This window comes from Arthrobacter sp. B0316-1-20 (assembly GCF_059091865.1).
In genome coordinates this window covers 1-42,537 of record NZ_JBNHHC010000041.1, presented here as the reverse complement: position 1 = coordinate 42,537, position 42,537 = coordinate 1, and the positions used below count along the sequence as shown (strand labels likewise).

Sequence of the window (42,537 nt, the reverse complement as noted above, 5' to 3'; positions counted from 1 at the left end):
GGCACACTATTGAGTTCTCAAACAACAGGAGCACCCGGCACCAAGACGACCCTCACAGGCCCTCCATCGCTCCGGAGCAACTTTTCTAACTTACCCGTTCCCCGCGGCCTTTGCAAATCGCCGTTCCCGGCGGATTCAGACCCGAATCCCGGCCCCAACCAACCACCCCAGAGGCGCGTAAAACGCACCAGATCCTGGCGTATGTTCGAAAGGGGGTTTGGCCGCTGTTTTCCCTGCTTCAGCAGCAGCGACTCAGAAAACAATACACCCCATCCAGCCACCCCGCAAATCACCCCCCACACCTCAACCCGGCAACCCGCCCGGCGGCCCGAAAACCCCGCCGGCACGCGGATCCGCCCACCCCAACACCACCCCGCAGCACAGCCAAACACCGCGCCCCCGGCCACCAGGACGCACTGTGCAGCCGCTCACAAAACCCCGCGGCAAATGCCCGTAACGGGGACCGCTGAGCTGGGGAGACCCGGCATGAAAGAGCCGGCGCCGCGGATGAGATGTCCCGGCCCCGATCAAGGACAACTTCCCGACCCGGCGTCGCCGACGACTGCGGCTGCGGTACGGGCCTCGCCCATCGCACGAGCAATCAGCCGTCCCGGCCTGCAAGTTCCCCGGATGCGGAGCACCGCCCCGGACGGGAGCAGGACCACGTGCGACTCAGCATCATTCCCGACAGCAAAGGGCGCGGACATCGCTGCCCGCGCCCTTTGCTGTCGTCCGACGGCCGCTGCATTAGCCAAGCGGCAGGCGGCACACGGGGCCAAGCCGCGGCCCGCCGTCGTTGTTTGCTGTCCTTTACTCGGAAATCAGATCCCGGATCACGATGGTCTGGTCGCGGTCCGGGCCAACGCCGATGGCGGAGAACCGGGTGCCGGACATTTTCTCCAGCGCCAGCACGTAGTTGCGCGCGTTGGTGGGCAGGTCCTCCAGCGTTTTGGCGCCGGTGATGTCCTCGGTCCAGCCGTCGAAGTACTCGAAGATCGGCTTGGCGTGGTGGAACTCGGTCTGGGTCATCGGCATTTCGTCGTGGCGGACGCCGTCCACGTCGTAGGCCACGCAGACCGGGATCTGCTCAATGCCGGTGAGCACGTCCAGCTTGGTCACGAAGTAGTCGGTGAACCCGTTGACCCGGGAGGCATGGCGGGCCAGCACGGCGTCGTACCAGCCGCAGCGGCGCGGACGGCCGGTGTTTACGCCGAACTCGCCGCCCTTCTTCTGCAGGAATTCGCCCATGTCGTCGAAGAGTTCGGTGGGGAACGGGCCGGCGCCCACGCGGGTGGTGTAGGCCTTGATGATGCCCACGGCCCGGTTGATCCGGGTGGGGCCGATGCCAGAGCCAACGGACGCGCCGCCGGCGGTCGGATTGGAGGAGGTGACGAACGGGTAGGTGCCGTGGTCCACGTCCAGGAAGGTGGCCTGGCCGCCCTCCATCAGCACCACCTTGCCCTCGTCCAGCGCCTGGTTCAGCACGAAAGTGGAGTCGATAACCATGGGGCGCAGCCGTTCGGCGAAGGACAGGAAGTATTCCACCACCTCCTCCACATGCACATCGCGGCGGTTGTAGACCTTGACCAGCAGTTCGTTCTTCTGCCGCAGCGACCCTTCGACCTTCTGCCGCAGGATCGATTCGTCAAAGACGTCCTGCACGCGGATGCCGAGCCGGGCCACCTTGTCCATGTACGCCGGGCCGATGCCGCGGCCGGTAGTGCCGATGGCCCGCTTGCCCAGGAAGCGTTCGGTGACCTTGTCCATGGTCTGGTGGAACGGGGCCACCAGGTGTGCGTTGGCGGAAACGCGGAGCCGCGAAGTGTCCGCGCCGCGGGCCTCGAGCCCGTCGATCTCTTCGAAGAGGGCCTCAAGGTTGACCACGCAGCCGTTGCCGATGATCGGGGTGGCGTTGGGGGACAGAATGCCGGCCGGCAGCAGCTTCAGCTCGTACTTCTCCCCGCCGACGACGACGGTGTGGCCCGCATTATTGCCGCCGTTCGGCTTGACCACGTAGTCCACGCGGCCGCCAAGCAGGTCGGTTGCCTTGCCTTTTCCTTCGTCGCCCCACTGAGCTCCGACGATCACAATTGCTGGCATGGGATCCTCCCCCATTCGATGCGGCGGAAGCCCCGGACAGTCTGTACAAGAAGGAGCCGCTGCCGCGCATGAGAACGCCCCTCACTCCAAGCGGAGTATGTGGGGCTCTTACCCACCAAGTTTAGCCGATGGCCGCTCAGCGCCCTCAATCCGTTTACTCGGGTGGCCTTTCACGGCCGAAACCGGGATTCCGTTTTCAGAGCCGGACCGGGAAGCGAGGTTTCCGGGCCTCACCACGAGGACGCATCGAGTGGCGAGAAGATGCGGTAAAACCGAGTGCAAGTGTGCAACTTCCCTTCAGTCAATGAAACGGGGGCGGGTGCGTTTCCTCCCGCCGGCGGGTACGGCGACGTCCCCGAAGCACGACGGCGGGTACGGCGGCGGTACGGCGGAAGCCCCGAACTACGACGGCGGGTGCGGCGGCCACCCCCGGAGTGCGACGGCGGTGGGGCAGCTTGCTCTGGCCTAAGCCACCGCGGCGGGGTAGCCTGCCGATCATGGCGGCCTCTCATCCGGTGGCACGGATCGGCATTTCCGGCTGGCGGTATCCTCGCTGGCGCGGCACCTTCTATCCCCAAGGGCTGCCGCAGCGCCGAGAACTGGAATATGCCTCCAGCCACCTGAACTCGGTGGAAATCAACGGCACGTTCTACTCCCTGCAGCGTCCCTCCAGCTTCCGCCAGTGGTATGCGGAAACGCCGCCGGACTTTGTCTTCGCGGTCAAGGGCGGGCGCTACATCACACACCTCAAGGGGCTGAAGGACGTCCGCGAGGCACTGGCCAACTTCTATGCCAGCGGCGTGCTGGGGTTCGGTGACAAACTCGGCCCGTTCCTCTGGCAGTTGCCGGAACGCGCCACCTACGACGCCGGAGTGATGGAGAAGTTCCTGGCCCAACTGCCGCGGAGCACGCAGGCGGCCGCTGCCCTGGCCGCGGAACACACCGACATAATGAAGGACCGAACCTGGATTCCGGACGACGGCGCCGACCGCCCGCTCCGCCACGCCGTCGAAATCCGCAGCACCACGTTCATCAACGAGGAGTTCTACGACCAACTGCGCCGGCACAACGCAGCCTTGGTGCTCGCGGACAGCGCGGGAAAGTGGCCGATGCTGCACGAGATCACGGCAGACTTCATCTACATCCGGCTTCACGGCAAGGACGAGCTTTACGTCGGCGGCTACCCGGACACGGACCTGGACCGGCTGGCCACGGCGGTCAGCGGTTGGCTGTCCGGCTCCGGCTGTCCCGACGGCGCGGGCCGGGACGCGTACCTGTACTTCGACAACGACGCCAAAGTCCACGCCCCGTTCAACGCAATGGGGCTGGCTGAACGGCTGGGCCTGCCTGCCGGCCCCTGACGGTCTGACGCTCGGTGGGGGCCCCGCCGTCGTTATGCTTCGCCGTCAAACCTCCAGCTTGCCGCCGGAGGCTTCCAGATAGCAGGTGCCGCAGAGCGACTCGTACCAGACGTCCTCGCCGTCGATGGCGACCTGCTCGCCGTCGAAAACAATCTCCCCGCCCACCCGGCGCGTGTTGAACACGGCTTTGCGTCCGCAGCGGCAGATGGTCTTCAGTTCCTCCAGGGTGTGCGCGATTTCCAGCAGCCGGCGCGCGCCGGGGAAAGCCTGGGTGCGGAAGTCGGTGCGGATGCCGTAAGCCAGCACCGGAACGTTGTCCAGCACCGCAATCCGGAACAGGTCGTCGACCTGCGCCGGCTCCAGAAACTGGGCCTCGTCCACCAGCAGACATGCCACCGGTTGGACGTCCACGCGCTCCAGCAGGGCGTCCGGATCTTCGCCGGCGGCTACCCGGCCGAAGTGTTCGCGCACCGCCTCGCCCGGCCGGATCATGAAGTCCACGTCCCGCGCCATGCCCAGCCGGGAGACGATCTTGCTGTCCCCTTTGGTATCCAGATTCGGTTTGGCCAGCAGCACGCGCTGCCCGCGCTCCTCATAGTTGAACGCGACCTGGAGCAGGCCGGTGGATTTGCCGGAGTTCATCGCCCCGTAGCGGAAGTAGAGCTTGGCCAACACAGTCCTTTCAAGCGGTCCCAGCAGTCGATTCTACTGAGCCCGGGCCCGGGTGCACGGCAGCGACGGATCAGGGCGCGGCCTCGGCGAAACGCTTGAAACCGGCCAGCTGGCCGGAGTCCGCCTCCGCCATCGCCGTCCGGATCTGGTCTGCCATGCCGGTTAGTTCCTCGCTGATGACGACGTCGGCCGTGAGGGTCAGGCGCGTAGCCCCGCCATCGCCGTCGAGCTCGTAGCGGTAGTACGCCTGCACGTCCCCTTGTGACGAGGCAATGGTGATGCTTCGTCCGACGTCGAGTTCGCTCACCGTGCAGCTTCGGTCATGTCCCTGGGAGTGGAAGTCGATGGTTTGGCCCACCATCAACGGGCCTTCGGCGTGCATCTCGCTCACCCCGGGCATCCATGCCGGCGCAGCCGCCCAGTCGGTCAACAGCGCCCACGCCCGTGCCGGCGGCACATAAACCTGCTCCGTGACCGTGAACGCCGTGTCCGCACCCATACCTGCATCATGCCCTCCCCCGCGCGGCGGCGAAAGGCCCGGCCGCGGACTGGGCGTATCGCCTGCTCCGGCTTGCTGAGCGGCGGACTGCGCGGTCGCCCGGGCCCGGCTTGCGGAACGGCCAACACAGACACTGGACTGGCAACCTTTAGGTTGCGTATTGTGGAGGCATGGACACGGTTTTCCACGCCCTCGGTCATCCGACTCGGCGGATCCTGTTGGAGGAGTTGGCCGCAGACAACGACCAGACGCTTTTCCAGCTGACCGTGAACCTGATCCACAAGCACCACTTGGAACTATCCCGCCAGGCTGTCACCAAGCATTTGGCCATTCTGCGCGCGGCCGGTTTGGTGACCGCGAGCAGCCGGGGGCGCACTACGGTGCACCATCTGGACCCTGCGCCGCTGTCCGCCGCGCGGGAATGGCTCACGCGTTTCCCACAGTCCACCACCACGAAGGAAGAACCATGATTGTCACCACCACAAGTATTTTCGTCGACGACCAGCAGAAGGCGCTCGAGTTCTACACCGCCAAGCTGGGCTTCCAGCTGAAGAATGACGTGCCGGTCGGCGCCGACCGCTGGCTGACGGTCGTCTCGCCGGAGGCCCCGGACGGAGTGGAAGTGCTGCTCGAGCCGTCCAGCCACCCGGCGGTGAAGCCGTTCAAGGAGGCCTTGGTGGCCGACGGCATTCCGTTCAACAGCTTCGGCGTGGAGGATGTGCATGCCGAGTACGAGCGGCTCGTTGCGCTGGGGGTGAAGTTTATCCAGAAGCCTGCCGACATGGGGCCGGTCATCACCGCCGTCCTGGACGACACCTGCGGCAACCTCATCCAGATCGCCAGCACGAAGGACTAGCCGCAACGGCCAGAGGGCCGAAGCGTGGCTACTCGAGCACGCGCTCCCGCACCAGCGCGGAAAGCTCCTCCGCCCGGCGCACCACCCGGTCCGCCTTCTGCGTGTGTTCGCGAAGCGATTCCTGCAGGGAATCCTCCGCCATCGACGCCAAGTTGGCCTCCACGGTGATGCGCGCGGTGGCCGCGGCGGCGCGGGCCGCCTCGGCCGCTACTGCGATGTCGCTGAGCAGGTCGGACTTGCAGACATCCAGCAGCTCCTCGCCCAAACGGACGACGGCGGTGGCAAGGTCCAGCTGCGCCCTCGCCGGCAGCGTCGCTTCAACGAGTGCCTCGCGGATGGCCGCGCTGCGCTTGGCCCGCTCCTCGTCGGATCCGGACGGCAGCTTGTAGCAATCGACCACCCGCTGGAATTTCTCCTCGTCGGATTCCGCCTCGTCCATTGCGGTCCGCATCAGCTGGTCCGCCTCGGACAAAATGACTTCGAAATCCGTTTCCGAAGTTCCGGACGCGCCCTCCCCGGACGCGGCTGCCGAATTACCTTGGCCGCTGCCTTCAGCCGGCTTGGAGAAGTGGGCAACCATGCCGATCAGCGCCGCTGCCTGCGCGGCATGGATCGCCCCTACAGCCCCGGCACCCGGCGTCGGATCACTCGATCCGAGCCGGCGCAAATACTGCTCGATGCTTTCGGATCTGCTCACGCTTCAGCCCCGTCCGCTGCTGCGGCGGCTGCACTCCAGGTATCTGCTTCCATCTCTGCATCATCCCCAACAACGCAGCGCAGCGAAAGGCCCCGGCGCGGTCAACCAGTGCTCTTCAGGACCGAAAACGGGCGGGCGCAGAAAACGGGAGCTGCCGTGCGGCGAGCTCCCGTTTTCTACCCAGCGGATTGACGAAATCAGGCGCCTTCGATGGCCGCCTTGGCGTTCGGGTCGGACTCGGCCAGGAATTTGCCGATCCGGTCCACCTCTTCGGCCTCGCCAATGGCACCGGCGGCCCGGCCCAGGGCGTATAGTGCGCGCAGGAAGCCGCGGTTCGGTTCGTGCTCCCACGGGATCGGCCCGGCACCGCGCCAACCGGCACGGCGCAGCGAGTCCAGGCCGCGGTGGTAGCCCACCCGGGCAAAAGCATAGGACTCGACGGTCCGGCCCTCGGCGTAGGCTTCATCGGCCAGGATCGCCCACACCAGCGAGGACGACGGGAACTTCGCGGCCAGGTCCACCGCTTCGTCGCCGGCATCCAGGCGGGCCAGGACGTCAGTCTCTTCCGGCAGATAGGTCGGCTCGGGCCCCAGCAGGTTGGTGCGGAAAGGCTCGGTCATTTACTTCACCGACTTTCCGGCAGAACCCAGGCTTTGTGCGGCCTCCACCACGCGGGCGGCCATGGACTTCTCGGCGGCCGCACCCCAAACACGCGGGTCGTAAGCCTTTTTGTTGCCCACCTCGCCGTCAACCTTCAGCACGCCGTCGTAATTGGCAAACATATGGCCGGCCACCGGGCGGGTGAAGGCGTACTGGGTGTCCGTGTCTACGTTCATCTTGATCACGCCGTAGGACACGGCGTCGGCGATCTCCTGCGCGGACGAGCCGGAGCCGCCGTGGAAGACCAGGTCGAACGGGTTGTCCTTGCCGATCTTCGCGCCGACCTCGGCCTGGATCTGCTGGAGCAGCTCGGGGCGCAGCTTCACGCCGCCGGGCTTGTAGACGCCGTGCACATTGCCGAAAGTCAGCGCGGTGATGTAGCGGCCCTTCTCGCCTGCGCCCAGCGCCTCGATGGTCTTCAGCCCGTCGTCCACGGTGGTGTAAAGCTTTTCGTTGATCTCGTTCTCGACGCCGTCTTCCTCGCCGCCGACGGTGCCGATCTCCACTTCCAGGATGATCTTGGCCGCGGCGGTGCGGGCCAACAGGTCTTCGGCGATCTTCAGGTTCTCTTCCAGCGTCTCGGCCGAGCCGTCCCACATGTGCGACTGGAAGATCGGGTCTTCGCCGCGCTTTACGGCCGCCTCGGATTCCGCCAGGAGCGGCAGCACAAAGCTATCCAGCTTGTCCTTCGGGCAGTGGTCGGTGTGCAGCGCCACGTTGACCGGGTACTTCTTGGCCACCTCGCGGGCGAACGCGGCGAAGCCCAGCGAACCGGCGACCATGTCCTTGACCCCGGAGCCGGACCAGTATGCGGCACCGCCGGTGGAAACCTGGATGATGCCGTCGGAACCGGCGTCGGCAAAGCCCTGCAGCGCTGCGTTGAGCGTCTGCGAGGAGGTGACGTTGATCGCCGGGTAGGCGAAGCCGCCCGCCTTGGCGCGGTCAATCATGTCGGCATAGATCTCAGGGGTTGCAACGGGCATGCTGACTCCTTGGCTAGCGATACGGATTCGAAGGCGTTGCCTCTGGGCCCATCCTATCGAGTCCCGGTCCGGGAGCGGCTTCTCAGTCCGCCCGCACCATAGTTACGGGACGCTCAGGGCTACCGTCCCCGGTCGGATCCGGGCCAGTGTCTGTGAAGCCGGGTTACCTCCGCTGCCTCGCTCCCCCGCGGCGTGGCCGGTCGTGGCAAGCTGGGGTTATGACTGCAACCCCGCCGCCGTTCCACGGTCCGCGCGATCCCGGCGACGCCTGGGTGGAAGGACCGGACGGCACTAGAATGTGGGGCCGGTTCGGCTCGGCCGGGCTGCTGGCGGTGGACCGCGAGCGCGGCATCCTGCTCCAGCACCGGGCCCAGTGGAGCCATTTCGGCGGCACCTGGGGAATCCCCGGCGGCGCGCGGCACCAGGACGAGCTGGCAGTCGACGCCGCCCTGCGCGAGGCGAACGAAGAGGCTGACGTCCCGCTCGATGCACTGGCGCCGCTATTCACCTCGGTGCTGGACCTGGGCTTTTGGACCTACACCACCGCTGCCGCCAGGACCGTGCGGCCGTTTGAACCGGCCATTACCGACGCCGAAAGCCTCGCCCTGGCCTGGGTGCCGCTGCATGAGGTGGACGATCTGCCGCTGCACCCGCACTTCGGCGAAGCGTGGCCCCGGCTGCGCACCTTGCTGGAGCACCCGCCGCTGCTGATTATCGACGCCGCGAACGTGGTGGGCTCCCGGCCGGACGGCTGGTGGAAGGACCGCGCCGGTGCCACCCGCCGGCTGCTGACCTCGCTGCGCACCGCCCTGGAACCGGGGCTTCCGGCCGACCTGCTGGCCGTGCCCGCCGGCACTGTCTGGCCGCAGACCGTCGTCGTGCTGGAAGGCGCCGCGAAGGCTGCCGCCGCGGAAGGTCGCTACGAGTACGACGGCGGGGCGGCCGCTGCCCGGGGCGGCGTCACCTCACCTGCGGCTTCCCCAGGGGACGACGGCGGGGCCACCTCCGCCGGGCAGGCGTCGGCAGCGCACCGCCGCGGCGTGCAACTGGAGGTGGCGCACGCGGCCGGATCGGGCGACGACGCGATCGTGGCCCAGGTGGAGAAGCAGTTCGGCGACGACCCCGGGGCGTCGGTGACCGTGGTGACGTCCGACCGCGGGCTGCGCAGACGGGTGGAGGACCTCGGTGGCCGGGCAGTCGGCGCGGGAACGCTGCTGGACCTGCTCGGCTGACCGCGCCGTCCGCTGCCACCGCCGGAAAGTGCCGCACGCGCAGCGCCCCGACGGCCAACCGCCCAAGTCCGCCATATGGAAACTGGACGCTCCGTTCGCTCCCACGTTTCGGACGGCCCTAAAATGTTTCCGCACCGCGGATTCAATTGGTGAATGCAACAACCTGAAAGGGGTTGTTGCATGGATGTCTTTGATCCAGCGTCGAATCGTCTTGTTCAGTTAGTCCGTTCGGGGCTCTCGTTGAAGAAGGCGTCGGCCCAGGCTGGCTTGTCTTACGACCAAGGGAGGACACGGTGGGCAAAACTTGATGGCCGGAAGCTGCAGGGCGGCAGGCTGGGTGGTCTGCCCAAGCCACCGCGCCCGAAGCTTGCCGTCAGGGGCCGCGGACCGTGGGAATTCACGGATTCTGCCTCGCTGCGCTTCGTGGAGTTGGTCCAATCCGGTTGGTCCATGCTGGCTGCCTCCCGCGAGGCGGGGCTGACCTACGACCAAGGCAGGACCCGGTGGGCAAGACTGGGCGACGTGAAACTGCAACTAGGCGCGATCGGCGGGATACCGCGAGCGAAGAAACCCCGGGGACTGGAACCTGAAGACATTCCGGCACCACCGGCGGGCCCGTGCACCGGACCGGTGACCTTCTATGAACGGTGCATGATCCAGCTGCGGCTCCAGGACGGGTGGAAACAGGCCAGGATCGCCAAAGAACTGTGCAGGGATCCGAGCGTGATCAGCCGTGAACGGTGCCGCAACCTGAACAGGGACGGCATCTATGACGCCAGATGGGCCCAGCACAACGCCGAGAGGCAACTGAAACGACCCAAAGGGTTCAAGCTGCTGGCCAGCCCGGAACTGGTCAAGTTCGTCGAGGACAACATGGACGACGGGTGGAGCCCGAAACTGATCTCAGACGTCCTCAAAAGCCTCTACCCCGAGAATAGAGAGATGCAGGTATCGCACGAGACGATTTACCAATGCCTCTATGTTCAAGGCCGCGGCGTCCTTCGTCAGGACCTTTACCGCTGCTTGAGCCTCAAACGCAGTTCCCGGCGCTCCCACAGCCGGACAACCAGCCTGCGCGGCAGCCGCTACGAGGATGCCCTGACCATCCGCCAGCGTCCGCCAACCGTCCAGGACCGTGCCGTGCCCGGACATTGGGAAGGCGACCTCATCCTCGGCGCGGGAAACACCTCCGCAATCGGAACGCTCGTCGAACGATCGACCAGGTTCACGATCCTGCTGCACCTGCCCGGTGACCATACCGCCCACACCGTCGCCGAAGCGATGCTCAAGGCCATGGGCGAACTCCCCTGGCATCTGCGCCGCTCGATCACCTGGGACCGCGGGGTCGAACTCGCCGATTACGACCGGATCATGCTTGAGCTGCAGGCCCCGGTCTACTTCTGCGATCCTTACTCGCCCTGGCAGCGAGGCTCCAACGAAAACACCAACCGCTTATTGCGGCACTGGTTTGAGAAGGGCAGCGACCTCGCCGGCCATACGCCCGAAGACCTCCGCCGGGTCCAGGACAAACTCAACAGCAGGCCGCGACCCACCCTGAACCTGAAGACCCCGGCCCAAGCACTGACCGAACTACTCCTGCCACAGGTAGCCTAAGCCCAACTACAAAATTGCATTCACCGATTGAATTCGCCCACGTCAGGGGCCTGTGGACGGCCTCAAACATGGGAAGTTGCTGCTATACGTGGGAAGTTACTGCCGGTCCGGACCCCCAGGCTGCTCCGCGAGGCCAAATCTGAGCCGGCCCGCCCGCTCAAGTCTCAGCCAGCGCCCCGCCGAGACCGGGCGCCCGCCCCCCGCCCCGCCCCCCGCCCCGCCCCTCGCCCCGCACCCCGCGCCCGCAAACCTACCCGGCCGGCGTTCCCACCGGCTGGGCGAAGACGTGGCGGCGGATCCACGCGTGCATCGCGATGGCCGCGGCGGCGGAGGCGTTAATCGAGCGGGTGGAGCCAAACTGCGCGATCGACAACGTGGCGTCGGCGGCGGCGTGGACCTCCGGCGTCAGCCCGGGCCCTTCCTGCCCGAACACCAGCACGGCGTTCTCGGGCAGGTCGTAGGTCTCCAGCGGCACCGAGTCGGGGAAATTGTCGATCCCGATGATCCGCAGGCCCTCGCCCTGCGCCCAGGCCACGAAGTCCTCCACGGTGGGGTGGTGCCGGACGTGTTGGTAGCGGTCGGTGACCATCGCGCCGCGCCGGTTCCACCGCCGTCGTCCGATGATGTGCACTTCCTTGGCCATAAACGCGTTGGCGCAGCGCACCACGGAGCCGATGTTCAGGTCGTGCTGCCAGTTCTCGATGGCCACGTGGAAATTGTGCCGGCGCGAGTCCAGGTCCGCCACGATCGCGTCGTGCTTCCAGTAGCGGTACTGGTCCGTCACGTTGCGGCGGTCGCCGTCGGCCAGCAGTTGCGGGTCCCAGTGGTCGCCCTCCGGCAACGGCCCCTCCCACGGCCCGACGCCGATGCTCGCCTCCGCGGCGCCGGTTCCGGGAGCGTCGTGGTTGGCTCCGGGAGCGTTCAGATCTGCCCGCGGACCGTCCTGATCGGCCCCCGGACCGTGCGGTTCGGGTTGCTGCCCGTTGGTCAGCGGCCGCTCGGCCTCGGCTTCACCTGCGTTTTTTTCCACCCCACAAGCCTAGGTGACAGACTGGGGCCGAACGCGCCGTCCCGCCGGCACGGGCCGGGGACATTTCGGCCTGTACCTACACTGAGACCGATACCTGCACGAAAGGGAACCATGCACGAGCAGAAGACCCGCACGCCGGCCGACATCGAGTGCTGGCTTACCGACATGGACGGCGTGCTGGTTCATGAGAGCACCGCTATCCCGGGCGCAGCTGAACTGATCCAACGTTGGGTGGACACTTCCAAGCGCTTCTTGGTTCTGACCAACAACTCCATCTTCACTCCCCGGGATATGGCCGCACGACTGCATCAGGCCGGCCTGGAGGTGCCCGAGGAGAACATCTGGACGTCGGCGCTGGCCACCGCCCAGTTCCTGCGCAACCAGACGCCCCCGTCGGAGGGGCACGGCCGCGCGTACGTGATCGGCGAGGCCGGATTGACCACGGCCCTGCACGAGGCCGGCTTCATTTTGACCGACCGCGACCCGCAGTACGTGGTGCTGGGCGAAACGAGAACCTACTCCTTCGAGGCCATCACCAAGGCCATCCGGCTCATCCTGGCCGGCTCGCGCTTCATCGCCACCAATCCGGATGCCACCGGCCCGTCCAGCGAGGGATTGCTGCCGGCAACCGGAGCCATCGCGGCGCTGATCAGCAAGGCCACCAACCGCATGCCGTACATTGTGGGCAAACCCAATCCGATGATGTTCCGCTCGGCCATGAACCAGATCGAGGCCCACTCCGAGACCACGGCAATGATCGGCGACCGGATGGACACGGACATCGTCGCCGGCATGGAAGCCGGGCTGCACACCGTGCTTGTCTACACCGGCATCACCCAGCCCGACGACGTGTCCCGCTTCCCCTTCCGGCCCAACCAAACGGTCGAATCCGTGGCGGACCTCATCCCGCTGATCTGATGGGCACCGGCACCCACACGCCGACGAGCCCGAGTTCGGCCGGAAACTCGCCCAGGAAGCTGCCGCTGCCCGTGAAGTAGCGCCACCGATCTAAGTCCCGGACAGCTTGGGGGGAGCGGCGCCGCGCAAGCGGCCCGCTCCCTTGACGCGGGAAGGCGTGCCTTGATGCTGGGTTAGAAGAACTGCGCCTTGGAGCCAGCCACCGGCAGCGGGAAGAACTCATCCTCCACCTGCTGGATGATCGGCACGTAGATCGCCGAATTCCACTGCGGACTTGCGTGCGCCGGCCGGGCCCCATCGGTCACCAGGTTGTTGGTCAGGAAGTTCGCCTCGTAGTTCACCAGCCAGCTGCGCCGGGCCGTGGTGTAGTTGATCGTTTGGTCTCCCGGATTTCCCATCCAGGCCATCTTGGTCTCGCCTATGCTGTGGCTGAACCGGTGCGCATCGAAGTGGTAGATGTACGAGGACTGCGACTGGATCAGCGTGCTGGAGACGGCCAGCGGGGACAACTGCTCCATGGTCTGCTCCACGATCTGCCGCCAGCTCCGTTCGTTCTTGTGCACAATGCGCTCACCCAGCTCATAGCCCCCACGCACATAGCTCGGGACCCGGTAGCCGGCCTCGTACAGGAACACCACGCCTTCGAACATGGTCTTGTCCAGCACGTCGAAGCGGCTGTACGGGGAGGAGTCCATCAGGATCAGCTCCACCGGGAAGCCCTTGGCCCGCAGCCGCGCGGTCATCTCCACCGCCACCATGCCGCCGAAGCTGTGCCCGTAGAAGTAGAGCGTCTCCAAGCGATTGTCCTGGATGTGCTTTTGCAGCACCTCGGTCAGCTCGGCCAAATCCAGTCCGCGGTTCGAATAGCCCGCCACCGCCAGCCGGCCGCGCTCCGCCAGGCCGGGGCGCAGCGCGTTCAGAATCCACAACCCTTCCTCCCAGCTGGTCTTGTACCCCGGGAACAGCACCCAGCTGGAGCGCGGGAAGCGTCGATCCGCATGTTCGTCCGCCAGCGTGAGGATCTGCGCTTCATTGCGCATGCTTTGGATGGCGCGGGTGGCCGCCAGATCGGCGGCGGTGCCCAGACCGAAGGCCGCGCCGATCAGGAACGAGCGCCGCGAAACCCGGTGCAGGTCGCTGGCCAGGCGCAGCTGGCGGGCGGCCTTGTTCCTGCGTACATCCATGAGTTGGTGGGCTGCCTGCCGCGTTTAGTCCAGGCCCAGCTCGTCCTTGCCGAAGGCGAACAGATACGGAACGCCGGCTTCAGCCTCAATGCGCTCCTTGGCACCGGTGTCGCGGTCCACGATGACGGCCACCGCCTTGATCTGGCCGCCGGCGTTGCGCACGCCTTCCACCGCGGCCAGCGCGGAGCCGCCCGTCGTGGAAGTGTCTTCCAGTACGACGACGGAGCGGTCCTTCACGTCGGGGCCCTCCACTTGGCGGCCCATTCCGTAGGATTTCTGCGCCTTGCGCACCACGAAGGCGTCCACGGCGCGGCCGGCGTCTGCGGCTGAATGCATCAGCGCGGTACCTACCGGGTCGGCACCCATGGTCAGGCCGCCGGCCGACTGGAACTCGATGCCGGCCTCATCGAGCATGGCCAGCATGACCCTGCCGACCAAGCGGGAGGCTTCATGGTGCAGGGTGACCCGGCGCAGGTCGATGTAGTAGTCGGCCTCGGCACCGCTGGACAGTGTGACTTTGCCGCGCACCACGGCCAGTTCCTTGATCAGTTCGAGCAGGCGGGCGCGGTCGGCCGCTGGATCGGCCGCAAAAGTCTGGGTCATGATCCCCAGTCTATGGGGTTGCTCCGGTGACGATTGGAATCGGAGACGCGGGGATGCGCAGCGCGGTATTTCCTTGCCTCCGGACATCGGACGTACCCGCACCAGTGACCATTCGGGCCCGGCCTGCCATAATCAGGGCCACGCGAGCTAGGGGAGGTTTGCACAGATGGCCACCTTTGTGTTGATTCACGGGGCCGGGGATGTTGGCTGGTATTGGCATTTGGTGGAGGCGGAACTGCGTAGCCGAGGGCATGACGTGGTCGCGCCCGATCTGCCCAGCGAGGACGAAACCATGGGGCTGGACGAGACGGCAGACGCGGTAGTCCGTGAGATCGGCGACCGGCAGGACCTGGTGGTCGTCGGCCAGTCGTTTGGCGGTTTCACCGCGCCGCTGATCGCTGCCCGGCTGCCGGTCAAGCTGCTGGTCTACCTTGCGGGAATGGTCCCGGCTCCCGGTGAGCGGCCTGCGGACTGGTGGGCCAATACCGGATACAGCCAAGCTGCCGAGGAGCAGGCCGCCGTGGACGGCGGATTGACCGGCAACTCCGACCCGTTCATCTGCTTCTACAACGGCGTCCCGCTCGAGCTGGCCGAGGAGGCCTTGAGCTATGAGCGAGGCCAGTCGGAAGCTTCCCAGGCCGAGCCCTGGCCGCTGGCGGCCCACCCGGAGGTGCCCACAAAGTTCATCCTGTGCAAGGACGACCGCTTCTTCCCCGCCGATTTCTTCCGTCGGGTCGTGCCCGAGCGGCTGGGCGTTGTGCCGGACGAGATTCCCGGCTGCCACTGCGTGGCGCTGAGCCACCCGCAGGAATTGGCCGACCGGCTGGAGAGCTACCTGAGCGAATAGCCGGCTAGAGTCCGCGGACCAGCAGATTTGGGTGCAGCTGCTCCCACCCGTCGGCCAAATCCTTGCTCACGTCGTAACCGTCGACTGCCAGTTTGGCCGTGACCCCGCCGGCGCCCATGACCTCAATCGGACCGGGATGGCCGGGAGTGAATTGCCGGGGCACGGCGGCGGAGCAGCCGGCCACCCAGTTTGAGTCGATCTTTTGGTTAACAATGACAACGCAGAAGCCGTTCGGGGCCGTACGAGCGGTGTAGAACGCATAATCGTCCTGCTCAGCCAGCAACCGAGCACTGTCTGTATCCGCCTCCGGCGGCAGTTCTACCTGAGCGGGAAGTTCGTCGCCCGCAGCAGGGGCTTGCGCCAAGGCAGCGACACTGGCATTCGGGCCGCCACAGCCAGCCACCGCCAGCAGTAGAGCAGCACCGGCTGCAATCTTGACCAACGTGCGCATGACTCCCCTGCCGTCCATGGATGAGCGTTTGTCTCACGCTAGCCCCGCAGCTGCAGGCGTGAAAGGTTCAACAGGTTGCGAAACGATAACTTCACAAACTGGGCAAGCCGGCGTCGCACGTACGCTCACGTCGACCGGCGACCAGTCCCGGCAACACCGTCATGCCGACGCAGCGGCCTCGATCGCCTCGGGCGAAAGCACGTGCCCGATCGCCAGCGACACGGCCCCCAGCACGCCCGCTCGTTGCCCGGCCACGGACGGAGCGATCCGCAGGTGCTCGGTGGCCAGCGGCAGCGAGCGCCGGTAGACCACTTCACGGATGCCGGCCAGCAGGTGCTCGCCGGCCTGCGCCAGCCGGCCGCCGATCACGATCACCGACGGATTCACCAGGTTGACGCAGGTGGCCAGCACGTCGCCGATGTCCCGGCCGGCCTGTCGCACGGCCTGGATCGCCTGTAAATCGCCGGAGCGCACCAGGTCAATCACATCCTGGCTGCTGCCTGCCTTCTTCCCCTCGGCCGACAACGCCGCGGCCAGCGCCGGTCCGCCGGCCAGTGCCTCCAAACAGCCGGTGTTCCCGCAGCGGCACGCCACGCCGTCGCCGCGCGGCACCCGCACGTGGCCCAGGTCTCCGGCCGTGCCTTGCGCCCCGCGCTGCAACTGGCCGGAGGAAATGATGCCGGCGCCAATCCCGGTGGCCACCTTGATCAGCATCAGGTCGGCGGTGTCCGGCCAGGCCATGGCCTGCTCGCCCAGTGCCATGATGTTGACGTCGTTGTCCACCAGTACCGGCACCTTGAAGTGTTGCTGCACCAGCGCCGGAACGTCCACACGGTCCCAGCCCGGCATGATCGGCGGATTAATCGGCCGGCCCGTGTCATGCTCCACCGGCCCGGGCAATCCGATGCCAATCGCGCCGAGGTCCGCCGAGCCCCGGTCGGCCTGCTTCAGCAGCCGCGCCACCGCGTCGCATAGCCAGCCCAGCACGCTGTCCGGGCCGCTGGCGATGCTCAGTTCGGCGCGTTCTTCGGCCAGCACAGCGCCGGAGAGGTCGGCCGCGACCACCAGCGCGTGCGTGGCACCCAGGTCCGCCCCAACCACCAGCCGCGCGGCCGGGTTGAGCGCAAACAACGACGGCGGCCTGCCGCCGGTCGAGGTTGCTCCGCCGACAGGTGCGATCAGCCCCACCCTCATCAAGGCATCCACCCGGGCGGTCACCGTGGACCGGGCCAGGCCAGTCAGCTGCGCCAGTTCGGCGCGGGTGCGTGGCTGGCCATCTCGGAGCAGCTGGAATACCTCGCTGGCTCCTGCGGCGGGCTGCGCTGCCAGCCGCTGCGGGGCGACGTCGGACTTCAACACACTTTCAGTAGAGCATGCACCGCTTCTGTTTGTCTCTAGACAGACTAAGAAAACACTTTGATCAACTTATGTTGGACTATCGACAAAAGTATGTGACCCGTGCCACAGTAGGGTGCGTGGAGGGCATTGTCAGCAACGATGTGGCCGACAGCGGCCCAGACCAAGATCAGCCTGTGCTCGAAGTGCGCGGGCTGACCAAGAGTTTCTTCGGGAATCCGGTGTTGCAGGATGCGTCGCTGACTCTGCACCCAGGCGAGGTCCACGGCGTCGTGGGGGAAAACGGCGCCGGAAAGTCCACCTTGATGAAAATCCTTGCAGGGGTTTACCAGCGGGACTCCGGAACCGTCTTGCTGGGCGGGCAGAGCGTGCAGTTCAGTCACCCCACGCAGGCTCACGAAGCCGGCCTGTCCACGGTGTTCCAGGAATTTAACCTGCTGCCGGACCGCACGGTGGCCGAGAACATTTATCTGGGCCGCGAACCCCGCAAGGGCCCGCTGGTTAGCCGGGCGAAGATGAATGCCGCCACCGCGGAGCTGCTGGAGTCCCTCGGCATCGGGTCCATCCGGCCCACATCGCTGGCGCGGTCGCTGTCCGTGGCCGAGCAACAAATTGTGGAAATCGCCAAGGCGGTCAGCTACGACGCCCGAATCATCTCCATGGACGAGCCGACCGCCGCCTTGTCCGGCCCGGAAGTCTCCCTGCTGTACGGTATCGTCCAGCGGCTGGCCGAGCGCGGCACCGGAATCCTTTACGTTTCACACCGGCTGCGCGAGATCTTCGACCTCTGCCAGACCATCACGGTGCTCAAGGACGGCCGGATTGTGGACACCAAACCAGCCGCCGAGCTGGACGACGCTTCACTCGTGCGGATGATGGTGGGCCGGCCCATCTCCGCCTATTTCCCGGACAAACTCCCCGCCGAGCCGGCGGCCGAAACCGCGGCTGCCGGCGAAGCGGCGGCGAGCACCCCGTTGCTGGAACTGGCCGACGCCGGCAACGACCAGTTGGACGGCATCGGGCTGCGGCTCATGCCCGGCGAGATCGTCGGCGTCGCCGGGCTCCAGGGCTCCGGCCGCACCGAATTACTGCAGGCCGTGTTCGGCGCCGCACCGTTCAACCGCGGCACCATGCAGCTGGATGGCCGTCCGGCCCGTCCGCGCTCGCCGCGGCACGCGGTGCGGCACGGCATCGCGCTGATCACCGAGGACCGCAAGGCGCAGGGCCTGAGCCTGAACCAGTCGCTGCTGGACAACGCGCTGGGCGTGGTTCGCGCCGTGTTCCCCGGGCGCACCGCCGCCGTGCGCCGCGAGGTCGCCGGCTCGTTCAGCACCTTGGAGGTCGTCGCGCGGGACCTGGACCAGGAAGTGCAATACCTCTCCGGCGGCAACCAGCAGAAGATCGTGCTGGCCAAGTGGCTGGCGGTCTCCCCACGCGTGGTGCTGCTGGACGAACCAACCCGGGGCATCGACGTCGGCGCCAAAGTGGCGGTTTACCGGCTGATGCGCCAACTCGCCGCCGAGGGGAAGGGGGTGCTGATGGTTTCCAGCGAGCTGCCGGAGGTGATCGGGATGTCCGACCGGATCCTGGTGATGCGCGACGGGCAGCTCGCCGGCGAACTCCCTGCCGGCGCCACCGAAGAGGAAATCCTGCGGCTGGCCACCGGCGCGCGGGTTCCGGGCACGACGCCCGAAGACGGCAGCACGACCGGAGGGACGGCATGACCACGACGCGCACCGCAACCCGGGCCAAGCCATCACCGCAGGCCGGCGGTTTTTTTGCCAGGCTGAGCTCAACCCAGATCGTCTACCTGGTGGCGCTGCTGGTCTTGATCGCCGGCAGCATCCTGGTGGCCACCACCGGCCGCAGCTTTTTTAGTCCCGGCAACATCTCGGCCATCCTGACCGGCACCAGCGTGCTGGGCTTCATCGCCATCGGCCAGACCCTGGTGATCCTGGTCGGCAGTCTCGATCTCTCCGTATCGTATGTGACCAGCCTGGCCAGCCTGATCGCCGCCGGCGTCATGGCCAACCAGAGCGGGAACGTGCCGGGCGCCGTGGCCCTGACCCTCGGGGTCTCGGCGGTGATCGGCCTGGCCAACGGCCTGATAGTCGCCGGCTTGAAGGTGCACGGCTTCATAGCCACGCTGGGCATGGGCCTGGTGATCAGCGGCTATCTGGGCACCAACTTCAAGGGCAGTTTTGGCCAGGCCCCGCTCTCCTTCCGGCTGATCGGCGCCACCGGGCTGGGGCCGGTGCCGATCTCCACCCTGATCATGCTCGCCTGCGCCGCGCTGGTGCTGCTGATGCTGCACCGCACGCGGATCGGCCACCACATCTACGCGGTGGGCGGCGACCGGGACGTGGCCCGGATGTCCGGCGTCCGTGTTCCAGGAGCCGTGATCACCGCACACGTGATCTGCTCGGTACTTGCCGGCATGGCGGGTCTGTTGCTGGCCAGCAGGCTGGGCGTCGGCAGCCCCACGGTCGGCTCGCAGGGCGGCTACGACCTGCTCTCGATCGCCGCCGTCGTGCTGGGTGGAACCCTGCTCGCCGGCGGCAAGGGTTCGGTGGTCGGCACGCTGGGCGGCGTGTTGATCTTCGCGATGCTGGACAACATCATGTCCGTGCTGCAGATCAACCCGTTCCTGAAGGACGTGGTCCGGGGCGTGGTGATCGTGGTCGCCGTTGCCGTCTACGCCCGCCGCACCATCGTCACCCGGCCCCCGCGCTTCGGGCACGGCGGTCATGGCGCGCACAGCGGTCACCAGCAGGAGGTACAGCCATGAGCACGATCCTGGACCCGGCTGCCGGCCGCGCGGTGCTGCAGCAGAACCGGGCCAGCCGCGGCGAACGTTTCCTGCGCGGCCTGCGGACACCCGGCGGCGGCGTCTTCGTGCTGCTCCTCGCCCTGCTGGTCGCCATCATCATCCTGAACCCGTCGTTCGGCGAGCCCGAATCGCTCATCCGCTTCATCGGCCGCACCGCCCCGATTGCGATTGCCGCGATCGGGCAGTACTTCGTGATCGTCTCCGGCGAATTCGACCTGTCCATGGGGTCGGTCGTCACCATGCAGGTGATCGTGGCGGGCAACTTGATCCGCGACGACGACTCCAAGGTCCTCCCGGTGCTGCTGCTAATGTTCGTCCTTGGCGCGTTGATCGGCTTGATCAACGGCCTGATCACCACGTTGCTGCGGGTGCCCAGTTTCATCGTGACGCTGGGCATGATGCTGGCGCTGCTGGGCCTGGTGCTCTACTGGACCGGCGGCGCCGCGCAAGGAAACCCGGCGGACAGTTTCCGGCAAATCGGCCGCGGCGGCATCAAGGACGTCCCGGTGCTTGAGATCATTCCCTACCCAGTGATCATCCTGACCGTGGTGGCAGTACTGGCCTTCTGGCTGATGCGCCGCCCCTACGGACGCACGCTGCTGGCCGTCGGCGACAACGACGTCGCCGCCGCGCTGACCGGCGCCCGCGTCTGGTGGGTGCGCACCCGGGCCTTCATGCTCTCCTCGCTCGCCGCCACCGTCGCGGGAATCCTGCTGGTCGGGTACGCCGGAGTCCACCCGTCGGTAGGGCGAGGCTACGAGTTCACGGCGATCACCGCCGTCGTCCTCGGAGGGGTGGTGCTGGGCGGCGGACGCGGCTGGGTGCTCTCCGCCGCGGCCGGGGCCTTCGCCTTGGAGTCGCTGTTCGCGCTGCTGACCTTTATGGGCGTGGCATCCACCTGGCGGCCCACAGTGCAGGGCGTCATCATCATCGTCGCCGTGGCTGCCGCCGCGCAGTCCTGGCAACGCAAGCGCCGCGGAGGCTCTGCGGCCGCGCAATCCGAACAACAACGAATCACTGCGGCACCAGAGCCCACTGAGGGCACCGACAAGGGAGGGAACTGACATGAAGAGGAAACGTCTGAGTACCGCGGTCGCGCTCACAGCGGCCGGCTCGTTGCTGGCCATGACGGCCTGCACCACCGATCAGTCGATCACCGAAAACACTGGCAGCCCCGGCGCGTCAGCTCCGGCGGAGACCAGCGAGGCCTCCACCGAGTGGTTCAACCAGGCGCTTTATGACGAACAATTCGAGCAGCGCACGGCCGACTTTCAGGGCGACGAGAAACAACCCTGGCTGCAGTACATCGCAGGCGACATGACCGACACCTCGGACTTCGCCTCCAAGGGGGCCAAGAAAGTCTGCTTCGCCAACGCGTCCATCTCCAACCCATGGCGGCAGACCGGCTGGATCACCATGAACCAGCAATTGAAGGTGCTGCAGGACAAGGGCGTGATCTCCGAGATGGAGACCCGCGACGCGCAGGACGACTCCGACACCCAGATTGCCGACATCGACTACTTCATCAGCGAAGGCAAGTGCGACGCGTTCGTGATCTCACCGAACGCGACGGCGGCGCTGACGCCGGCGGTGGAGCGGGCCTGCAAGACCGGCAAGCCGGTCGTCGTGTTCGACCGCGGCGTGGAAACCGATTGCGCCACCACGTTCATCCACCCGATTGGCGGATTCGCCTGGGGCATCGACAGCGCCAACTTCCTCACCGACCGGCTGAAGCAAGGCGACAAAGTGGTGGCACTGCGCATCCTGCCCGGTGTGGACGTGCTGGAGCAGCGCTGGGCGGCGGCGGAGAAGATTTTCAAGGAGAAGGGAATCGAGGCCAAAGATTACTTCACCGGCGCCGACCCGACCGAGATCAAGAAGATCATCTCCGACGAGCTGGCCACCGGCGACGTGCAGGGTGTCTGGATGGATGCCGGCGACGGCGCAGTGGCCGCGATCGAGGCGTTCGAGGACGCCGGCAAGGACCTGCCGGTGATGACCGGCGAGGACGAGCTGAGCTTCCTGCGCAAGTGGAAGGACACCGGCATCGACGCGCTGGCCCCGGTCTACTCCAACTTCCAGTGGCGCACGCCGCTGCTGGCGGTGCAGAAGATCTTCGCCGGCGAGGAGATTCCGGCCGAATGGGTGCTGCCGCAGAAGCCGATCCCGGCCGAGGAGCTGGACGACTGGCTGAAGCGCAATGAAGGCATGCCGGACGGCCACTATGCGAAGTTCGGCGGCGAGGACCTGCCGGGCTACCCGGAGGTCTGGCAGAAGCGCCAGATTCCGTAAGGCAGGCGTGTCCGGCCGGTGGGGGCCCGGCCGGACACGTTGTTCCCGCCCGGACCCCTGTTCGGGCGGATCACATACGGCACCGTGCACGGCGCCAGCGGCAGTTGAGGGAGATACACCATGGACCGGCCGATCGGGGTCAACACCTGGGTGTGGCAGTCCCCGCTGACTGATGCCGTGCTGCCGCAGCTGCTGGCGAAGATCGCCGGGATGGGGTTCGACGCGGTGGAACTGCCGCTGGAGAATCCCGGCGACTTCACCGCCGGCACCGCCCGGGACGCCCTTGCGGCCACGCACCTGAAGCCCTATCTGGTGGGCGCCATGGCGCCGGGCCGCGAATTGGTCCTGGCCGACGCCGGGTCGGTGCAGGATACCCAGGACTATCTGGGTGCCTGCATCGACCTGGCGCACGACCTCGGCGCCCCAGCGGTGTGCGGCCCGTTTTACTCGAGCACCGGCCGGGTCTGGCGGATCGACGTCGACGAGCGGACCGAGGCGTACCGCCAGCTGCGCGCGAATCTGGCGCCGCTGGCCGCCCGAGCCGAAGCGGCCGGCGTCGTGCTGGGGATTGAGCCGCTCAACCGGTACGAGACATCGCTGATCAATACCGTGGAGCAGGCGCTCGAAGCGCTGGAACCGCTGCTCGGCCACGGCGTGGGGCTGGCGCTGGACAGTTACCACCTGAACATCGAAGAACGTTCCAGCGCCGCGGCCATCCGCGCCGCCGGCGAACACTTGGTCCACCTGCAGGTCTGCGGCAACGACCGCGGAGCTCCGGGCGGCGACCAGACGGACTGGCCGGCGCTAGTCAGCGCGCTGGACGACGTGGGCTACGCCGGCCCGCTAAACATCGAGAGCTTCACCGCGGACAACGCCGCCATCGCCACGGCCGCATCGATCTGGCGGCCGCTGGCACCCAGCCAGGACCAGTTGGCCGAGGACGGGCTGGCGTTCCTGCGGAGCCTTTAACCGTGGCGGTGCCGGGTTGCGCAGGCCCCTTTGGCCGCCGCTGGTCCCGCCGCACCACAGACCGAGCCGCACCACAGACCGACGAGCACGAAGGAGAAGACGATGACCGCCAATCCGGACGGGCCGCCGCTGGGCGTGGCGGTGTTGGGGCACGCCTTCATGGGCAAGGCGCACTCCAATGCCTGGCGCAACGTCTCCGCATTTTATCCCGGCGGGCCCGCTGTGGCCCAGCGGGTGCTGGCCGGCCGCGACCCGCACGGCGTGGCCGCGGACGCCGCCCGGTACGGCTGGGCCGAGGGCTCCACGGACTGGCGCGCCGTGCTGGAGCGCGACGATGTGCAGATCGTAGACATCTGCACGCCGGGACACTTGCATGCCGAGCTGGCCGTGGCCGCGCTCGAAGCCGGCAAGCACGTCATGGTGGAAAAGCCGCTGGCTAACTCGGTGGCCGAGGCGGAGCTCATGGCGGCCGCGGCCCGCACTGCCCGTGCCGCGGGGGTGCAGGCGATGGTCGCCTTCAACTACCGGCGGGTTCCGGCCCTGGCCCTGGCCCGGCAGCTGATCGCCGACGGCAGGATCGGCACGGTGCGGCAGGTGCGGATCGCCTACCTGCAGGACTGGCTGGCCGACGATGCCGCGCCGATGACCTGGCGGCTGCGCCGGGAGACCGCCGGCTCCGGCGCGCTGGGCGACCTGGCCTCGCACGCGGTGGACCAGATCCATTTCCTACTCGGCGCGCGGGTCAGCTCCGTGTCCGCAACGCTGAACACCTTCGTGGACACCCGGCAGGGTCCGGACGGGCCGGAACCGGTGACAGTGGACGACGCCGCGTGGGCCACCCTGCGGCTGGATTCCGGGGCGGTGGCCAGCCTGGAGGTCACCCGGATGGCCACCGGCCGCAAGAATGCGCTGCAGATCGAAGTGTATGGATCGGGCGGGCACCTCAGCTTTGATCTGGAGCGGCTCAATGAGCTCCACTATTACGACGCCGGTGCCCCGCCTGGGTTGGCAGGTGCGGCGAGGATTTTGGTCACCGAGCAGTCGCACCCCTACCTTCAGGCCTGGTGGCCGCCCGGGCACGTGCTCGGCTGGGACCACACGTTCACCAGCCAGGCCGCGGATTTCCTGGCCGCGGTGACTGCCGGCTCGCCACCCAGTCCGAGCTTCGAGGACGGCCTGGCGGTGCAAAAGGTGCTGGACGCCATGGTGCGCAGCGCCGCGCAGGAGGGCACCGCCGTCGTCCTCGCCGAATCCGGAACCCGCCACGACCTTTCAGCGACAGGAGCATCCGATGCCTCGTAACTTCACCCTGTTTACCGGCCAGTGGGCGGACCTGCCCTTCGAGAAGGTGGCGGAGCTGGCCGCCGGCTGGGGTTACGACGGCTTGGAGATCGCGGTGTCCGGCGACCATCTGGATGCCTGGCGGTGGGACGACGACGATTACATCGCCGACCGGCTGGGCATTTTGGAGCGCTACGGGCTGAAGGTGTGGGCCATCTCCAACCACCTCAAGGGCCAGGCCGTCTGCGACAATCCGATCGACTTCCGGCACCAAGCGATCGTCGGCGAGCGCGTGTGGGGCGACGGCGATCCTGAAGGCGTCCGGGCGCGGGCGGCCGAGGAGATGATGCACACCGCGCGGTTGGCGCAGCGGCTCGGAGTGAAGACGGTGGTGGGGTTCACCGGGTCCTCGATCTGGCAGTACGTGGCGATGTTCCCGCCGGTGCCGGCCGAGGTGATCGACGCCGGCTACCGGGACTTCGCCGACCGCTGGAACCCCATCCTGGACGTGTTCGACGAATGCGGCGTGCGGTTCGCGCATGAGATCCATCCGTCCGAGATCGCCTATGACTACTGGTCCACGGTGCGGGCGCTGGAGGCCGTGGGGCACCGCGAGGCGTTCGGGATCAACTGGGATCCGAGCCACATGATGTGGCAGGACATCGATCCGGTGTCGCTGATCTGGGACTTCAAGGACCGGATCTACCACGTGGACTGCAAGGACACGAAGCTGCGGATCACCGGCCGCAACACCCGGCTGGGATCGCACCTGCCGTGGGGCGACCCGCGGCGCGGCTGGGACTTCGTTTCCACTGGGCGCGGGGACGTGCCCTGGGAGGCCAGCTTCCGGGCGCTGGCGGCGATCGGGTACGACGGGCCGATCTCGGTGGAGTGGGAGGACGCCGGGATGGACCGGCTGCAGGGGGCGCCGGAAGCGCTGGAGTTCCTGAAGCGGTTCGACTTTGACCCGCCGTCGGTGTCTTTCGACGCCGCGTTCAAGCAGTAGGGACGCGGGGGCAGGACGCCGGGGCGCGACGCCGCGGCGCGGCGGACGCCGGGGCGCGGCTGAGACGGGGCCGTTTGGAGCCGGCCGGTTTCAGTTCGCTCCCACGTATAGGACTAATTTCCCATGTCTTAGGCCATCATGTGCCCCTGACCTGCGGCGATGCCGGCGGCCCCGCCAGGACATGGGAGCGAAAATGGCACCGGCAGTCCAGCGGCGGCCCCTGCCTCTGGCCGGGGTCCTCCAGTAGGCTGTGGTCATGCGTGAACTTCAGGCCACGATCATTGACGAACTGGGCGTCCAGCCTTCCATCGACCCGGTACAGGAAGTCGCACGGCGCGTCGGATTCCTCAAGGACTACCTCAAAGCCACCGGCACCAAGGGCTATGTGCTGGGCATCAGCGGCGGGGTCGACTCCAGCCTTGCCGGCAAGCTCGCGCAGCTAGCCGTGGACGAACTCAAGGCCGAAGGCGTCGAAGCCACCTTCATGGCCGTACGCCTGCCCTACGGCGTCCAGCATGACGAAGAAGACGCGCAGGCCGCGATGGACTTCATTGAGCCGACGTCGTCATGGACGTTCAACATCAAGTCGGCCGTTGACGGTTTCCAGTCCGAGTTCACGGCGACCACGGGCGAGTCGATCACGGACTTCAACAAGGGCAACATCAAGGCCCGTGCGCGGATGATGGCCCAGTACGCGCTGGCCGGACAGCACAATTACTTGGTGCTGGGCACCGACCACGGCGCGGAATCGGTGACCGGCTTCTTCACGAAGTTCGGCGACGGCGCCGCCGACGTGCTGCCGCTCTTTGGGCTGAACAAGCGGCAGAACCGCCAACTCCTGGCATACCTCGGCGCCAGCGACCAGGTGGCGCACAAGGTGCCGACGGCGGACCTGCTGGACGACAAGCCTGGCCGCACGGATGAGGACGAACTGGGCATCAGCTACGACCACATCGACGAATACCTAGAGGGCGGCACGGTCCCTGTTGAGATCGCCGAGATGATCGAGCGGCGTTACCTGCTGACCAGGCACAAGCGCACCACCCCGGTGTCCATCCTGGATAAGTGGTGGCGGAGCTGACGATCAGCCGACCAGGCTTTTCGCCCGCCTTACGGCCTTCCGGAAGTCTTCCTGGTTTTTCTTGCTAATCAGGGCCTTGCCGCCGGGGCTGGGCGCCTTGATGACAGTAGGCCGGGTGAACGCGCCCATGTGCTTGGCCCACTGGTTCTTGGTGAACGTCCCGCACAGCACGACTACTTCAAGGCGAGGCAGCAGCCGCAGGACCGACTTAAGCGCCTTAATCCCGGCGATGGTCTGAACCGGTGTCGGCTCGGCGCCGTCCAGGAAAAAAGGCACCGTGTTCCACTGCAGGATTCCGTCGTGCAGCTCCGCCTCGTTCCGTTCGTTCCAGCACCGCTCGGCGGCCTGGTCCGGGTTGTCGACTGAGACGAATCCCAGCCCCTCGGCGGTGACGGTGTTGCTTCCGGGGCTGTCGAGCAAGAAGAGCACGCGGGCCGCGGAACCGGCGTCTGCCGGGTCAAAATGCGGTACGGGCTCAGTCCGTGTCTTGGCATATTCTTCCCGCCACTCTTCAAGTTCTTGAATGGCCGGCTCGGTTTGCAGCATGGCTTTCCGCTGCTGCTGTTCGTTCGGATCTGCGAGAGTCTGCGGCTTATCGGCGAACATGTCTCCAACATACCCTCGGCCCCAAAATGCCGCAGGAGCCTCGGCCCCGTTTCAGCGCCCCGCGGTCCGTTTCCATGCCTCGCGGCCTCTTGTGCCGGCGTCCGAGTTGTTCCGCCACCGCCGCGCCGGTAGGGAACCACCGGGGCTGTTGCAACACCGCCAAGCCCCGTTTCGCCTCCTCGGGGCCCGTTTGGCCCGGACGAGAAGCGCACCCTGCGCCGGTTGGGTAACGTAGCTGTTGTGAAGATTGCTACCTGGAATGTGAACTCGATCCGTGCCCGCGCCGACCGTGTTGAGGCTTGGCTGCAGCGCTCAGACGTGGATGTCTTGGCCATCCAGGAGACCAAGGCCAAGGATGAGAACTTCCCGTGGGACCTGTTCGAGAAGAACGGCTACGAAGTGGCGCACTTCGGCCTGAACCAGTGGAACGGCGTGGCCATTGCCTCCCGGGTCGGCCTGGATAACGTGGAACGGACCTTCCCCGGCCAGCCGCACTTCGGCAAGACCGAGGAAATCACCGCCGCCGAGGCCCGCGCCATCGGGGCAACCTGCGGCGGCGTGCGGGTCTGGAGCCTCTATGTTCCCAACGGCCGGGCGGTCGACGATCCCCACATGCCCTACAAGCTGAACTGGCTGAAGGCCCTCAAGGAGGAGGCCGCCGGTTGGGTGCAGGCCGACCCCACTCTGAACCTCGCCCTGATGGGTGACTGGAACATCGCCCCTACCGACGACGACGTTTGGGACATCGAATGGTTCCGCGCCCAAAACGCCACGCACATCACCGAGCCGGAGCGTGCCGCTTTCCGCGCCTTCGAAGAGGCCGGATTCGTGGACGTGGTCCGGCCGCACACCCCCGGCCCCGGCGTCTACACCTACTGGGACTACACCCAGCTGCGCTTCCCCAAGAAGGAGGGCATGCGCATCGACTTCATCCTGGCCTCGCCCGCCCTGGCCGCCCGCGTCACCGGCGCGATGATCGACCGCGAGGAGCGCAAGGGCAAGGGCGCCTCGGACCACGCCCCGGTCATCGCGGAGCTGGACTGAGATGAAGTTTCCGTACGTCTCCTACCTGCGGGTCTTCGAACCACTCGATGTGTTCGACGACGACCAGCAGCTGCTCATCATGAGCCAGCGCGGGCGCGGTCGGGACGTGACGGAGAACCTGGACCGCGGTGACTCGCTGCGCCGGATCACGCGCACGGTGTCCGATCCGTTCCCGCATTCCAGCGAGGACTTGATCCGGGTCCTGCATTACCCGACGGCCGATGGCATCACCGCCCCGCGGTATTGCCCCAACCAGCTGGCCGTCCGCAGTACCTTGGCCGCCGAATCGCTCTCGAGCAGTCTGCGGGACCCGCTGCTGGGTCTGCTGGTGCCGGAAGCCGCACGCGACGCCCAGCAGTCGCGGCTGGATCCGGACAACTTTGTGGATTCCCTCGCCAAGCTGCACACGCGCAGCTCCACCTGGGGCATTCCGTTCGGCTGGTTCGTGCTGTTCCGCGAGGACGACCACACCGAAAAGGTGGAGACGGACCACACGCTGCAGACCGTCCGCTTGGCCGCCCCGGTTCCGCAGTGCATCGACCGGGCGCGTTACGCGGCGGCATCGCTGGCCGTGGCTGCCCCGGGTCTGGATCTGCTGGAAGAACTGACCGAGCTGATCGAGTGGCTGGAGACCTTCACGGCGGATGCCATCGTGGAGCTGGACTACGGCCGGGTAGCCGAACTGGTCTACCCGGACGAATCACCCTCGGACGTGCACGCTGGTATTGAATCGCTGGCCGACGGAGACATGACCGGCGCCGCTGCCGCCTACCGGCGACTGGCCGGTCGCTGGATCAAGATCCGTCAACTGGCCCGCGCCTCCTGACCGCTCCAGCCAGCACCGCGTGCCCACCCCTGCTGCAAACGAACGTCGCTGCGGCGGTGATTTACGACGGCGGTGGCCCGGTTGACGCCCTGACCACCAGTTCGTGCGGCTGGATCCGCGGCACCTCCAGGCGTGCCTTGCCCTGCAGTTCAGCCAGCAGCAGCTCCGCGGCATAGGCACCCTGCTCGTCCGGCCGCTGCCGGATGGTGGTCAGGCCCATCGGCTCGGCGAACTCGTGGTCGTCAATACCCACGACGGAAACGTCCTCGGGCACCCGAAGCCCCCGTTCGTGGGCGGCCTGCAGCGCGCCGAAGGCCATCTCGTCCGCGGAGGCGAAGATCGCCGTCGGCCGCTCCCCCGGCGTATCCAGCAGCTGGCCGGCGGCTGCCTTGCCGCCGGCAAACCGGAAGTCCCCCATGGCCTGCCATTCCGGACGGACCGGCAGGCCGTGACGGGCCATGGTGTCCCGGAAGGCCTGCTCGCGCCGGCGCGGCACGTCGAAGTCGATGCCGTAGGCGCCGCCGCCCTGCAGGTGCGCAATCCGGGTGTGGCCGAGCGAGATGAGGTATTCCACCGCGTCGGTGGCAGCGGCGGTGTCGTCCACGCTGACGCTGCGCAGCCCGTTCACGTGGCCGCCCACAATCACAGTGGGATACTCCAGCGCCCGCAGGGCCGCCAGCTCGTCCGGCGTCAACTGCATGCACATCACCAACAGCGCGTCAATCCGTTTGCGCAGCATGGACCGGTGGAAGACACGTTCGCGGTTGGTGCCGGTGCCGCCCAGGCTGAACACGATCAGGTCGTACCCCGCTGCCCGCAAGACCCGGTCCACGCCTTCCAGCGCGGACGCAAAGTACCAGCGCTCAATCATCGGCAGCAGCACGCCCATCGCCATGGTGCGCCCGGAGGCCAGGTGGGCCGCCGACGACGACGGCTCATAGCCGAGCGAGTCGGCCGTCTGCAGCACCCGGTCGCGGGTGGCGGCGGAGACCCCGGACAGACCGCGGAGGGCACGCGACACCGTAGCCGTCGAGACACCGGCGGCCCGGGCGACGTCGTCGATCCCGGTCACGGCATCCTCATCCCTTGAGACCACCCGCCAGCAGGCCGCGGACAAAGTAGCGCTGCAGGCCGAAGAACACTGCCAACGGCACAATGATGGAGACGAAGGCCCCTGCCGTCAGGCGGTGCCACTCGTCGCCACGGGTACCGGTCAGCTCCGCCAGCCGCTGCGTGATCGGTGCGACGTCCGCGGTGCCGCCGGAGAACACCAGCGCCACCAGCAGGTCGTTCCAGACCCAAAGGAACTGGAAAATGCCGAAGGCGGCAATCGCCGGCACGGACAGCGGCAGGACGATCCGCCAGAAGATCGTCGCGTGGCCCGCCCCGTCCACCCGGGCTGCCTCGATGACTTCGCCCGGGATCTCGGAGATGAAGTTGTGCAGCAGGAAGATGGCCAGCGGCAGCGCGAAGATGCTGTGCGCAATCCACAGCTGGGCGTAGGTTCCGGACGGCAGCAGCTGGAACTCGCCGATCTTGAGGTTGATAAACAGCGAGAGCAGCGGGATCAGCGCCATCTGCAGCGGCACGATCTGCAGCGCGAAAATGAAAATGAACAACGTGTCCTTGCCGCGGAACCGGCCCCAGGCGAAAACATAGGCCGCCATGGAGGCGATTACCAACGGAATGATGGTGGCGGGGATGACGATCGCCAGCGAGTTGATGAAGTACTGGCCCAAGTTGGACGCGGAACCGCCCCCGGAAGCCAGCACGTCGGTGTAGTTCTTGGTGGTGAACTCTAGGTCGCCCAGGACGTTCCACCAGCCGTTGGCCTGGATATTGTCTTCCGGCCGCAGCGAGGAGATGAACAGTCCGAAGGTCGGCACTGTCCAGATGACGGCAATGATGATCGCCGCCGCAGTGGCCCCGCGTGAGGTGAGGCGTTTTTTGACCCGGCTGGCGATCGGAATCTGCACTTCGGCGGCGTTGGCCACTGCTGCCTCGGGAGCGGCCGGGATGGCAGGCGTTGCGCTCATCGAATTTCCCTCTGCTTCTTCAGCTGCCGGGCGTTGTAGAGCACGATCGGGAGCACCATCAGGAACAGGATCAGCGCCAGCGCGGCGCCGCGTCCCGGCTCGCCGGCGCGGAACGCCTGGGTGTACATCTCGTTGGCCACCACCGATGTTTCAAAGTTGCCCGCGGTCATCGTCCGCACAATGTCGAAGACCTTCAATGTGCCGATGGTGATGGTGGTGACCACCACGATCAGTGCCCCGCGGATGGACGGGATGGTGATGGAAAAGAACTGTTGGCGGGCGCTCGCCCCGTCCAGCCGGGCAGCCTCCACAATTTCGGTGGGAATGCCCTTGATTGCCGCGGAGAGGATCACCATGGCGAACCCGGTCTGGATCCAAACCATCACAGCGATCAGGAAGAAGGTGTTCTCCGGCGCGTCCAACAGGAACTGCTTGGGTTCGCCGCCGAACCACACCAGCATCTGGTTCAACAGGCCGATCTGCTCGCGTTCGGTCCCGCGGTAGGTGTACATGAACTTCCAGATCACGCCGGCGCCCACAAAGGAAATGGCCATCGGCATGAAAACCAGCGCCTTCAGCGCCTTCTCGCCGCGCGCCCGGTCGATGAACACGGCGTAGGCCAGCCCGATGCCGGTGGACATCAGCGGCACCAGGACGACCCACAGCAGGGTGTTGCGCAGCGTGACCAGCGCCTCGGGCTGGGTGAACATCCACACGAAGTTGTCCACACCGTTGGGCGTTCCGTTGCGGTCGGTGAACGCCAGGTAGGTGGTCTGGATGGCCGGCCAAATCAGCCCAATAGCCAACAGCACGACGGCGGGGGCCAGGAATCCAATGACCGTCGCCTTATCGCGGAACGTCTTCGGGGCCCGGTCCACCAACAGCATGATCAGGGCGATGATCGCGGCAAAGACCGCCAGCGCGATCACTACCTGCACCAGCTTTTCGCCAACGTCTTCCATGGCACTCCTCCTTGGTGCGTGGAAGGGAAGGGTCGTGCCCGGCCGTGCCGCCTGCAGTCACCACAGGAGGCACGGCCGGGCTACGGGTACGGGCTTAGTCCGAAGGCCAGCTGGCCTCGATTGAGTCCACCACTTCCTTGGTGGACTTGCCGTTGATCCATTCCACAACGCCGCTCCAGAAGGAGTTCGCGCCCACCGCTCCGGGCATCAGGTCCGAACCGTCGAAGCGGAAGGTGGTGTCCTCCGACTGCAGCAGTTCGATGGACTGGCGGTCCAAGTCGCTGGTGGCCAGGGCCGGGTCAAGGCCCTTGTTGGCGCTGATCGCGGCGCCCTGCTCCACCCGCTTGTTGGCGAACTCTGGCGAGGCCATGAACTGCAGGTAGGCCGAGACCTCTTCGCTTTCGGTGTAGGCAGCCACGAACTCGCCGCCGCCGGTGATGGCGCTGGCGCCGGCTTCCTGGCCCGGGGTGATGAAGGCCCAGACGTCGCCGTCCTCGGCCACGTTGGTGCCCTCGGGCCAGTTGGCCGCCTGGAAGGTGGCCTGGTGGTGCATGGCGCAGCTGCCGTCGATCACCGGCAGGCCGCCGTCGTCCACCGAGGTGGAGATGATCGAGCGGACATCGCCGATGCCGCCGTTGACGTAGTCCTCGTTTTTCAGGATGTCTCCGACGGCGTCGAACGCGTCGGTCACCTTCGGATCGTTGAACGGAATCTCGTGGTTGACCCACTGGTCGTAGACGTCCGGACCGGCCTGGCGCAGCAAGGCATCCTCGATCCAGTCGGTGCCGGCCCAGCCGGTCGCGTCGCCGGATTCGAAGCCGGCGCACCACGGCTTCATGGTGCCCTCGTCCGCGATGGTCTTGGTCAGCGCCATCATCTCGTCCCATGTTTGCGGGACTTCCCAGCCCTTGTCCTTGAAAGCGGACGGCGAGTACCAGATGTAGCCCTTGACGCTGGCCAGCATCGGAGCGGCGTAGAACGTGCCGTCAATCGTGCCGTAGTCCTTCCAGTCCGCAGACCAGTTCTTGTCCACCAGGTCGGAAACTTCCTGCGGTGCAGGCTTGAGGTTCCCGGCGCGTGCCTGCGCAGCCAGCAGGCCGGGCTGCGGGATGATCGCCACATCGGGCGGGTTGCCGCCTTGGGCGCGGACTTGGAGCTGCGTCTCGAATTCGTTGGAGCCCTCGTACACCACGTCGATCCCGGTGCACTCCTCGAAGTCCGCCCAGGACTGCACCAGCTTCTCCTCCTCGGTATCCGTGATGGTCGAGTAGACGCTGACCTCGGCGCCGTCAAAGGTGCCATAGGACTCGTAGGCGGAACAGTCGGCGGCCGCCGCCGACCCACTGGGCTCTTCCGTGTTTCCCCCGCAGGCGGAGAGTGTCAGTGCCATGGCGCTCAACGCGGCCAACGGCAGGACGGCCTTTCTGGAGCGTGCGATGTGCATGATGTGACTCCTTTGTCCGGTGGCCGCGCAGACGCTTGTCAGGTCAGGAAGAAGCCACCCCAAGTACCGATCTGGTAACTGGTAACGTAAACGCTTACCAAGTGTGCGGCAAGACACATTTTTGCGGCCGGGCGCTTCGATATCGAATCGTGATCTGTGCCGCATTCACGGTCACCGGGCGATCGGGCCCGCCCACTCCGCCGTGAAGATTATTAGGCTGGAAGTGGTCCTGACCCGCGAGCCGAGGAGTGTCAATGGCTGCAGCATCCGTACCGTGGTGGCGCGACGCCGTCATCTACCAGATCTATCCGCGCTCATTTGCGGACAGCAACGGCGATGGAATGGGCGATCTGGCCGGCATCAGCGCCAAGATCCCCTACCTGAAGAACCTGGGCGTGGACGCCATCTGGCTTTCGCCCTTCTACGTCTCCCCGCAGAACGATGCAGGCTACGACGTGGCCGACTACCGCGACGTCGATCCGCTCTTCGGCACGCTCGAAGACTTCGACTCCCTGCTGGCACGCACGCATGAACTTGGTATGCGGGTGATCGTCGACTTGGTCCCCAACCACACCTCCGACCGGCACGAGTGGTTCGTCAGCGCGCTGGCGGCCGCCCCGGGTTCGCCCGAGCGCGCCCGCTACATCTTCCGCGACGGCAAAGGCCCGGACGGCGCCGAGCCGCCCAACAACTGGCAGTCAGTGTTCGGTGGCAACGCCTGGACCAGGACCACCGGACCCGACGGCACGCCGGGCCAGTGGTACTTGCATCTGTTCGACTCCACCCAGCCGGACCTGAACTGGGAGAACCCGGAGGTCCAGGCGGAGATGGTCTCCGTCCTGAGGTTCTGGCTGGACCGCGGTGTGGACGGCTTCCGGATTGATGTGGCCCACGGTTTGGTCAAGGCGGACGGCCTGCCGGACTGGGCGGCGAGGACGTCGATGGTGGCCGGCAACGAGCGGATGCCCGGCGAAGACGCCTTGCTTGGTGACGACGGGGTTCCGGTCGGCAAGCCGGCCGGCGCATCGCCGGCCCCGGATGCCCGCCCGGCCCAGGAGCAGGTGCTGGAACCGGCCGGCGGTGGGGTCCAGGGCACGGCGGTCGCAGCCGGTTTCGAGTCAGCAGGCCTGCCGGCTGTGGGTCTGGCGGAAGCCACCGTCCATCCGGATACCCCGCCCTACTTCGACCAGGACGGCGTGCACGAGATCTACCGGGACTGGCACAAGGTTTTGGCCGAGTACGACGGCGACCGCATGCTGGTGGCGGAAGCCTGGGTAGAGCCGGTCGAGCGGCTCTTTGCCTACGTCCGGCCGGACGAAATGCACCAGGCCTTCAACTTCGACTTCCTGCTGGCGGGTTGGGATGCGGAGCGCATGGCCCGGAGCATTGACGATTCGCTGGCGGCGGCAGCGTCGGTGGGCGCGCCGAGCACCTGGGTGCTGTCCAACCACGACACGGTCCGGCACAGCTCCCGCTATGGGCTGGCCGACCCCACCACGTTCCCCAAGGGTATTGGCCCGGACGACGAACAGCCCGACGAGGAACTCGGTTACGCCCGTGGCCGTGCAGCAGCGCTGGTCATGCTGGCGCTGCCCGGCTCCGCCTACATTTACCAGGGCGATGAGCTGGGCCTGCCGGAACACACCACCCTGCCGGCCGCGGTGCGCCAGGATCCGGCATTCTTCCGTACCGGCGGCGAAGAGCGCGGCCGCGACGGCTGCCGCGTTCCGATTCCGTGGCGGGCAAACGCGCATGGCTTCGGCTGGGGCTCCACCCAGCACGAACCGTGGCTGCCGCAGCCGGAGGGCTTCGCCCGCTACGCAGTGGATCGGCAGGTGGGTGTGCCGGAGTCCAGCTACGAACTCTACCGGGCGGCGCTGAGCCTTCGCACCGAGCGGAAGCTGGGCCAGGGCAGCCTGGAGTGGACGCCGGAGCACGATCCGGCGTCCGGAGTCTTGAGCTACCGCAACGGAACGGTGCAGGTGCTGGCCAACCTGGGCAGCTCGGCGATCCGATTGCCCCCTGGCGCTTCGGTGTTGGTGGCGTCGACGGACCGGACCGCCGACAGCGGCTCGCTGGCACCGAACGCCGCCGCCTGGCTGACCACCGGTCGCTAGGCCCGCCCGCTCCGGCCACTGGTCGCTTGGCGGCCTGCACCAACCACGGTCACCGGACACGGTCGGCGCGGACCAGGCGCGAGCGGGCGCCGGCCACCAGGTGGATCACCACCGGGAAGTGCATGCCGAGGGCCAGGTCCAGTGCTTCCACCAGGTCGGAGACTTCGTCGGCCACGGCTTGCGGTGACACGCCCAGCCGGGGCACCACCCGGACGCGCAGGGCCCCGCCGCCGTCGTAGTCGTAGGCAGTGACGGTTGCGTGCAGGATGCTGTGGCGTTCCTGGAGCGCGGCACGCAAGGCCTGCTCGGCCACGCCGGAGCTGAGCTGGACGGCGCCGGGCGCGCCGTCGCCGTCGTAATCAGCGGCAATGGTTCCGGTGCGACCCTTGCCTTGCTGCGCCACCCAGGCAATCATCAGCAGCACCAGCAGGAGCAACAGCAGGGACACCACGATCCACAACCAGCTGTCCCGCTGGCCGGGCACAGTGGTGGCATCAAGCACCGTCCGCAGGTTGATGCCGGCCTGTTCGGTGACGGCGTGCCACCAGCCCGCCAGCGCCGGAACCAGCGCCAGCGCCAGGGCGGTGCCGCCAGCCAGCATCAGCAGCAGCCCGAGGATGGTGATCAGGATGCGGTTGAGGGTCCGGGGCGTCTGGTTCACTGTCCCACCACCCCGGAATTGGAGACGAAGACGCGCACCTGCGGGACCGGGCTGATCTGTGCCCGCCGGACTTCGTCCTCCACCGCCAACTGGATGGCATCGGCGTCCACCGGAATGCCGGACGTGGGCCGCAGCCTGACCTCCACCAAGCCGCGCGACACCACCACCAGCGCCTGCTCACGCGCCACTTCCGCCTCGATGCGGGCGCGGCGTGCCAGCGAGGCGGCGAGCACTTCATCGTCCACCACCACCACGCCGCGGCGGCTGGGAATGCGGTGACGGTGCAGATGCCCAGGCAGCACTCCCTGCAGGAAGAAGAACAGCCCCAGCAGCAGGATCAGTGCCCCGGACGCACCCAGCACCGCCGGTGCCACGTTGCCCGGCAGTTGGTGCAGCCAGCTGGCTATCTCCTCCGGCATGGCCAGCCATGGCTGCTGCCCGATTGCCTTCAACGCGGATTCAAGCAACAGGTACAGGCCAGCCAGACCAACAACGGCGGCGGCAATCACCGACGCCGTCGCTCGGGAACTGCGCAATTCCCGGTTGGCCAAGCGCTCCAGACGGTCGTCGGCCGAACGCTCTTTGACCGGCCGTTCGCTTTCAACCTCGGTGTGGCTCACCGGACCCTGCCTCCTTCTTGCACGCGGATGCCGGTGACCCTGATGTCCACCCGGCTCAGCCGCGAACCGCTGATCCGCGAGACCTCTTCCAGGATCGCCCCCTTGGCGGCATGGGCCCGGTCCCAGACCGAGCCGCCGAAGCCGGCCACCACCTGGGGGTCGCGCAGTACCCGGTCCAGCGAGGGGATGCCGACGGGAAGCGCCAGAGACAGAGCCAGGGAACCGGCGTCGTCACTCCACGTGGCGCGGACCAGCCCCGGCGGAATTCCCAGCAGCTGTGCCGCGGCACCCTGCGCGGTGCTGGTCAAGGCCTGTGTGCTGACCCGGGTGTGCCCGGCGTAGCGCTCCGCCGGCGGCCCGGCCGGGTGTGACGGCTCGGCCGGGTGCGGCACCAATGGCTGTCCGTCCGGCCGGTAGCCCGGCACTGGCCAGTCCGGGCGGGGAGGCACGTTCTCGGCGTCCACGGCACGGTCCGTCATGAAGACGAGCGGCGTCCGGTCAACGCATCGCGGATGCTGCGCCAGTCGAGTTTTCCTTCCGCGGCCCGGCCCAGCAGCGCCCCCACGATCAGGAACACCGCCATCAGCAGGAATCCCCAGAAGTGGAACACCAGCGCGGCCCACGCCAGCGCCGCTCCGACGGCCATGCCGACCACCGTGTAGCTCATCCTTGCTCCTCCCACCGTCCCGCGCATCCTGTTACTGGGCCACTTGCCGGACGGGCTTCTCCGCCGGTGCCTTCGGGTCCAGCCCAGGCACGTGTACGTCGTTGATCTCTACATTCACTTCAACCACGTCCAGCCCCACCAATTGCTCGACGGCGGTGTAAACCGCCGCGCGCACGCTGCTCGCCAGCTCGTGCAGCGGCTTGCCGTAGACAGCCACCAGGCTGATGTCCACGGCCACCTGCGTCTGGCCGACCTCCACGTGCACGCCCTGGGCGGCAGCATCACCACCGCCCACCACATCGCGCAGTGCACTCAAGGCACGCGCGGTGCCGCTGCCCAGCGCGTAGACCCCCGAAACGGAGCGGGCCGCGACGGCCGCGACCTTGGCCACGGCTGTCTCTGAGATAGTGGTGCGCCCCGGAGCGGCAGGGATGCCCAGCGCCGAGTCGGGAAGCATCGACGGGTCAGTCCCGACTTGTCCGGATTCCTGCAGGTTCGGCAGATCCGTGCCGCCGACCGGTGTTGCAGCGGGTGCGGAGACAGGGACTTCCCTAGGAGCATCTCCTACGGACGGGGCGGGGGGCCGATCCTTGTTGTGCATCTGTTCTCCCTGGCGGCTGTGCTGACTCTCAGGGCAAGCCTAACGCCTCATTCCCCGCAGTGTTCGGCCAGCCAGTCCTGTACCGGCTCAAGTGCTTCGGCAAAGGCTGTGACGTCGATCTTGTGGTCGGGTGCTGCCTGCTCCAGCAGCTGCTCCACCCGGTCCAGGTCATCAGTGAGCTCGGGCGGGACGCCGCGGCTGAATTCGTCCAGTTCTTTTTGCAGGGACTCCAGTTGGGAGTCCTCCACGCCGGTCATGAAGCCGAGCGGAACCAGCAGCAGTGAGGCCATGTTCGCCGCCACCGCCGCACAAGCGTCGGCCTGGTCTCCGTAACGGCCCCACACCCCGGTGCCTTTGCCTGGTTCGCCGCGTCCCTTGACGTCAGTGGAGCCCGACGGCGGTGTTGGGCTGGGCGTTGCCGTGGCGGTTGGTTCAGGAGCCGGGTCGGGTGCGACGGGCGCTTCCGCAGGCGCGGTCTGCAGTTGGGGAGCGGCCGATGCAGAGGGGGCAGGCACCGCCGTCGTTGGTTCCTCTGCCGGATCCGCGCTGCTGCATGATGTCAGCATGACGGCCGTTGCCAGGCCGCCGGCTGCAATCTTCAGAAGGGCCTGCACTACGCTCCTCGCTCCCATCGTCCCCGGTTAGTGCCTCATCAGGTGCAGGCGGCACTCGGAATACCCACCCATGGTAGGCCGGTCATCCTGAATGGAGGCTGGGAAGGGGCTGGGACCAGTGCGTAGGCTGGGAAGGGGCCGGCGAGGAGGTCAGGCTGGAAGCAATGTGCCCGGCAACACCGCTTGATCCTGCAACCAGTCCTCCAACGTCCGGTTGAAGAGCTCGGGACGGTTCATCGGCCACTCGTGCGGGGACTTCGGTGCCAGCCCGCCACGGGCGTTCGGCAACAGCCCGGCCAGCACAGCCGCTGACTCCCGAGCCTGCCGCGGTTCCTTTTCGCCGGCCGCGATGAGCACCGGACAGGCGGCCTTGTCGAGGCCCTCGACATTCGTGCCGACGAAGATTTCCGAGATGATGGCACGGTATTGCTGCGGGTCCAGCGGCTGGTTCCCCGCCAGGTACTCAGTCATCTGCTCCGGCCCGAGCCGCAGGTACTTGGCCGAAGCCCGCCAGAGGACGCGGTTCTTGGTCAGGCCCGCGAGGGCAAGCTGCGCCTTCAGCATCCACCGCGGCACCGGAAGCACGAGGACACCCGTCAGAAGGGCGGTCTGCACCAGCTCCGGACGGTGTGCCAGCAGCCGCAGGCCCACGTCGCCACCCATCGACAGCCCGACCAGATGGACCGGCTTGTCCGTGACGGATTCGATGAGTTCGGCCACCAGCTTTGCGGTTGCGTCCAGGCTCTGCCAAGCAATGCCGCTGCTGGCACCATGCCCCGGCAGGTCCGCGGCCAGACAGCGGTAAGACCCGGAGAAATACTTCATTTGCTGGTGCCACGTGATGCCCGGCCAGCCTGCCCCATGCAGGAAGAGGATGGCTTCAGCGGATTCGGGTCCGGACGCCTCGAAGGCAAGGTGCGGCATCAGTCCACTGTAGCGAGTTGGCCTACAGGGACAGCTTCTCTCCCGGAGTGGGGACCCGAAGCCGGTCATCCAGGCTGCCGGCCGAGAATTCGGCGCGGAGCTGAGCGTGGCCTTCGCTGTAGTGGCTCCAGCCCTCGGCGTGGACCGGCACCACGGCTGTCGCTTCCAGCATCCGGGCGGCTTTGGCCGCATCTCGGGCGGTCAGCGTGAGCGCAGCGTTGTCGAAAACGCCCACCCGGGCGGCGCCAGCGAAGAGAACCGCCAGGCCAATCGGTGCGAACCGTTCGGCAACGGCGCCTACTACCTCCAGCGACGCGTTGTCACCGCTGACGTAAACGCTCGGCAAATCGGATGCCGTGAGAACGAACCCGGTCACCGTACCGACCACGGGTTCGCACCCGTCCGGTCCGTGCTGCGCAGGGACGGCAGTGATGGTGATTGTGGCGCGGTCGGGAGCCTCGAGCACTGACCGCTCCCAGGGAGCCATGCCGGTGACAGCGGCAATCCTTTCCGCTGCCTCCAGGGTTCCGAGGACTTTGGAGCCGCCGGATTCCACCAACTGCCGGCCCGAGGAATCCAGGTTGTCTACATGCTGGTCATGCGAAAGCAGGATGACATCCACCGCCGGCAGGTCTTCAACTTGGATGGCCGGCCTGATGGTCTTCACCAAGGTCCCGGTCGGGGCCGGGAACTCGCCCGGGTCATCAAAGGTGGGGTCGGTCAGGAAGGTCCAGCCGCCATACTCCAGCAAGGCTGTCGGCCCCCCGACATGGGTGAATGCCGTTTCGCTCATGTGCCTATGTTCCCGCACGGAGCCCGCCGTGGACAGAGGCGGGAGACGACGAAGCCCCGCGTCCTGATTCAGGACTGCGGGGCTTCGTTTTCCCAGCCGTGCTACCAGGCACGTAGCTGGCCGTGGATGGTGCCTGACGGACCCAGCGGGCACAATCGGTGCATGGGACGGCGACTATCCCGCCCTCACCGAATAACGGGAGGCAAACCATGAGAATGTTCGGATATTTGATCCTGACCCTCGCCGCCGGTTGCGCGCTGGCGGCGATTTGGATCGCCGAGTCCCGATGGCAGGTGGGCGTTCACTGCCCTGTTGGTATTTTTTATCGGCAGGGCACTGGCCAAACGGCCGGCACCAGAAAAGCGGCTCAAATACACGCGGGCCAACATCGACGCGGTAAACCGGCTGCTCAAGGACTGAGTCGCGCTAGCGTCCCGGTAGTCCCGCGAGTATCCAGTAACGGCAGTAGCTTCCAGGTCACTTTCGGTGACGGCCCTCGGAGTCGGAGTGTGCATCGGCTGGCAAAGCCCCACCCTCACCCACCCATCGGTGCAACTGCTTCTCCAAGGCCTCGGCCCCCTGGTGTCCTCTGGCCTTGCCATGGCCGCTGCCCGTCAGCCTATCCATCGTGCTGGCTGTAAGCAGCTGATGTGGGCGGCGGGACGGGGCTTCAAAATTAGTTTCAGGTACCAACCTAGAGCTCCTTATATTTCATTGAGGAATGTGAACGTTGGGTTGGCAGGTGTTCCAACGTCGACGCTTCTCTCCCGCGACGATGGCCAATACCACTGCCGACTATTAAGATGTCCCGGAAGGTCTGCTCGTCCTTCCGGGGGCAGTTATCGCCAATCCGTTTGTGTCAAACATATGGCTTGCAATTTATTTGTTGGCAACTTGTGGCGGGCTGGATTTCGCGGCTGGCGCGTGTGATTTCTTCGAGGGCCTGCTAGCTAACCCGCCTATAACTATTAGCAGAAAGCCAATCATGCCAACGAGAGGCAGCTGCGTGACGATTCCAACCACTACTACCAGTACCCCAATCAACAAGAGGAGCAGCCCGGACCAACACGGAGCAATCGTCGAATCAGCGGGTTTTGGAGCCCGGAAATTTCGGGCAAATACAGGATCGTCGGCACTGACTTGCCTTTCCAGTTCCGCCAGCTGCTTTCGTTCGTTGTTAGACAGAGACACATCCTTCCCTAACACCTAAACGGCTCCTCCCAGTGGTTCAGTTCCCGGTCGGGCAGGCCCCGGAGACGTCGCGGCACGGCCCCGCCAAGGCGCACTGCTTGCCTGCGACCTAACCAGGAGTTCGGCTTCTGAAGGTGTTCGGAACCTTTTTTCTGCACGATGTTGACTAGTTGCTTTTCCCACGAGCTTGAATTCGTTTCGGGCAGATGGATGATGACCCTGCAAAAACTCTCCTTAAAATGGCATTACATTTTTCTTGCCTCCCCCCTACATCGACAGTAGCCAAAAAGCCAAGTTAAGTAAAAAATAAAAATGGTGACAGTAGCAACACCGAAGAAAGGGGATATGAACAGCGCTAGCCGAAAAGAATGCGTCTGGTAAATGCTCGATCAACTGTCAGTGCTTACTCACGCGCCTGGCCTCACGAAAGCTTCCGCGTTTCAGCCGAGCCCTGAGCCACCATGCACCCGACGGTTCCGGTCGAGTTCACTTTCGGAATAACTCAGGGGTCTGACCGGATTTCGGGCGCGTCGTCGACTCCCGCTGCGCGTCCGAGGCGTTGGGGGGCTGCGGATTGTCGATGCCTCGGTGTTCCCGATCAGGTCATCGGGCAATAAAAGCGCTCCCAGGTCATCCTTGGCCTGGCTTGGGCTGGGTGCAGACCTGATCCCAGAGGAACGCGTAGACGTCGCCGGGAAGACTTGAAGATCTCAGCCACAGGAGGGCCTCAAGACCAGCGAACCACTCCTGGAGGCTCCCAGGAAGAACGAAACCCCGGAACTCGAGGAGTTCCGGGGTTCATATCGTTTTGCTGGTGGCTCCGACCGGCGTCGATCCGGTGACCTTTCGATTTTCAGTCGAACGCTCTACCAACTGAGCTACAGAGCCGTGGCAACATCTTGCGATGAT

44 protein-coding genes and 1 tRNA gene are annotated in these 42,537 nt (G+C 66.5%); 19 read left to right on the top strand and 26 right to left on the bottom strand.

Annotation, left to right across the window (positions count from 1 at the left end; all coding sequences use genetic code 11):
* Positions 1–810: 810 nt before the first annotated feature.
* Positions 811–2,100 (bottom strand): adenylosuccinate synthase, encoded by a 1,290-nt coding sequence (locus AC5RW2_RS34195; RefSeq protein ID WP_493952585.1) that lies wholly within the window; start codon positions 2,098–2,100, stop codon positions 811–813.
* Positions 2,101–2,597: 497 nt separating this feature from the next.
* On the opposite strand from AC5RW2_RS34195, the gene AC5RW2_RS34190 reads away from it, so the two are divergent.
* A complete protein-coding gene (locus AC5RW2_RS34190; RefSeq protein WP_493963506.1) occupies positions 2,598–3,461 on the top strand; it encodes a DUF72 domain-containing protein in 864 nt (287 codons plus the stop codon).
* 45 nt (positions 3,462–3,506) lie between these two features.
* Here the strand turns inward: AC5RW2_RS34190 and AC5RW2_RS34185 are convergent, their stop codons facing one another.
* Together AC5RW2_RS34185 and AC5RW2_RS34180 are read right to left on the bottom strand one after the other, a co-directional pair.
* A complete protein-coding gene (locus AC5RW2_RS34185; RefSeq protein WP_493952583.1) occupies positions 3,507–4,133 on the bottom strand; it encodes a thymidine kinase in 627 nt (208 codons plus the stop codon).
* Positions 4,134–4,203: 70 nt separating this feature from the next.
* Positions 4,204–4,632: an SRPBCC family protein gene (locus AC5RW2_RS34180; protein WP_493963507.1), complete on the bottom strand. Its 429-nt coding sequence runs from the start codon at positions 4,630–4,632 to the stop codon at positions 4,204–4,206.
* Between the two features lie 170 nt (positions 4,633–4,802).
* Here AC5RW2_RS34180 and AC5RW2_RS34175 point away from each other — a divergent pair, with 170 nt between their 5' ends.
* Both AC5RW2_RS34175 and AC5RW2_RS34170 read left to right on the top strand, forming a co-directional pair.
* Entirely contained in the window at positions 4,803–5,102 is a 300-nt protein-coding gene (locus AC5RW2_RS34175; RefSeq protein ID WP_493963508.1) for an ArsR/SmtB family transcription factor, read from the top strand.
* Positions 5,099–5,488, top strand: a complete 390-nt coding sequence (locus tag AC5RW2_RS34170; RefSeq protein ID WP_493963509.1) for a VOC family protein — start codon at positions 5,099–5,101, stop codon at positions 5,486–5,488. Before AC5RW2_RS34175 ends, AC5RW2_RS34170 begins: the two co-directional genes overlap by 4 nt.
* Positions 5,489–5,516: 28 nt before the next feature.
* Here the strand turns inward: AC5RW2_RS34170 and AC5RW2_RS34165 are convergent, their stop codons facing one another.
* From AC5RW2_RS34165 to fbaA, 3 genes are all read right to left on the bottom strand, one after another.
* Positions 5,517–6,185, bottom strand: coding sequence for a cyclodeaminase/cyclohydrolase family protein (locus AC5RW2_RS34165; protein ID WP_493952579.1), 669 nt, complete (start codon positions 6,183–6,185; stop codon positions 5,517–5,519).
* Between the two features lie 197 nt (positions 6,186–6,382).
* On the bottom strand, positions 6,383–6,805 hold the full coding sequence (locus tag AC5RW2_RS34160; protein ID WP_493952578.1) for a DUF3151 domain-containing protein: 423 nt from the start codon (positions 6,803–6,805) through the stop codon (positions 6,383–6,385).
* Positions 6,806–7,828 carry a class II fructose-bisphosphate aldolase gene (gene fbaA / locus AC5RW2_RS34155; RefSeq protein WP_493963510.1) on the bottom strand — a complete coding sequence of 341 codons (1,023 nt, stop codon included), beginning with the start codon at positions 7,826–7,828 and terminating at the stop codon, positions 6,806–6,808.
* Between the two features lie 218 nt (positions 7,829–8,046).
* On the opposite strand from fbaA, the gene AC5RW2_RS34150 reads away from it, so the two are divergent.
* Positions 8,047–9,060 (top strand): NUDIX domain-containing protein, encoded by a 1,014-nt coding sequence (locus AC5RW2_RS34150; RefSeq protein ID WP_493963511.1) that lies wholly within the window; start codon positions 8,047–8,049, stop codon positions 9,058–9,060.
* A gap of 450 nt (positions 9,061–9,510) precedes the next feature.
* On the top strand, positions 9,511–10,674 hold the full coding sequence (locus AC5RW2_RS34145) for an IS30 family transposase (RefSeq protein ID WP_493963795.1): 1,164 nt from the start codon (positions 9,511–9,513) through the stop codon (positions 10,672–10,674).
* A gap of 250 nt (positions 10,675–10,924) precedes the next feature.
* Here AC5RW2_RS34145 and AC5RW2_RS34140 read toward each other — a convergent pair whose 3' ends face one another.
* The gene (locus AC5RW2_RS34140; protein WP_493963796.1) at positions 10,925–11,599 is read right to left on the bottom strand and encodes a TrmH family RNA methyltransferase; all 675 of its coding nucleotides are present in this window, start codon (positions 11,597–11,599) and stop codon (positions 10,925–10,927) included.
* 216 nt (positions 11,600–11,815) lie between these two features.
* Between AC5RW2_RS34140 and AC5RW2_RS34135 the strand changes: the two genes are divergently transcribed.
* On the top strand, positions 11,816–12,622 hold the full coding sequence (locus AC5RW2_RS34135; protein WP_493952575.1) for an HAD-IIA family hydrolase: 807 nt from the start codon (positions 11,816–11,818) through the stop codon (positions 12,620–12,622).
* Positions 12,623–12,795: 173 nt separating this feature from the next.
* On the opposite strand, the gene AC5RW2_RS34130 is transcribed toward AC5RW2_RS34135, so the two are convergent.
* Positions 12,796–13,806: a thioesterase domain-containing protein gene (locus AC5RW2_RS34130; protein ID WP_493952574.1), complete on the bottom strand. Its 1,011-nt coding sequence runs from the start codon at positions 13,804–13,806 to the stop codon at positions 12,796–12,798.
* A 24-nt stretch (positions 13,807–13,830) separates the two neighbouring features.
* Entirely contained in the window at positions 13,831–14,409 is a 579-nt protein-coding gene (pyrE, locus tag AC5RW2_RS34125; RefSeq protein WP_493952573.1) for an orotate phosphoribosyltransferase, read from the bottom strand.
* A gap of 166 nt (positions 14,410–14,575) precedes the next feature.
* Between pyrE and AC5RW2_RS34120 the strand changes: the two genes are divergently transcribed.
* On the top strand, positions 14,576–15,256 hold the full coding sequence (locus tag AC5RW2_RS34120; RefSeq protein WP_493952572.1) for an alpha/beta fold hydrolase: 681 nt from the start codon (positions 14,576–14,578) through the stop codon (positions 15,254–15,256).
* A 4-nt stretch (positions 15,257–15,260) separates the two neighbouring features.
* Here AC5RW2_RS34120 and AC5RW2_RS34115 read toward each other — a convergent pair whose 3' ends face one another.
* Complete coding sequence (locus AC5RW2_RS34115; RefSeq protein ID WP_493963512.1) at positions 15,261–15,707, bottom strand: hypothetical protein; 447 nt, start codon at positions 15,705–15,707, stop codon at positions 15,261–15,263.
* Between the two features lie 159 nt (positions 15,708–15,866).
* Positions 15,867–17,066: an ROK family protein gene (locus AC5RW2_RS34110; RefSeq protein WP_493952570.1), complete on the bottom strand. Its 1,200-nt coding sequence runs from the start codon at positions 17,064–17,066 to the stop codon at positions 15,867–15,869.
* 116 nt (positions 17,067–17,182) lie between these two features.
* Here AC5RW2_RS34110 and AC5RW2_RS34105 point away from each other — a divergent pair, with 116 nt between their 5' ends.
* The 8 genes from AC5RW2_RS34105 to nadE all read left to right on the top strand — a co-directional run bounded on the left by AC5RW2_RS34105 (position 17,183) and on the right by nadE (position 26,522).
* Positions 17,183–18,787, top strand: a complete 1,605-nt coding sequence (locus tag AC5RW2_RS34105) for a sugar ABC transporter ATP-binding protein (protein ID WP_493963513.1) — start codon at positions 17,183–17,185, stop codon at positions 18,785–18,787.
* Entirely contained in the window at positions 18,784–19,851 is a 1,068-nt protein-coding gene (locus tag AC5RW2_RS34100; protein ID WP_493963514.1) for an ABC transporter permease, read from the top strand. The genes AC5RW2_RS34105 and AC5RW2_RS34100 overlap by 4 nt, the downstream gene beginning before the upstream one ends.
* Entirely contained in the window at positions 19,848–20,957 is a 1,110-nt protein-coding gene (locus AC5RW2_RS34095; protein ID WP_493952567.1) for an ABC transporter permease, read from the top strand. The genes AC5RW2_RS34100 and AC5RW2_RS34095 overlap by 4 nt, the downstream gene beginning before the upstream one ends.
* Before the next feature lies 1 nt (position 20,958).
* The gene (locus AC5RW2_RS34090; protein ID WP_493963515.1) at positions 20,959–22,185 is read left to right on the top strand and encodes a substrate-binding domain-containing protein; all 1,227 of its coding nucleotides are present in this window, start codon (positions 20,959–20,961) and stop codon (positions 22,183–22,185) included.
* Between the two features lie 120 nt (positions 22,186–22,305).
* Complete coding sequence (locus tag AC5RW2_RS34085; RefSeq protein WP_493952565.1) at positions 22,306–23,154, top strand: sugar phosphate isomerase/epimerase family protein; 849 nt, start codon at positions 22,306–22,308, stop codon at positions 23,152–23,154.
* A 102-nt stretch (positions 23,155–23,256) separates the two neighbouring features.
* Positions 23,257–24,456 carry a Gfo/Idh/MocA family protein gene (locus AC5RW2_RS34080; RefSeq protein WP_493963516.1) on the top strand — a complete coding sequence of 400 codons (1,200 nt, stop codon included), beginning with the start codon at positions 23,257–23,259 and terminating at the stop codon, positions 24,454–24,456.
* Positions 24,446–25,441: a sugar phosphate isomerase/epimerase family protein gene (locus AC5RW2_RS34075; RefSeq protein WP_493963517.1), complete on the top strand. Its 996-nt coding sequence runs from the start codon at positions 24,446–24,448 to the stop codon at positions 25,439–25,441. The genes AC5RW2_RS34080 and AC5RW2_RS34075 overlap by 11 nt, the downstream gene beginning before the upstream one ends.
* 256 nt (positions 25,442–25,697) lie before the next feature.
* Positions 25,698–26,522, top strand: a complete 825-nt coding sequence (nadE, locus tag AC5RW2_RS34070; RefSeq protein WP_493963518.1) for an NAD(+) synthase — start codon at positions 25,698–25,700, stop codon at positions 26,520–26,522.
* A 3-nt stretch (positions 26,523–26,525) separates the two neighbouring features.
* On the opposite strand, the gene AC5RW2_RS34065 is transcribed toward nadE, so the two are convergent.
* Complete coding sequence (locus AC5RW2_RS34065; RefSeq protein WP_493963519.1) at positions 26,526–27,128, bottom strand: uracil-DNA glycosylase family protein; 603 nt, start codon at positions 27,126–27,128, stop codon at positions 26,526–26,528.
* A 240-nt stretch (positions 27,129–27,368) separates the two neighbouring features.
* On the opposite strand from AC5RW2_RS34065, the gene AC5RW2_RS34060 reads away from it, so the two are divergent.
* Together AC5RW2_RS34060 and AC5RW2_RS34055 are read left to right on the top strand one after the other, a co-directional pair.
* Positions 27,369–28,172, top strand: a complete 804-nt coding sequence (locus AC5RW2_RS34060) for an exodeoxyribonuclease III (protein WP_493963520.1) — start codon at positions 27,369–27,371, stop codon at positions 28,170–28,172.
* A gap of 1 nt (position 28,173) precedes the next feature.
* On the top strand, positions 28,174–28,998 hold the full coding sequence (locus tag AC5RW2_RS34055) for a DUF8083 family protein (protein WP_493952559.1): 825 nt from the start codon (positions 28,174–28,176) through the stop codon (positions 28,996–28,998).
* Between the two features lie 61 nt (positions 28,999–29,059).
* On the opposite strand, the gene AC5RW2_RS34050 is transcribed toward AC5RW2_RS34055, so the two are convergent.
* From AC5RW2_RS34050 to AC5RW2_RS34035, 4 genes are all read right to left on the bottom strand, one after another.
* Complete coding sequence (locus tag AC5RW2_RS34050; protein ID WP_493963521.1) at positions 29,060–30,070, bottom strand: LacI family DNA-binding transcriptional regulator; 1,011 nt, start codon at positions 30,068–30,070, stop codon at positions 29,060–29,062.
* A gap of 7 nt (positions 30,071–30,077) precedes the next feature.
* Positions 30,078–31,034, bottom strand: coding sequence for a carbohydrate ABC transporter permease (locus AC5RW2_RS34045; RefSeq protein ID WP_493952557.1), 957 nt, complete (start codon positions 31,032–31,034; stop codon positions 30,078–30,080).
* Positions 31,031–31,996, bottom strand: a complete 966-nt coding sequence (locus tag AC5RW2_RS34040) for a carbohydrate ABC transporter permease (protein WP_493952556.1) — start codon at positions 31,994–31,996, stop codon at positions 31,031–31,033. Before AC5RW2_RS34040 ends, AC5RW2_RS34045 begins: the two co-directional genes overlap by 4 nt.
* A gap of 94 nt (positions 31,997–32,090) precedes the next feature.
* Positions 32,091–33,440 (bottom strand): ABC transporter substrate-binding protein, encoded by a 1,350-nt coding sequence (locus tag AC5RW2_RS34035; RefSeq protein WP_493952555.1) that lies wholly within the window; start codon positions 33,438–33,440, stop codon positions 32,091–32,093.
* Between the two features lie 254 nt (positions 33,441–33,694).
* Here AC5RW2_RS34035 and AC5RW2_RS34030 point away from each other — a divergent pair, with 254 nt between their 5' ends.
* Entirely contained in the window at positions 33,695–35,557 is a 1,863-nt protein-coding gene (locus AC5RW2_RS34030) for a glycoside hydrolase family 13 protein (RefSeq protein ID WP_493952554.1), read from the top strand.
* A gap of 49 nt (positions 35,558–35,606) precedes the next feature.
* On the opposite strand, the gene AC5RW2_RS34025 is transcribed toward AC5RW2_RS34030, so the two are convergent.
* The 9 genes from AC5RW2_RS34025 to AC5RW2_RS33985 all read right to left on the bottom strand — a co-directional run bounded on the left by AC5RW2_RS34025 (position 35,607) and on the right by AC5RW2_RS33985 (position 41,628).
* Positions 35,607–36,218, bottom strand: a complete 612-nt coding sequence (locus AC5RW2_RS34025; RefSeq protein ID WP_493963522.1) for a hypothetical protein — start codon at positions 36,216–36,218, stop codon at positions 35,607–35,609.
* Positions 36,215–36,838, bottom strand: a complete 624-nt coding sequence (locus AC5RW2_RS34020) for a hypothetical protein (protein ID WP_493963523.1) — start codon at positions 36,836–36,838, stop codon at positions 36,215–36,217. The genes AC5RW2_RS34025 and AC5RW2_RS34020 overlap by 4 nt, the downstream gene beginning before the upstream one ends.
* Complete coding sequence (locus tag AC5RW2_RS34015) at positions 36,835–37,317, bottom strand: hypothetical protein (protein WP_493963524.1); 483 nt, start codon at positions 37,315–37,317, stop codon at positions 36,835–36,837. Before AC5RW2_RS34015 ends, AC5RW2_RS34020 begins: the two co-directional genes overlap by 4 nt.
* Positions 37,314–37,505 carry a hypothetical protein gene (locus AC5RW2_RS34010; RefSeq protein ID WP_493952550.1) on the bottom strand — a complete coding sequence of 64 codons (192 nt, stop codon included), beginning with the start codon at positions 37,503–37,505 and terminating at the stop codon, positions 37,314–37,316. Before AC5RW2_RS34010 ends, AC5RW2_RS34015 begins: the two co-directional genes overlap by 4 nt.
* A 31-nt stretch (positions 37,506–37,536) precedes the next feature.
* Entirely contained in the window at positions 37,537–37,962 is a 426-nt protein-coding gene (locus tag AC5RW2_RS34005) for an Asp23/Gls24 family envelope stress response protein (protein WP_493963797.1), read from the bottom strand.
* Positions 37,963–38,153: 191 nt separating this feature from the next.
* Complete coding sequence (locus AC5RW2_RS34000; RefSeq protein WP_493963525.1) at positions 38,154–38,720, bottom strand: hypothetical protein; 567 nt, start codon at positions 38,718–38,720, stop codon at positions 38,154–38,156.
* Between the two features lie 150 nt (positions 38,721–38,870).
* A complete protein-coding gene (locus tag AC5RW2_RS33995) occupies positions 38,871–39,644 on the bottom strand; it encodes an alpha/beta fold hydrolase (RefSeq protein WP_493963526.1) in 774 nt (257 codons plus the stop codon).
* 22 nt (positions 39,645–39,666) lie between these two features.
* Positions 39,667–40,437: an MBL fold metallo-hydrolase gene (locus AC5RW2_RS33990; protein WP_493952547.1), complete on the bottom strand. Its 771-nt coding sequence runs from the start codon at positions 40,435–40,437 to the stop codon at positions 39,667–39,669.
* 879 nt (positions 40,438–41,316) lie between these two features.
* A complete protein-coding gene (locus AC5RW2_RS33985; protein WP_494075005.1) occupies positions 41,317–41,628 on the bottom strand; it encodes a DUF3040 domain-containing protein in 312 nt (103 codons plus the stop codon).
* A 510-nt stretch (positions 41,629–42,138) separates the two neighbouring features.
* On the opposite strand from AC5RW2_RS33985, the gene AC5RW2_RS33980 reads away from it, so the two are divergent.
* Entirely contained in the window at positions 42,139–42,333 is a 195-nt protein-coding gene (locus tag AC5RW2_RS33980) for a GMC oxidoreductase (protein ID WP_494075006.1), read from the top strand.
* Positions 42,334–42,440: 107 nt separating this feature from the next.
* Here the strand turns inward: AC5RW2_RS33980 and AC5RW2_RS33975 are convergent.
* Positions 42,441–42,516: transfer RNA gene (locus AC5RW2_RS33975), tRNA-Phe, on the bottom strand.
* Between the last annotated feature and the right edge of the window lie 21 nt (positions 42,517–42,537).

Bases quoted from the DNA above. Each gene is read 5' to 3' on its own strand.
- AC5RW2_RS34195 (WP_493952585.1), bottom strand. From the start codon at position 2,100: ATGCCAGCAATTGTGATCGTCGGAGCTCAGTGGGGCGACGAAGGAAAA.
- AC5RW2_RS34005 (WP_493963797.1), bottom strand. From the start codon at position 37,962: ATGCTTCCCGACTCGGCGCTGGGCATCCCTGCCGCTCCGGGGCGCACC.
- AC5RW2_RS33990 (WP_493952547.1), bottom strand. From the start codon at position 40,437: ATGAGCGAAACGGCATTCACCCATGTCGGGGGGCCGACAGCCTTGCTG.
- AC5RW2_RS34175 (WP_493963508.1), top strand. From the start codon at position 4,803: ATGGACACGGTTTTCCACGCCCTCGGTCATCCGACTCGGCGGATCCTG.
- AC5RW2_RS34080 (WP_493963516.1), top strand. From the start codon at position 23,257: ATGACCGCCAATCCGGACGGGCCGCCGCTGGGCGTGGCGGTGTTGGGG.
- pyrE (WP_493952573.1), bottom strand. From the start codon at position 14,409: ATGACCCAGACTTTTGCGGCCGATCCAGCGGCCGACCGCGCCCGCCTG.
- AC5RW2_RS34190 (WP_493963506.1), top strand. From the start codon at position 2,598: ATGGCGGCCTCTCATCCGGTGGCACGGATCGGCATTTCCGGCTGGCGG.
- AC5RW2_RS34065 (WP_493963519.1), bottom strand. From the start codon at position 27,128: ATGTTCGCCGATAAGCCGCAGACTCTCGCAGATCCGAACGAACAGCAG.
- AC5RW2_RS33995 (WP_493963526.1), bottom strand. From the start codon at position 39,644: ATGCCGCACCTTGCCTTCGAGGCGTCCGGACCCGAATCCGCTGAAGCC.
- AC5RW2_RS34170 (WP_493963509.1), top strand. From the start codon at position 5,099: ATGATTGTCACCACCACAAGTATTTTCGTCGACGACCAGCAGAAGGCG.
- AC5RW2_RS34115 (WP_493963512.1), bottom strand. From the start codon at position 15,707: ATGCGCACGTTGGTCAAGATTGCAGCCGGTGCTGCTCTACTGCTGGCG.
- AC5RW2_RS34160 (WP_493952578.1), bottom strand. From the start codon at position 6,805: ATGACCGAGCCTTTCCGCACCAACCTGCTGGGGCCCGAGCCGACCTAT.
- AC5RW2_RS34055 (WP_493952559.1), top strand. From the start codon at position 28,174: ATGAAGTTTCCGTACGTCTCCTACCTGCGGGTCTTCGAACCACTCGAT.
- AC5RW2_RS34135 (WP_493952575.1), top strand. From the start codon at position 11,816: ATGCACGAGCAGAAGACCCGCACGCCGGCCGACATCGAGTGCTGGCTT.
- AC5RW2_RS34085 (WP_493952565.1), top strand. From the start codon at position 22,306: ATGGACCGGCCGATCGGGGTCAACACCTGGGTGTGGCAGTCCCCGCTG.
- AC5RW2_RS34180 (WP_493963507.1), bottom strand. From the start codon at position 4,632: ATGGGTGCGGACACGGCGTTCACGGTCACGGAGCAGGTTTATGTGCCG.
- AC5RW2_RS34035 (WP_493952555.1), bottom strand. From the start codon at position 33,440: ATGCACATCGCACGCTCCAGAAAGGCCGTCCTGCCGTTGGCCGCGTTG.
- AC5RW2_RS34120 (WP_493952572.1), top strand. From the start codon at position 14,576: ATGGCCACCTTTGTGTTGATTCACGGGGCCGGGGATGTTGGCTGGTAT.
- AC5RW2_RS34145 (WP_493963795.1), top strand. From the start codon at position 9,511: ATGCTGGCTGCCTCCCGCGAGGCGGGGCTGACCTACGACCAAGGCAGG.
- AC5RW2_RS34090 (WP_493963515.1), top strand. From the start codon at position 20,959: ATGAAGAGGAAACGTCTGAGTACCGCGGTCGCGCTCACAGCGGCCGGC.
- AC5RW2_RS34095 (WP_493952567.1), top strand. From the start codon at position 19,848: ATGAGCACGATCCTGGACCCGGCTGCCGGCCGCGCGGTGCTGCAGCAG.
- AC5RW2_RS34010 (WP_493952550.1), bottom strand. From the start codon at position 37,505: ATGAGCTACACGGTGGTCGGCATGGCCGTCGGAGCGGCGCTGGCGTGG.
- fbaA (WP_493963510.1), bottom strand. From the start codon at position 7,828: ATGCCCGTTGCAACCCCTGAGATCTATGCCGACATGATTGACCGCGCC.
- nadE (WP_493963518.1), top strand. From the start codon at position 25,698: ATGCGTGAACTTCAGGCCACGATCATTGACGAACTGGGCGTCCAGCCT.
- AC5RW2_RS34150 (WP_493963511.1), top strand. From the start codon at position 8,047: ATGACTGCAACCCCGCCGCCGTTCCACGGTCCGCGCGATCCCGGCGAC.
- AC5RW2_RS34040 (WP_493952556.1), bottom strand. From the start codon at position 31,996: ATGGAAGACGTTGGCGAAAAGCTGGTGCAGGTAGTGATCGCGCTGGCG.
- AC5RW2_RS34130 (WP_493952574.1), bottom strand. From the start codon at position 13,806: ATGGATGTACGCAGGAACAAGGCCGCCCGCCAGCTGCGCCTGGCCAGC.
- AC5RW2_RS34045 (WP_493952557.1), bottom strand. From the start codon at position 31,034: ATGAGCGCAACGCCTGCCATCCCGGCCGCTCCCGAGGCAGCAGTGGCC.
- AC5RW2_RS34100 (WP_493963514.1), top strand. From the start codon at position 18,784: ATGACCACGACGCGCACCGCAACCCGGGCCAAGCCATCACCGCAGGCC.
- AC5RW2_RS34075 (WP_493963517.1), top strand. From the start codon at position 24,446: ATGCCTCGTAACTTCACCCTGTTTACCGGCCAGTGGGCGGACCTGCCC.
- AC5RW2_RS34015 (WP_493963524.1), bottom strand. From the start codon at position 37,317: ATGACGGACCGTGCCGTGGACGCCGAGAACGTGCCTCCCCGCCCGGAC.
- AC5RW2_RS34030 (WP_493952554.1), top strand. From the start codon at position 33,695: ATGGCTGCAGCATCCGTACCGTGGTGGCGCGACGCCGTCATCTACCAG.